Source organism: Streptomyces umbrinus, from assembly GCF_030817415.1.
GTDB lineage: Bacteria > Actinomycetota > Actinomycetes > Streptomycetales > Streptomycetaceae > Streptomyces > Streptomyces umbrinus_A.
The window spans coordinates 3,378,140-3,435,810 of the sequence record NZ_JAUSZI010000002.1 but is presented as its reverse complement, the minus strand read 5'-3'; the positions used below and the strand labels follow the sequence as shown (position 1 = coordinate 3,435,810).

At 69.1% G+C, this 57,671-nt stretch carries 39 protein-coding genes and 3 pseudogenes (2 of these 42 running past the window's edge); 26 read left to right on the top strand and 16 right to left on the bottom strand.

Features of this window, described 5'->3' with window-relative positions; all coding sequences use genetic code 11:
* Window positions 1–2,598: the 3' portion of an aconitate hydratase AcnA gene (gene acnA, locus QF035_RS15095; protein ID WP_200395376.1), read on the top strand. 120 nt of this gene lie to the left of the window's left edge; 2,598 of the gene's 2,718 nt are visible here — the last part of the coding sequence; its start codon lies beyond the left edge, outside the window; its stop codon occupies window positions 2,596–2,598.
* Between the two features lie 142 nt (window positions 2,599–2,740).
* Here the strand turns inward: acnA and QF035_RS15090 are convergent, their stop codons facing one another.
* Together QF035_RS15090 and QF035_RS15085 are read right to left on the bottom strand one after the other, a co-directional pair.
* Window positions 2,741–3,742 (bottom strand): helix-turn-helix transcriptional regulator, encoded by a 1,002-nt coding sequence (locus QF035_RS15090; protein ID WP_307520829.1) that lies wholly within the window; start codon window positions 3,740–3,742, stop codon window positions 2,741–2,743.
* A 90-nt stretch (window positions 3,743–3,832) separates the two neighbouring features.
* Window positions 3,833–7,564, bottom strand: a complete 3,732-nt coding sequence (locus QF035_RS15085; protein ID WP_307520827.1) for a S8 family peptidase — start codon at window positions 7,562–7,564, stop codon at window positions 3,833–3,835.
* 258 nt (window positions 7,565–7,822) lie between these two features.
* Here QF035_RS15085 and QF035_RS15080 point away from each other — a divergent pair, with 258 nt between their 5' ends.
* From QF035_RS15080 to QF035_RS15065, 4 genes and pseudogenes are all read left to right on the top strand, one after another.
* Window positions 7,823–8,206, top strand: coding sequence for a hypothetical protein (locus QF035_RS15080; RefSeq protein WP_307520826.1), 384 nt, complete (start codon window positions 7,823–7,825; stop codon window positions 8,204–8,206).
* Entirely contained in the window at window positions 8,203–9,930 is a 1,728-nt protein-coding gene (locus tag QF035_RS15075) for a sensor histidine kinase (protein WP_307520824.1), read from the top strand. The genes QF035_RS15080 and QF035_RS15075 overlap by 4 nt, the downstream gene beginning before the upstream one ends.
* A 245-nt stretch (window positions 9,931–10,175) precedes the next feature.
* Window positions 10,176–11,270, top strand: coding sequence for a lytic polysaccharide monooxygenase auxiliary activity family 9 protein (locus QF035_RS15070; RefSeq protein WP_307520823.1), 1,095 nt, complete (start codon window positions 10,176–10,178; stop codon window positions 11,268–11,270).
* Window positions 11,271–11,524: 254 nt separating this feature from the next.
* Window positions 11,525–11,755, top strand: a pseudogene (locus tag QF035_RS15065) (hypothetical protein); the annotation flags it as partial.
* 94 nt (window positions 11,756–11,849) lie between these two features.
* On the opposite strand, the gene tnpA reads toward QF035_RS15065, so the two are convergent.
* A complete protein-coding gene (gene tnpA, locus QF035_RS15060) occupies window positions 11,850–12,278 on the bottom strand; it encodes an IS200/IS605 family transposase (RefSeq protein WP_307520822.1) in 429 nt (142 codons plus the stop codon).
* Window positions 12,279–12,330: 52 nt separating this feature from the next.
* On the opposite strand from tnpA, the gene QF035_RS15055 reads away from it, so the two are divergent.
* The 3 genes and pseudogenes from QF035_RS15055 to QF035_RS15045 all read left to right on the top strand — a co-directional run bounded on the left by QF035_RS15055 (window position 12,331) and on the right by QF035_RS15045 (window position 15,275).
* Window positions 12,331–13,545, top strand: a complete 1,215-nt coding sequence (locus QF035_RS15055; RefSeq protein ID WP_307520821.1) for an RNA-guided endonuclease InsQ/TnpB family protein — start codon at window positions 12,331–12,333, stop codon at window positions 13,543–13,545.
* A gap of 37 nt (window positions 13,546–13,582) precedes the next feature.
* Window positions 13,583–13,813, top strand: a pseudogene (locus tag QF035_RS15050) (hypothetical protein); the annotation flags it as partial.
* 97 nt (window positions 13,814–13,910) lie between these two features.
* On the top strand, window positions 13,911–15,275 hold the full coding sequence (locus tag QF035_RS15045; protein ID WP_307520820.1) for a hypothetical protein: 1,365 nt from the start codon (window positions 13,911–13,913) through the stop codon (window positions 15,273–15,275).
* A gap of 41 nt (window positions 15,276–15,316) precedes the next feature.
* On the opposite strand, the gene QF035_RS15040 is transcribed toward QF035_RS15045, so the two are convergent.
* On the bottom strand, window positions 15,317–19,156 hold the full coding sequence (locus QF035_RS15040) for a GH92 family glycosyl hydrolase (RefSeq protein WP_373466657.1): 3,840 nt from the start codon (window positions 19,154–19,156) through the stop codon (window positions 15,317–15,319).
* 514 nt (window positions 19,157–19,670) lie between these two features.
* On the opposite strand from QF035_RS15040, the gene ngcE reads away from it, so the two are divergent.
* The 9 genes from ngcE to QF035_RS14995 all read left to right on the top strand — a co-directional run bounded on the left by ngcE (window position 19,671) and on the right by QF035_RS14995 (window position 31,946).
* Window positions 19,671–21,116 carry an N-acetylglucosamine/diacetylchitobiose ABC transporter substrate-binding protein gene (gene ngcE, locus QF035_RS15035; protein ID WP_307520818.1) on the top strand — a complete coding sequence of 482 codons (1,446 nt, stop codon included), beginning with the start codon at window positions 19,671–19,673 and terminating at the stop codon, window positions 21,114–21,116.
* 94 nt (window positions 21,117–21,210) lie between these two features.
* Complete coding sequence (locus tag QF035_RS15030; protein ID WP_307520816.1) at window positions 21,211–22,140, top strand: carbohydrate ABC transporter permease; 930 nt, start codon at window positions 21,211–21,213, stop codon at window positions 22,138–22,140.
* Window positions 22,141–22,177: 37 nt separating this feature from the next.
* The gene (locus tag QF035_RS15025; RefSeq protein WP_373466656.1) at window positions 22,178–23,098 is read left to right on the top strand and encodes a carbohydrate ABC transporter permease; all 921 of its coding nucleotides are present in this window, start codon (window positions 22,178–22,180) and stop codon (window positions 23,096–23,098) included.
* Between the two features lie 196 nt (window positions 23,099–23,294).
* Window positions 23,295–24,494 (top strand): ROK family transcriptional regulator, encoded by a 1,200-nt coding sequence (locus tag QF035_RS15020; RefSeq protein WP_055614337.1) that lies wholly within the window; start codon window positions 23,295–23,297, stop codon window positions 24,492–24,494.
* Between the two features lie 133 nt (window positions 24,495–24,627).
* Window positions 24,628–25,731: a substrate-binding domain-containing protein gene (locus QF035_RS15015; protein WP_307531127.1), complete on the top strand. Its 1,104-nt coding sequence runs from the start codon at window positions 24,628–24,630 to the stop codon at window positions 25,729–25,731.
* 219 nt (window positions 25,732–25,950) lie between these two features.
* Window positions 25,951–26,742: an ATP-binding cassette domain-containing protein gene (locus tag QF035_RS15010; RefSeq protein WP_307520815.1), complete on the top strand. Its 792-nt coding sequence runs from the start codon at window positions 25,951–25,953 to the stop codon at window positions 26,740–26,742.
* Complete coding sequence (locus QF035_RS15005) at window positions 26,739–28,031, top strand: sugar ABC transporter permease (RefSeq protein WP_307520814.1); 1,293 nt, start codon at window positions 26,739–26,741, stop codon at window positions 28,029–28,031. The genes QF035_RS15010 and QF035_RS15005 overlap by 4 nt, the downstream gene beginning before the upstream one ends.
* A gap of 276 nt (window positions 28,032–28,307) precedes the next feature.
* Window positions 28,308–30,263, top strand: a complete 1,956-nt coding sequence (dxs, locus tag QF035_RS15000) for a 1-deoxy-D-xylulose-5-phosphate synthase (protein WP_307520813.1) — start codon at window positions 28,308–28,310, stop codon at window positions 30,261–30,263.
* A 159-nt stretch (window positions 30,264–30,422) separates the two neighbouring features.
* Window positions 30,423–31,946 (top strand): amino acid permease, encoded by a 1,524-nt coding sequence (locus tag QF035_RS14995; protein WP_307520812.1) that lies wholly within the window; start codon window positions 30,423–30,425, stop codon window positions 31,944–31,946.
* A gap of 312 nt (window positions 31,947–32,258) precedes the next feature.
* Here QF035_RS14995 and QF035_RS14990 read toward each other — a convergent pair.
* A pseudogene (locus QF035_RS14990) lies at window positions 32,259–33,226 on the bottom strand (IS5 family transposase).
* 72 nt (window positions 33,227–33,298) lie between these two features.
* Entirely contained in the window at window positions 33,299–33,673 is a 375-nt protein-coding gene (locus tag QF035_RS14985) for an NTP pyrophosphohydrolase (protein ID WP_307520811.1), read from the bottom strand.
* 69 nt (window positions 33,674–33,742) lie between these two features.
* Here QF035_RS14985 and QF035_RS14980 point away from each other — a divergent pair, with 69 nt between their 5' ends.
* The gene (locus tag QF035_RS14980) at window positions 33,743–34,762 is read left to right on the top strand and encodes a hypothetical protein (RefSeq protein ID WP_307531125.1); all 1,020 of its coding nucleotides are present in this window, start codon (window positions 33,743–33,745) and stop codon (window positions 34,760–34,762) included.
* 246 nt (window positions 34,763–35,008) lie between these two features.
* Here the strand turns inward: QF035_RS14980 and QF035_RS14975 are convergent, their stop codons facing one another.
* From QF035_RS14975 to QF035_RS14960, 4 genes are all read right to left on the bottom strand, one after another.
* On the bottom strand, window positions 35,009–37,135 hold the full coding sequence (locus tag QF035_RS14975; RefSeq protein WP_307520810.1) for a 3-hydroxyacyl-CoA dehydrogenase NAD-binding domain-containing protein: 2,127 nt from the start codon (window positions 37,133–37,135) through the stop codon (window positions 35,009–35,011).
* Complete coding sequence (locus QF035_RS14970) at window positions 37,132–38,358, bottom strand: thiolase family protein (RefSeq protein ID WP_143638406.1); 1,227 nt, start codon at window positions 38,356–38,358, stop codon at window positions 37,132–37,134. Before QF035_RS14970 ends, QF035_RS14975 begins: the two co-directional genes overlap by 4 nt.
* 301 nt (window positions 38,359–38,659) lie before the next feature.
* The gene (locus QF035_RS14965) at window positions 38,660–39,691 is read right to left on the bottom strand and encodes a LacI family DNA-binding transcriptional regulator (protein WP_307520809.1); all 1,032 of its coding nucleotides are present in this window, start codon (window positions 39,689–39,691) and stop codon (window positions 38,660–38,662) included.
* Complete coding sequence (locus QF035_RS14960; protein WP_307520808.1) at window positions 39,688–42,111, bottom strand: glycoside hydrolase family 2 protein; 2,424 nt, start codon at window positions 42,109–42,111, stop codon at window positions 39,688–39,690. Before QF035_RS14960 ends, QF035_RS14965 begins: the two co-directional genes overlap by 4 nt.
* A 161-nt stretch (window positions 42,112–42,272) precedes the next feature.
* Between QF035_RS14960 and QF035_RS14955 the strand changes: the two genes are divergently transcribed.
* From QF035_RS14955 to QF035_RS14945, 3 genes are read left to right on the top strand one after another with little or no spacing between them, the layout of a single operon-like run.
* Window positions 42,273–43,589 carry an ABC transporter substrate-binding protein gene (locus tag QF035_RS14955; RefSeq protein ID WP_307520806.1) on the top strand — a complete coding sequence of 439 codons (1,317 nt, stop codon included), beginning with the start codon at window positions 42,273–42,275 and terminating at the stop codon, window positions 43,587–43,589.
* Entirely contained in the window at window positions 43,589–44,533 is a 945-nt protein-coding gene (locus QF035_RS14950; RefSeq protein WP_307520804.1) for a carbohydrate ABC transporter permease, read from the top strand. The genes QF035_RS14955 and QF035_RS14950 overlap by 1 nt, the downstream gene beginning before the upstream one ends.
* 5 nt (window positions 44,534–44,538) lie before the next feature.
* On the top strand, window positions 44,539–45,369 hold the full coding sequence (locus tag QF035_RS14945; RefSeq protein WP_307531123.1) for a carbohydrate ABC transporter permease: 831 nt from the start codon (window positions 44,539–44,541) through the stop codon (window positions 45,367–45,369).
* A gap of 60 nt (window positions 45,370–45,429) precedes the next feature.
* Here the strand turns inward: QF035_RS14945 and QF035_RS14940 are convergent, their stop codons facing one another.
* Window positions 45,430–46,716 carry a ribonuclease D gene (locus QF035_RS14940; RefSeq protein WP_307520802.1) on the bottom strand — a complete coding sequence of 429 codons (1,287 nt, stop codon included), beginning with the start codon at window positions 46,714–46,716 and terminating at the stop codon, window positions 45,430–45,432.
* A 116-nt stretch (window positions 46,717–46,832) separates the two neighbouring features.
* Window positions 46,833–47,495: a response regulator transcription factor gene (locus tag QF035_RS14935; protein ID WP_307520801.1), complete on the bottom strand. Its 663-nt coding sequence runs from the start codon at window positions 47,493–47,495 to the stop codon at window positions 46,833–46,835.
* A gap of 434 nt (window positions 47,496–47,929) precedes the next feature.
* On the opposite strand from QF035_RS14935, the gene QF035_RS14930 reads away from it, so the two are divergent.
* Window positions 47,930–48,556 carry a DUF3000 domain-containing protein gene (locus tag QF035_RS14930; protein ID WP_055616735.1) on the top strand — a complete coding sequence of 209 codons (627 nt, stop codon included), beginning with the start codon at window positions 47,930–47,932 and terminating at the stop codon, window positions 48,554–48,556.
* Between the two features lie 97 nt (window positions 48,557–48,653).
* Window positions 48,654–49,721 (top strand): uroporphyrinogen decarboxylase, encoded by a 1,068-nt coding sequence (gene hemE, locus QF035_RS14925; protein WP_307520800.1) that lies wholly within the window; start codon window positions 48,654–48,656, stop codon window positions 49,719–49,721.
* Between the two features lie 55 nt (window positions 49,722–49,776).
* Here hemE and QF035_RS14920 read toward each other — a convergent pair whose 3' ends face one another.
* Window positions 49,777–50,598, bottom strand: coding sequence for a rhomboid family intramembrane serine protease (locus QF035_RS14920; protein ID WP_307520798.1), 822 nt, complete (start codon window positions 50,596–50,598; stop codon window positions 49,777–49,779).
* A 103-nt stretch (window positions 50,599–50,701) separates the two neighbouring features.
* Here QF035_RS14920 and QF035_RS14915 point away from each other — a divergent pair, with 103 nt between their 5' ends.
* Entirely contained in the window at window positions 50,702–51,052 is a 351-nt protein-coding gene (locus QF035_RS14915) for a hypothetical protein (RefSeq protein WP_307520797.1), read from the top strand.
* 194 nt (window positions 51,053–51,246) lie between these two features.
* On the opposite strand, the gene QF035_RS14910 is transcribed toward QF035_RS14915, so the two are convergent.
* Both QF035_RS14910 and QF035_RS14905 read right to left on the bottom strand, forming a co-directional pair.
* A complete protein-coding gene (locus QF035_RS14910) occupies window positions 51,247–52,650 on the bottom strand; it encodes an FAD-dependent oxidoreductase (RefSeq protein WP_307520796.1) in 1,404 nt (467 codons plus the stop codon).
* Between the two features lie 67 nt (window positions 52,651–52,717).
* Window positions 52,718–53,713, bottom strand: a complete 996-nt coding sequence (locus QF035_RS14905) for a DUF4349 domain-containing protein (RefSeq protein WP_307520795.1) — start codon at window positions 53,711–53,713, stop codon at window positions 52,718–52,720.
* A 183-nt stretch (window positions 53,714–53,896) separates the two neighbouring features.
* On the opposite strand from QF035_RS14905, the gene hemG reads away from it, so the two are divergent.
* Both hemG and hemQ read left to right on the top strand, forming a co-directional pair.
* Window positions 53,897–55,381, top strand: a complete 1,485-nt coding sequence (gene hemG, locus QF035_RS14900) for a protoporphyrinogen oxidase (RefSeq protein WP_307520794.1) — start codon at window positions 53,897–53,899, stop codon at window positions 55,379–55,381.
* 4 nt (window positions 55,382–55,385) lie between these two features.
* Window positions 55,386–56,123 (top strand): hydrogen peroxide-dependent heme synthase, encoded by a 738-nt coding sequence (hemQ, locus tag QF035_RS14895; RefSeq protein WP_307520793.1) that lies wholly within the window; start codon window positions 55,386–55,388, stop codon window positions 56,121–56,123.
* Between the two features lie 85 nt (window positions 56,124–56,208).
* Here hemQ and QF035_RS14890 read toward each other — a convergent pair whose 3' ends face one another.
* Window positions 56,209–57,671, bottom strand: the 3' portion of a protein-coding gene (locus tag QF035_RS14890) for an alpha/beta hydrolase (RefSeq protein ID WP_307520792.1). It continues 112 nt past the right edge of the window; 1,463 of the gene's 1,575 nt are visible here — the last part of the coding sequence; its start codon lies off the right edge, out of view; the stop codon is at window positions 56,209–56,211.

Sequence of the window (57,671 nt, the reverse complement as noted above, 5' to 3'; positions counted from 1 at the left end):
CTGGAGAACCTGCTCCGTACCGAGGACGGCGCGAACATCACCGCCGACCACATCCGTGCTCTTGGCGGCTGGGACTCGCAGGCCCAGCCCAGCCAGGAGATCCAGTTCACGCCGGCCCGCGTGATCATGCAGGACTTCACCGGTGTGCCCTGTGTCGTGGACCTCGCCACCATGCGTGAGGCCGTGAAGGAGCTGGGCGGCGACGCGGCGAAGATCAACCCGCTGGCCCCCGCCGAGCTGGTCATCGACCACTCCGTCATCGCCGACAAGTTCGGCACGAACGAGGCCTTCGCGCAGAACGTCGAGCTGGAGTACGGCCGCAACCGCGAGCGCTACCAGTTCCTGCGCTGGGGCCAGACCGCCTTCGACGAGTTCAAGGTCGTCCCGCCGGGCACCGGCATCGTCCACCAGGTCAACATCGAGCACCTCGCGCGGACCGTCATGGTCCGAGGCGGGCAGGCGTACCCCGACACCCTCGTCGGTACGGACTCGCACACCACCATGGTCAACGGCCTGGGTGTACTGGGCTGGGGCGTCGGCGGTATCGAGGCCGAGGCCGCGATGCTCGGCCAGCCGGTCTCGATGCTCATCCCGCGCGTCGTCGGCTTCAAGCTCACCGGTGAGCTCACGCCCGGCACCACCGCCACCGACCTCGTGCTCACGATCACCGAGATGCTCCGCAAGCACGGTGTCGTCGGCAAGTTCGTCGAGTTCTACGGCGAGGGTGTGGCGGCCACGAGCCTCGCCAACCGCGCCACCATCGGCAACATGTCGCCGGAGTTCGGCTCCACCGCCGCGATCTTCCCGATCGACGGCGAGACGCTGAAGTACCTGAAGCTGACCGGCCGCAGCGAGCAGCAGGTCGCCCTCGTCGAGGCGTACGCCAAGGAGCAGGGCCTCTGGCTCGACCCGGCCGCCGAGCCCGACTTCTCCGAGAAGCTTGAGCTGGACCTCTCCACGGTCGTCCCGTCGATCGCCGGCCCGAAGCGCCCGCAGGACCGCATCGTCCTCGCGAACGCCGCCGAGCAGTTCAAGAGCGACGTCCGCAACTACGTCGACACCGCCGACGAGGCCGGCAAGGAGTCCTTCCCGGCCTCCGACGCCCCGGCGAACCACCCCAACGGCGCCCCGTCCAACCCGGTCACCGTGACCGCCGCCGACGGCTCCACGTACGAGATCGACCACGGTGCGGTGACGGTCGCGGCCATCACCTCCTGCACCAACACCTCGAACCCGTACGTCATGGTCGCCGCCGCGCTCGTCGCGAAGAAGGCCGTGGAGAAGGGGCTCACGCGCAAGCCCTGGGTGAAGACCACCCTCGCGCCCGGCTCCAAGGTCGTCACCGACTACTTCGACAAGGCGGGGCTCACCCCCTACCTCGACAAGGTCGGCTTCAACCTCGTCGGCTACGGCTGCACCACCTGCATCGGCAACTCCGGCCCGCTGCCGGAGGAGGTCTCCAAGGCCGTCAACGACCACGACCTGGCCGTGACCTCGGTGCTCTCCGGCAACCGTAACTTCGAGGGCCGGATCAACCCCGACGTCAAGATGAACTACCTGGCCTCCCCGCCGCTGGTCGTCGCGTACGCCCTCGCGGGGTCCATGAAGGTGGACATCACGCGCGACGCGCTCGGCGTCGACCAGGAGGGCAAGCCGGTCTTCCTGACCGACATCTGGCCCACCGAGGCCGAGGTCAACGACGTCGTGGCGAACGCCATCGGCGAGGACATGTTCAACAAGTCCTACCAGGACGTCTTCGCGGGCGACGCCCAGTGGCAGGCGCTGCCGATCCCGACCGGCAACACCTTCGAGTGGGACCCGCAGTCCACCTACGTGCGCAAGCCCCCGTACTTCGAGGGCATGACGATGGAGACCACCCCGGTCTCCGACATCACCGGCGCGCGCGTCCTCGCCAAGCTGGGCGACTCGGTGACGACGGACCACATCTCGCCCGCCGGCGCCATCAAGGCCGACACCCCGGCCGGCAAGTACCTCACCGAGCACGGCATCGAGCGGCGTGACTTCAACTCCTACGGCTCGCGCCGGGGCAACCACGAGGTCATGATCCGCGGCACCTTCGCCAACATCCGCCTGCGCAACCAGATCGCGCCGGGCACCGAGGGCGGCTACACCCGCGACTTCACCGTCGACGGCGGTCCGGTCTCCTTCATCTACGACGCCTCGCGCAACTACATCGAGCAGGGCACCCCGCTGGTCATCCTGGCCGGCAAGGAGTACGGCTCCGGCTCGTCCCGCGACTGGGCCGCCAAGGGCACCGCGCTCCTCGGCGTCAAGGCCGTCGTCGCCGAGTCCTACGAGCGCATCCACCGCTCCAACCTCATCGGCATGGGCGTCATCCCGCTGCAGTACCCGGAGGGCCAGTCCGCCGAGAGCCTCGGCCTGACCGGCGAGGAGGCCTTCTCCATCGCCGGCATCACCGAGCTGAACGACGGCACGACCCCCCGTACGGTCAAGGTCACCACCGACACCGGTGTGGAGTTCGACGCGGTCGTCCGCATCGACACCCCCGGTGAGGCGGACTACTACCGCAACGGCGGCATCCTGCAGTACGTGCTGCGCAGCCTGATCCGCAAGTAGGCGGGCCACCGCAAGTACGCGGTCCTGTACGGCAGTTGAGGGCCGCACTCCCGGAGACGGGGGTGCGGCCCTCTGCCGTGCGGAGGGTGGACAGCGTGGGCGGTGGGCGGCGCGTGCGGTGGGTGCCTCGGGCGCGCGGCCGCTACACCCAGCCGCGCTGAGCCGCTCGTACCCCAAGCTGGAACCTGCTCGCCGCGCCCAGCCGTTCCTGGAGTTCGCTCACCCGGCGTCGCAGGGTTCTGAGGCTGACGCCCAGATGGCGGGCCACCGCCTCGTCCTTCATCCCGGCCGCCAGCAGCCGGATCAACACCCGCTCGCCCTCGGGGAGTTCAGCGCTCCCGGCCGTCTGGCCGAGCGGAGTCGCCTGCTGCCAGGCCAGGTCGAAGAGCTTCTGCAGGGCCTCGGTCACCGCCGAGTGGCGTACCACGACGGCGCAGTAGCCGCCCGTCTCGGAGGCGGTCAGCGGGAGCATCGCCCGACGCCCGTCGATCAGCAGCATCTTGACCGGTACCGAGGGCAACACCCGGGCCTGCTCGCCGAGTTCGACCATCTTCCAGGCGTGCGTCAGGACGTCCGGGTCCTCCAGAGCGGTCGCCGCGTAGACCGCGCGATAGACCACCCCGCGGCTGAGCAGATCGGCCTGGAGGTCCAACTGCGGGGTGCGCGGGGCGAGATACGGGGGTGTGTCGAAGAGGCACACCTCGTGCTCGGCACGTGCGTACAGCTCCTCCAGGCGGGCCGCGTTGGCGCCCTCCCCGGAGACGACCTCCACCAGCCGGGCAGGTTCCTCGCGCAGCAGCCCGGCCTCGTACGCGGTGGCCATCTCCTCGGCGGTGGCGGCGAGCAGTTCGGACTCCGTCTCGCGCCGCCGGATCAGCGCGCGGATCCCCACCCGTGGGTCGACCGCGCGTAACCCGCCCATGGAGTCCGGGGGTTGGAGAAGTCCGAGCGTCAGCAGCCGGTTGCAGGACTCGCGCACCCGTGCCGGCGGGCCACCGGTGAGCAGCGCCCAGCCGGCCGCCCCGGCATCGGGCTGATTGAGGATCGCCTGGTAGACCAGCTCGTCGAAGACGGAGACCCCCACCGCGGCCCAGGGGCTCGCGGCGGGGGTCTGTCGTGCCGTGTCGTATGCCGTGTTCACCATGGCCCGGCACGGTAGAGGATCTTTGTTAAGGCTGATACACCGTGCCGGGCGGGCGGCTGCTTGGGGCCGACGCAACGGGCCGGCGGGCGGCTACTTCAGGCCGAAGGCCCGCAGTACGGTCTGGTCGATCCCGTTGCCGTCGCGGTCGGTGGCCCGCACGCGCAGCGACACCGATTCGGCACCCTTCGCCGGCTTGAACCGCGCCTTGCCGTTCTTGACCTTCACCTCCTTCCAGGACGCGCCGTCGTCGTAGGAGGCCCATGCCTTGAGCGTGCTCGCCCGGACGCTTCCCAGCTGGTTCGCGACCGGCAGCCCGATCTCCAACTCCCGGCCGCTCTTGGCCCGGTTGAGGAGGTCGAGGCCCTTCGGGGCGATACCGACGGTGAGCAGCGGCAGCGCCGTCGCGGTGTCGGTGTGCGCCGAGGCGAAGGTCCATTCGCTGTGGGTGCTCGTGGAGTACTTGGCCCAGTCCGTCCGGCGCTGCACGTCCAGTTCGAAGCGGTACGAGGCCTTGTCCGCCGCCACGTTGAAGATGCCGTACCCGCCGAGCGTCGAGTCACCGACGAGTTGCCCGTCCGCGTAGAGCTTGCCCTTCGCGGTGCTGTCGGTGCCGTCGATGTATCCGTAGTGGCCCGGCGTGGAGTCGCTCAACTCCGCCACCGAGAGGGTGAGTTCGTCGCCGGTGCGTTCGGAGAGGCCGTACTCCTCGCTGGTGCCGGGCCGGACGACCTGGCGCAGCCAGTTCTCGGTGGGCTCCGTGGCCGCCTTGCTGAAGGTGCGCAGCGGGCTCCACTGGCCCCTGAGCGTGTCCCAGTTCGGATAGACGACGTGCCGGGTGCGGGTGTCGGGGTCGACGTAGTAGTACTCGTCGCGTTCCGTGCCCAGCTCCAGGTACTTGCTGTTCTCGATGCTGAAGGCCTGCCAGGGGCGGAAGGTGTACACGGTGTCCGCGCCGATCTCGCCGGCCGTGGCTCCGTGGTAACGGGCCGTCCGCTTCACCGTGGTGGACTTGCCCAGGTCGTACGTCTGGTTCTTGGAGATGGAGCCGCTCTGCGCGGCGAGCAGGTTGTAGACGTACGGGCTGACCGGCGTGCCGCCCAGCTTCAGCGTGACCTTCTTGCCGGTCTTCTTGCCGGACTGCAGCAGGCCGGTGAGCCTGGCGCCCTCCTCGCCGGTGGCGATCATCAGCGGGACGGTGGTCGCGCGATCCACGGCCTCGATCCAGTAGCCGGGGGTCTTGCGGTACACGATGAGGTAACCGGCGCCGGCCTTGGTCGCGTTGTCCAGAGCGCTCTGTGCCCGCTCCGTGGCGCCGACCCCGACCACGGCCACCTTGCCCTTGACGTCGAGACCCGCGAAGTCGGCCTCGGTACCGCCGCCCGCGTCCACCGCCTGGACCTTGCGGTCACCGCTGATCTTCAACGGGAAGTCGTTGTACGTCTGGGAGTAGTAGATCGAGGACAGCTCGGACTTCTCCGGGCTGGTGACGCTCGCCGTCAACTCCTTCGCGTACACCCGGAACTTGGCGGAGAACTCCAGGGTTCCCTCGGTGACCTTCTCGGTCGGCGCCACATAGACGTGGTCGGTCCACCAGCCCTGGCTGTACGTCAGGCCCCAGGCGCTGCCCGGTCCTTCGCGGTGCCAGTTGGTGCTGAAGCCCTGGAACTCGGAGTCCTGCTTGGTCTTCGGCTTGATCTCGACGGCCTTGCGGGCGTCGAGGACGACCTCGGTGTCCCCGTTCACCTTGATCTCGGGGTTGCCCACGATCGAGGTGCCGACGGCGGTGCCGCCCCCGTCGCGGTCCGGGATCCAGGTCGCGATCGAGTAGGTGCCGGCCGGAACCTGCCAGGTCCAGCCGGTGCCGAGGAAGCCGTACTCGTCGGGGTACGCGCCGTTCAGTTCCTGGAGCGTGTAGATCGACGCCGCGGTGGACGGTTTGCCGTCGCGGCCCACGAGCGAGACCTTGAGGTCGTACGTCTTCGGCGCCTTCTCGAAGCCGACGGCCGTGGTGACCTGGATGCCGTCGGCGGTCGCCGTGACATGGCCCGTGTACCGGCCCTGGGCCTCCTTCGCGGGGTCGACGCCGACCGGGACCGTGGCGGTGCCCTTGGCCGGAACAGTCACCGTTCCGTCGCCCGGGACGGCCTCGGCGAGCGACGAGGCGACCTTCAACTCCACCGCAGTGTCAGTGGTGTTGGTGTACGTGATCTCCTTGGTGACGATCTCGGCGTCGCCGTCCTCGAACTTGCCGAAGCTCAGCGCCGGGGTCGCGAAGACACCTTGCCGGACCGCCCGTACGGCGTCGACCCTGCCGTCTCCCTGTTCGAACACGGAGTTGTCGGCATTCGTCTTCGCGGTACTGGCAAGGGCCTGCTTGATCTGCTGGCCCGTCCAGTCCGGATGGGCCTGCGCGACCAGGGCCGCCGCGCCCGAGACGTGCGGCGTCGCCATCGAAGTGCCGCCCGCCGTCGTGTAGTTGGCGTCGACGGGCGTGCCCATGGAGGTGCCCGAGGCGCGGGCCGCCGTGATGGCCGCGCCCGGAGCCGTGATCTCCGGCTTGACCGCGGAGTCGCCGAGGCGCGGGCCGCGGCTGGAGAACGGGGCGAGCTTGTCGGCCTTGTCGACCGCGCCCACCGTCAGCGCCGAGTCGGCGATGCCCGGGGTGCCGATGGTCTGCTCGGACGGGCCGGCGTTGCCCGCCGCGACGACGAAGAGGGTACCCGTGGAGGCGGACAGCTCGTCGACGCTCTGGCTGAGCGCGTCGGAGGGGCCCGACGCCGTACCGCCCAGCGACATCGACACGATCTTCGCGCCGGAGCGGGCCGCCCACTCCATGCCCGCGATGATCCACGAGGACTGGCCCCGGCCGTCGTTGCCCAGCACCTTGCCGACCAGCAGTTCGGCGCCCGGCGCGACTCCCTTGCGCTTGCCGTCCGATGCCGAGCCCGAGCCGACGATCGTGGACGCCACATGAGTGCCGTGGCCGTGACCGTCCTGCACCGCCTGGTCCGGTACGAAGCTCTGGGACTCGGCGACCTTCCCGGCGAGGTCCGGGTGTTCGGCGTCCACACCCGTGTCCAGGACCGCGACCTTGACGCCCTTGCCGTCGTAGCCCGACTGCCATACCTCGGGTGCGCCGATCTGCGGAACGCTCACGTCGAGGGACGCCTTCACCTTGGCGTCCAGCCAGATCTTCTCGATGCCGTCGCCGAGCTGCCGCGCGGCCTTCGAGGTCGCTTCGGTGCCGAGCGCGGGGGCGATGTCCGCCCAGAAGGCGGTGGACTTCTTCGCGCTCAGCGCGGCGCCGTCGATGCCGGGCAGCGCGAGTGTGCGTCGCGCGCCGTCGGGCGTCGCACTGCCCTTGCTGTAGGTGGCGATGAGCGGGGTGGCGCCGGTCCTGGCGTCGGCGTATCCCTGCTTCACCAGCTGGGTGATGTTGAAGAGCGCCGGATCGAGGCGGCCCGCCTGCAGCAGCGGGACGGCGTCCGCCGGGAGGACGCTGATCTCGCCGTCGCGCTCGCTGGACAGGAAGGTGGCGGCCTCACGGCCCTTGCCGCGCCGGACGTCGACGGCGTTCCTGCCGTCCGGTCCCGTGGTGAGCGACACGGTGTCGCCGGTGAGGAGGGTGACGGACTGAGTGGTTCCGGCGCCGGTCGCGGCGTCGTTCTTCGTGGTCGCGGCGTCGCTTGTGGCGGCGCTCTGTACGGGCGTGGCGTCGGGCATGGTGACCGCGGCCCCGGGACCGGCCGTCGCGGGCGTGATCGCCCCCGTGAGCAGTCCGGCCGCTCCGGCCACGGCCCAGAGGGCGTGGAGTCTTCGCATGGGTGGGCGTCCTCCCCTGAACGCTGACAACGCTTCCGGCCTGGTGGGCGGAAGCCAGTGATCAGAGTGGGCGCCGGGTGGCACGAGGCTCAAGGGATTCGCGTGGCCGAGGAATGCCAATGCCCCTTTTGGCCAGGGGAGTTGGCGGGTTCGCTACGCCGGGGGACGGGTCGCCGTCTGCCCCGGCCCACCGGGTCGCACGGCTGCGGCTCAGGCGGAACACAGGGTTCTGCCAGCGAACCGGGACAGGATCAAGACATGTCTGGCATCCGAAGGGAGCACGTCCGCGTGCTGAACGTCGACGACGAAACCGGCCACACGGGACCGCTCACCGCGGCGGGCATCAGGGTCGTCACCGAGGTCGTCACCGAGGTCGTCACCGCGACCGGTGGGCGGCCCTGCCGGGTGGCGGACGGCGCGTCCGTGCCGCGCGTCGCGCACAGCGGCATCGCGCACACTCGCATCGCACGCGGCGGCGTCCCGCACGCCGTCGTCCTCGACGGAACGCGACACGACACAGCCGGGCCGGAGCCCCGCACAGCCGGGCCGGAACCCCGCACAGACGGACTCACTTCGGCGCCGACGATCCACACCGGGCGAGGTGCCGCGCATGCCGCCAGACCGATGGAGGACGGGAGATGAGTTCGCGACTGCGACTCCGGGAGCGGCAGTGGGTGCAGCAGTGGGGGCGGCTGGGGGCGCGGTCGCCGCGGGACCACCGTGCCCAGCGCGGCCGCTCGCTGCGGTCCCGCCTCCCGCTGTTCGTCGGAGTCACCCTCGTCGCCGTGTGCGCGGTGACGGCGCTCACCGTCTTCCTCGTCCAACGCGCCTATCTGCTCGGCGATCTGGACCAGCGCGTCACCAACGCCGCCGAGCGCGTTCAGAGCGCGACCCGGGGCACGACCGAGGCCGGGCCGGCCGCCGACAAGGACCTGACGTTCCTCGACCAGCGAGGTCAGGACGTCGGCACGATCGCGGGCACGCTCGACGTCGACGGGTACGTATCGGCCGCCCGGGTCGTCCCCCAGGACGGCGACCCGCGAAATCTCAGCGCCGCCCAACGCGCCGCGCTCGACGGCATCGAGGCCGACGGCTCCCTGCACACCCGGACCGTGCCCGGCCTCGGCACCTACCGGGTCACCGCCCTCGCCGACAGCGGGCACGCCGTCCTCACCGGCCTGCCGATGGATGGCGTACAGGACATGATCCGGGACCTGATCGTGGTCGAGGCCGTGGTCGCCGTCGTCGGTCTCGCCGCCGCGGGCTGCGTCTGCGCCGTCGTCATCCGGCGTCAGCTGCGGCCGCTGGGACGGGTCGCCGCCACCGCCGTCGAGGTCTCCCGCTCACCCCTGGACCGGGGCGAGACCACCGGCCTCACCCCCGCATCCGGCCTCACCCGCGTATCCGAACGGGACACCGACCCCGGCAGCGAGGCAGGCCAGGTCGCCGCCGCGCTCAACCGCATGATCGACCACGTGGAGACCTCGCTCGCCCAACGGCAGCGCGGCGAGGAGGAGATCCGCCGCAGCGAGGAACGCATACGCCACCTCCTCGCCGACGCCAGCCATGAACTCCGTACGCCGCTCGCGGCCATCGCCGGTTACGCGGAACTGATGAACCGCGGCGCGGGCGTGATCGAGCCCACGCTGGCCTGGCGGAGGGTCTCCGCCGAGTCGGCCCGCATGACCGGCCTCGTGGAGGACCTCCTGCTGCTCGCCCGGCTCGACGAGGGCCGGCCGCCGCACGCGGCCGAGGCGGACCTCGCGGCCCTGGTCGCCGAGGCGGTATGGGACGCGCGAGCCGCCGGGAGCGACCACGACTGGCAGCTCGGACTGCTCCTCGACACCCCGGCGCTCGTCGTCGGCGACGAGGCCCGACTGCACCAGGTGGTGGCCAGTCTGTTGGCCAACGCGCGTATGCACACACCTGTGGGCACGACCGTCGTCACCTCGGTCGAGGCCACGGACGAGCGTCGCGTCATCCGGGTACGCGACAACGGCCCCGGCATCCCGCCCACTCTGCTCCCCAGGGTCTTCGAACGCTTCACCCGAGCCGACGCCTCGCGCTCCCGCCCGGACGCCAGGTCCGGCGGCTCCGGTCTGGGCCTCGCCATCGCGGCGGCGATCACACAGGCGCACGGGGGCCGGATCGGAGTCGAGAGCGAGCCGGGACGCACGGAGTTCACCATCGAACTGCCCGCCATCGGGATGCCCCGACTGCTGCCCGTGGACACGGTCTCGGCTCCCTCGACACCGACTCCGACGCCGACACAGGCCCAGGCACAGACGCCGGCACCCACGCCCGCACCGCCCTCCGCCCCGGCACCGACACGAGCCCCGGACATCGCCTCCTCGTCCATGAGCTGACAGCGACCGGTTTCCCAACCGTCGCGCGAACCGCACCCCGTCCGGGTGCGGCCCTTGTGCGTCAGGCGTTTACAGGTGTAGAGGTCCGCGCTAGCGTCAAAAGTACGTGGGGTGGGAGCGCTCCCACATCAGGTGGACCGGAACCCGCCCGGGGCACGCTCCCATCTCGCGTATCCGCACACGGACATCAACGGACATCCCTGGACACCACACGGCCCATGAACGAAGGGACGGACAGATCTGTCATGATCCTGACAACCCCCTCGCCCACCCCACGGACCCCGCGGCGATTACCGCTACCCGCCCGCGGCAGAGCCTTCCTCCTCATCCTGCTGGCCCTGGTCGTCACGATCCCGGCGCTCGGTCTGGTCGTCTCGGCCGGCGGCGAGGCGAAAGCCCACGGCACCCCCATGAAGCCCGGCAGCCGCACCTTCCTGTGCTGGCAGGACGGGCTCACCGACACCGGTGAGATCAAACCGATCAACCCGGCCTGCAAGAAGGCGCAGCAGGTCAGCGGCACGACCCCGTTCTACAACTGGTTCTCGGTGCTCCGCTCCGACGGCGCGGGGCGCACCCGCGGCTTCGTGCCCGACGGCGAGCTGTGCAGCGGTGGCAACACCAACTTCACGGGCTTCAACTCCCCGAGCGCCGACTGGCCGTTGACCCATCTGACCTCGGGCGCGACCGTCGACTTCTCCTACAACGCCTGGGCCGCGCACCCGGGTTGGTTCTACGTCTACATCTCCAAGGACGGCTTCGACCCGACCAGGTCGCTCACCTGGAACGACATGGAGGAACAGCCGTTCCTGAGCGTCGACCACCCGCCGCTCAACGGCTCCCCGGGCACGGTCGAGGCGAACTACTCCTGGTCGGGCAAGCTTCCCTCGGGCAAGTCGGGCCGCCATCTGATCTACATGGTCTGGCAGCGCTCGGACAGCGCGGAGACCTTCTACTCCTGTTCCGACGTCGTCTTCGACGGCGGCAACGGAGAGGTGACGGGCGTCCACGACCCGGGCAACCCGACCGAGCCCCCGCCCGGCGCCTGCTCCGCCACCCGCCGCACGACGGGCAACTGGTCCGGCGGCTACCAGTCCGAGGTCACCGTCACCAACACCGGTGAGGTGCCGATGCTCGGCTGGATGGTCGACTGGACACTGCCGGGCGGCCAGTCCGTCGCCAGCCTCTGGAGCGGCAACGCCACGTACAGCGGTCAGAACGTGATGGTTCACAACGCGGACTGGAACGGGTCGCTCGATCCGGGCGAGAGCGCCTCGTTCGGGTACGTCGTCCAGGGGTCCGGGGGGGATACGGCGACGGCCCTCGCCTGTCGGCCGGGCTGACCGGGGCCGGGCCGGTGAACCTGTGACTCCACCTGCTCGGACACCACCTGCTCGGGGCGGACCCGGTGGCCGTAATCCACCGGGTCCGCGAGCCGGGCAGGTTCGGGGGAAGTCCTGCCCGGATGGAACATGGTTTGTGCCGACCAGAGGACGCGACAACGTTGTCGAATGGTCTGACCGAGACTCTACTCCTCCAACAGACAACGCTGTCAAACCAGTTGGGCTTGAGCCGTCCGAGTGTCGGCCGCGCGAGCCCCTCGGCCGCCGGTCTCACACCGGGCGGGCAGGGTTCGGTGAACGGTCTCGCCTGCACCTGGCCGAACTCCCCGTCGGGCCGCCCGGACACCGCCTCGGCGACCGGCCAGACCGTCGAACTCTCTTCACCGGCAGCCAAGTTGAGCTTCCTCGGCAGCGCGGTCAACGGCAACCAGCAGACGCGGACCACCGTCACGTACGGCGACGGCACCACCGACTCCATTGTTCTCCGCAGGGAAATCCCGGCCTTCAGGCCGGGCGGGAATGCGATCCTGGGCCCGGAGGCGCGGAGCGCCGGAGTTCTCTGCGTCTTGGGGGTGACGGTCAGGCTGGGCGCTTCTGGTTCTCGATGTAGTCCTTGACGATGCTCAGTGGTGCGCCGCCGCAGGACCCGGCGAAGTAGGACGGGGACCAGAACACCGAGCCCGTGCCGATCCGGTTGATCCGGCCGGTGTACTCCGCCCGTAGGTACCGGGAGCTGACGCCCTTGAGGCTGTTGACGAGCTTGGACAGGGCGATTTTCGGCGGATAGTGCACGAGCAGGTGGACGTGATCGCCTTCGCCGTTGAACTCCTGCAGCTGCGCGCCGAAGCTCTCGCACACGTCCCGCATGATCTCCTCGCAGCGCGTCAGCATGTCGTCGCTGAAGACCTCACGTCGGTACTTGGTGACGAACACCAAGTGTGCGTGGAGGTGGTAGACGACGTGGTTTCCCCGTCTAATATCAGGATCTGGTTCCCAGCGTGGTGACATGCGCCAAGTGTAGTAGGATCAAGCGGACTCGACCGGAGGGGGGTGGGCTGGGATGATCCGTGCGTACAAGTTCCTCATGCGGCCCACCGTCCGCCAGGAGCAGGCGCTGGGCGAGATGCTGCGGGACCACTGCTCCCTCTACAACGGGGCCCTGCAGGAACGGCGCGACGCCTATCGCCACAGCTCGAAGACCACCGTCAGGTACGGGATGCAGTCCGTGCAGCTCAAAGAGATCCGGGTGTTCGACCCGGAGCGTCAGGGCCGCTGGTCGTTCTCCTCGCAGCAGGCCACGCTGCGCCGACTGGACAAGGCGTTCGCCGCGTTCTTCCGTCGGGTCAAGTCCGGTGAGACGCCCGGCTATCCGCGCTTTCGCGGGGTGAACTGGTTCGACACGGTGGACTTCCCGAAAGACGGGGACGGCTGCCGGTGGGACTCCACCCCGCACGACCCCGTCACCCGCGTCCGCTTCCAGGGCGTCGGCCACGTCAGGGTCAACCAGCACCGCCCGGTGGCCGGCCGGGTCAAGACCGTGTCGGTCAAGCGCGAGGGCCGTAAGTGGTTCGTCGTGCTGACCGCCGAGCAGGAGCGGCCCGGGCTGCTGCCCGCGACCGGCAGCGTGGTCGGGATCGACCTGGGTATCGCCAACTTCCTCGCCGACTCGAACGGCGAGTTCGTACCCAACCCGCGCCACGGCCGCCGCGCGGCTGAGAAGCTCGAGGCAGCGCAGCAGGCCCTGTCCCGGTTCCCGCGCCGTAAGGCGAAGGACCGCACCGCCAACCACCAGCGTGCGGTGGAGAAGGTTGCCCAGCTGCACGGCAAGGTGCGTCGTCAGCGGCTCGACCACGCCCACAAGACCGCCCTCGGCCTGGTCCGTGAGCATGACTTCATCGCGCACGAAGACCTCAAGATCCGCAATATGAGCAAGGCTCCCGTTCCGAGGTCCGACCCTGACCAGCCAGGCGTGTTCTTGCCCAACGGGGCCGCCGCGAAGGCCGGGCTCAACAAGTCGATCAGCGATGCCGGTTGGGGGGTGTTCCTGACGATCCTGTACGCCAAGGCTGAAAGCGCCGGACGGGAAGTGATCGCCGTGGACCCCCGCAACACCTCCCGCGAGTGCCCCGAATGCGGGCACACCGCGAAGGAGAACCGGCCCACACAGGAGAAGTTCCACTGCGTCGCATGCGGCCACAACGCGCACGCTGACACGGTCGGGGCGCTCAACGTTCTCCGGGCCGGGCTGGTCCGTCGCGACGCCAACCCGGCGTAACGAGAAGCCCCCGGCTTCAGCCGGGGGAGGAGTCACCGACCTCTCCTTCACCGACTGGACCGTCGGCGGCGGAGGCGGCACCGTCCAGTACGGCAACGAGGTCGTCGCCCGGGCCGCGTACCGGAACGTCGCGGGCGCCGACAAGGACCCGGTCGCCACCTACGTCTTCGCCACGAAGCCGTTCGAGGCGCCGGCAGGCAGGACGATCAGGAGCGTGAAGCTGCCGGACAACGCGGATCTGCACGTGTTCACCGTCGCGGTGAACTGAACTCCCCTTCCAGGCAGGCCAATCCGCCTCCGTCGGTGCTCCAACCGGCGGAGGCGGTAGCGTGTGCGATTCCGACGATCGCCCCGGAGGACGAGCCATGCGCGCGCGAGAGACAGTGCTGCGGCCCGCGGCCGTCTGCCTGGCACTGGTGATGCCGCTGGGCGGACTCGCCGGGTGCGGCTCAGGCGTCGGCGCCGCGAAGAAGTCGTGGATCTCAGTGCCGGAACAGTTCTATCTCCGGCCGCCCGGGGACAAGTCCGGTCCGACGAACAAGGTGCCCTTCCACGTCCAGGCCGAGGACGTGAAGGCCAGGAGCCGCGTCGGAACGCAGGACCACCGGCTCACGGTGGACGTCACCGGGTCCGAGCAGGCGGTACGGCTCAAGATCTCGGACATCCGCAAGAAGAACCCCAGGTGCGTCGGGACCGACACCCGGGTCGTCTGCAAGGTGAGCGGCGCCTACAACAGCTGGTCCGACATCGACCGCGTCTATCCGTACGCCGCCCCGGGCAGCAAGCCGGGCGACAGCGGAACGGTCCGCTTCAGCTTCACCACCGAGAAGGGGAAGAAGCTCAGCGCCCGCACCCGGGTCGTCGTCGGCGAGCCCGTGGTGAAGGTGCGGACGACGAAGGTGTTCAAGGACGTCGGGCCCGGCTCCGTCCTCAGCACGCCCGTCGTGGTCCGCAACACCGGGGAGGTGCCCGTGCGTGGCGTCGGCCTGCAACTCTCCGTCGGCACGGGCCTGCGCTTCAAGGACCAGTACGGCAACTGCCGTTACCCGGAGCCGCAGAAGGGCTCCCTCGCGATGTGCGAGTTCCCCGGCGTGCGCATACCGCCCGGGCAGGCGGTCGTCCTCCGCCCGGCCCTGGCACTGGACGTCGCCAGAACGGAGATGTACTCCTCGTTCCGCCAGCAGGCGTGGGCCCTGGACATGGGCCCCGCCAAGTACAGCGTGGTGCCCGAGGGCGGCGACCGCGGCGACGGGCCCCGGCTGACGACCGCGACCGCGAACGGCTCCGACCTGAAGGGGACGTTCGCCGGCGGCGAGGTGTGGAGCGAGGTTCAGGTGGACACGTACGCAGACTTCGAGGTCTTCGCCGTCGAGGTGAGCGGCGAGCGCGGCAGCGAGCACACCGTGCGGCTGAAGGTCCGCAACAACGGGCCCGCCAACCCCGGGAGCACGACACTGCTGTTCACCCCGCCGGAGAGCGCCACCGTGGTGAAGCAGCCCATGGAGGCCATCGACGAGGGCGTGTACGAGCCCTACTGCGACCTCGAAAAGGGCACGTACTCCTGCTCCGTGGGGAGCGGACTCGAAGCGGGCAAGACACGCACCTTCGACTTCAGGCTCCGCCTCGGCGGGCCGAGCGAGGGCAGCGTGCGGGTGACGGACGTCCCCGATTCCGACCGCCGGGACCCCGATCCCGCCAACGACACGGCACCGGTTACCGTCCTGCCGTAACCGGTGCCGTGTACGCCGTGCGCGTGCTGTCGAGCCGTGCGTCAGCTCAGCAGTTCCACCTCCGACAGCGTCGCCTCACCGTCGAGGACCAGCCGGTACTTGGTGTACGACCCGGGCGCCGCGACCGAGAACGCCCGTGTCTGCCGGTCCCAGGTGAAGGACTGACCGGACCGCTTGTCGAGGTCCTTCCACGTGGTCCCGTCGGACGAGCCCTGGAGGACCCAGCCCTGCGGAGCCTTGGAGCGCTCGGCCGAAGTCAGCGTGTACTGAACGGCCTTGGCCCGGTCGGCGGTCGGCAGTTCGACGGACTCGATGGTCGCGTTCGTCGCCGAGGTGTTGTCGAACAACTCGCCCTCGCCCTTGATGACATCGCTGCGGGGCGACGGCACCTTGTCGTCCTCGGTGATCGAGACGGGCGCCGCGTTCTTCCCGGTGCCCCACGAGGACGGCTTCGAGCCCATGTCGAACTCCAGCACGCCACCACGGGAGATGATCGAGTGAGGGAGCGAAGTCTTCGTCCAGGCCTTGCCGTTGACCTTCAGGCCCTGCACGTAGACGTTCTTCGCGCTGTTCTTCGGTGCCTTCACGACGAGCTCCCGGCCGTTCTCCAGGTGCACGGTCGCCTTGGTGAACAGCGGTGAGCCGACGGCGTATTCGCCGCTGCCCATCACCAGCGGGTAGAAGCCGAGCGACGAGAAGAGGAACCAGGCCGACTGCTCGCCGTTGTCCTCGTCGCCGTGGTAGCCCTGCCCGATCTCGCTGCCGGTGTAGAGCCGGGACAGCACCTCGCGGACGTTCTTCTGCGTCTTCCAGGGCTGACTCGCCGCGTTGTACATGTAGTTGACATGGTGGGCGACCTGGTTGGAGTGCCCGTACATGCCCATCCGTACGTCACGCGCCTCGGTCATCTCGTGGATGACGCCCCCGTACGAGCCGACGAACTCGGGCGAGGCGGTCTCGGGTGTCGCGAAGTACGTGTCGAGCTTCTCCGCGAGCCCGGAGCGGCCGCCGTACAGGTTGGCGAGGCCGCGGGAGTCCTGGGGCGCGGTGAAGGCGTAGCCCCAGCCGTTCGTCTCGGTGTAGTCGTAACCCCACACCCTCGGGTCGAACTTGGACGACTCGACCCGCCAGTCGCCCTTGTCGTCACGGCCCTGGAAGAAGCCCGCCTTGTCGTCGAACAACTTCACGTATTCCTGGGCGCGGTTGAGGAAATACTCGGCCTCCTCCTTGTAGCGCTTCTCGCCCGTCTCCCTGTAGAGGGCCTGGCCCATCTTCGAGATGCCGTAGTCGTTGAGGTAGCCCTCGAGTGCCCACGACAGGCCCTCGTGCGTGTCGGTGCTCGTGTAGCCGAGGAACGGCGAGGTCGCCATGCCCTTGCGGCCCACGCCCGAGGAGGGCGGCACGACGGTGGCGTTCTTGACCGCCGCGTCGTACGCCGACTTCGCGTCGAAGTCGACCCCCTTCACGTACGCGTCCGCGAACGCCACGTCGGACGAGGTGCCGGTCATCAGGTCCGCGTAGCCGGGCGAGGACCAGCGAGAGGTCCAGCCGCCGTCCTTGTACTGCTGCACGAACCCGTCGACCATCTCACCCGCCTGACCGGGCGTCAGGAGCGAGTAGGCCGGCCAGGTCGTCCGATAGGTGTCCCAGAACCCGTTGTTGACGTACACCTTGCCGTCGACGATCTTCGCGCCGGTGTGCGTCGGGGTGTCCGGGCCGGGCATCGGCGAGAACGGCGAGGCGTACTGGTACTTCCCACCGACCTTCTCGAAGCCGGAGTTGGGGTACAGGTACAGCCGGTAGAGGCTGGAGTAGAGGGTCGTCAGCTGGTCCGGCGTCGCACCCTCGACCTCGACCTTGCCGAGGATCTTGTCCCACTGCTTCTGGGCGCGCGACTTGACCGCGTCGAAGGACGTGCCGTCCGGGATCTCCTGACGGAGGTTGTCCTTGGCCTGGTCGATGCTGATCAGGGAGGTGGCCAGGCGGAGCGTGACCGTGCGGTCCTCGCCCGCCTCGAACTTCAGGTAGCCCTTCACACCGGAGGAGCTGCCCTCGGCGACCTCCGCGTCGAAGACCCCGTACACGAAGAGGCGGGTCGCGCCCGTCGACAGGCCGGACTTCACGTCCGAGTAGCCCGTGAAGGTCCCGTTCTCCTTGTTGAGGGTGAGGCCCGCCTGGTCGGTGACGTTGTCGAAGACGACGCTCGCGTCGTTGCCGGGGTAGGTGAAGCGCATGGCCGCCGCGTGGTCCGTCGGCGCCATCTCCGTCTTCAGGCCGTTCTCGAACCGCACCCCGTAGTAGTACGGGCGTGCCGTCTCGTTCTCGTGCTTGAAGGGCAGCGCGCGGGCCGTGCGGCCCGTCTCCGGGGTGCCGGACGCGGCCGACGGCATCACCTGGAAGGTCTGCCGGTCACCCATCCAGGGGCTCGGCTCATGACTCGCGCTGAACGCCTGTATGGTCGGCAGATTGTCCGCGTTGTTCGCGCGCGCGTAGTCGTAGAGCCAGCTGAGCGAACCCGCGTTCGTCACCGGCGTCCAGAAGTTGAAGCCGTGCGGCACGGCCGTCGCCGGGAAGTTGTTGCCGCGCGAGAAGCCGCCGCTGGAGTTGGTGCCACGGGTGGTGGACGCGTAGTCCGAGAGATGCGCCTTCGGCTTCTCGGGCTTCTGCACGCTCAGGTTCACGTCGTCCAGCCATCCGCGGAACTTCGCGGGCCCCTTCGGGGAGTCGTAGGCGACCAGGATCCGGTCGACCGTCCGGCCGGCCGCGACCGAGCCGATCCGGGAGACGACGTTGTTCCACTGGTTGACGTACAGCACCTTCGAGGCGCCCTGGCCCTGCGGAGTCAGCGGGAAGCCGTGCTGGTCCTGGGCCCGCAGGTCGCTCAGATAGGTGCCGTCCGTGAAGGCCAGGTCCACCGACACGTTCGTGGCGTCGTAGTCCCGGTCGCCGTCCGCCATCGACGGGAAGACCCGGTACGCCAGCTCGGTGTCGCGGCCCACGGCCACGTTCACGTCGAAGACCTTGTTGTATGAATAGGCGCGGCCGTCCGCCTTGTGGGTGCCCGCGTACCGGAGGGCCTTCTTGCCCGTGAAGCCCGCGCCGGACTTCGCGGTCGGGGAGCCGCTTGGGCCGCGGTCCACCAGCGAGAGCATGTCCTTGGGCGTCGGCTCCTCGCCGCCGCCCGTCGAGAACTGCACGTCGGCGAGTTGCAGGGCGTCCGAAGCACCGTTGTTCTTGGTGATGTCGAGCCGGAAGTGCTGGTACTCCGCGGGCTCCGCGAGGTCGTACGACTTCGTCTGGAAGCGCTCGCCGAAGGACTCGCCCGTGCGGTTGTCGAGGGTCTTCCAGTCCTTGCCGTCCGTGGACCCCTGGAGGGTCCAGTCGACCGGGTCGCGCTCGTCGTGGTCGTTGGCCGACGTGAGCGCGTACGTCACCAGCTTGACCGGGGCGTCCAGCTCGAACTCCACCCAGCCGGTGGGCGCGAAGGTCAGCCATTTGGTGCCGGGCTCGACGTCGACGAGGTTCTCCTTCACCTCGCCCGAGCCCGAGTTCTCGCCGCTCGCGCTGACGTCCGTGACGTGCTCGGTCACATTGCCGGGAATGCCGGTGCTGAATCCGCCGTCGACACCCGACGAACGCTTCGAACCATCGGCGGCGGTGTCGACCGTATTCAGCCAGTCGGGTGCGGGTTCACCCGCCTCGAAGGAGGAACCGAACTCGCGGTCCGCGGCGGCGGCTTCGGCCGGACGGGCGATCGCGGCGCCCTGCGAGGCCACCACCAGCGCGAAGGCGGTCGCTCCGAGGACCGCCGTGGAACCCCATCCGTGCCGTGCCCTGATCCGAGATCTGTGCGGAGATCCTTGCCGAGATCTGTGGTGCATGCGCCAGCACCCTCCCTGTCACGTGCGCCTGGACAACGTTGTCATATTTGCTGCGCAGGTCCAGTAGGGAGTCAAGTGGTCAGGGATGTCAAGGGTGTTGGACGTGGCGTATGGGGGTATTGGTCATGCCTGACCCAATGGTCCGCCGGTGGCTCACCTGTCGGCTTCCTGTTCGGCGGCTGATCGTCCCCTGATCGCTCGCTGTGGCGGCGGACCTGCGGGCAGCTGATATTTCCGCGAGGTCTCACTTCGGGAAAGAGTGTCGGCCAACCGTGCATTCGATCTTGCTCAGCTGGCGGGAAGTGGACTATACCTGTCGGCGTCCGCCCAGTCGTTCGACGGGCCGCGGACAGATGAATGGCCACGGGGAAGAGGGGGCGCGGCGCATGCCGGGCGTCGTGTATTCCCGCTGATCCCGGTGCTTGACAAGCGCACGACCCCAGCTTCAACAACCCGCGGTGCCGGGGAGGGTCCGGTTCACCGCCTGAGTCCTGATGAAGGCGAGGACTTGAGCATGGGATCCACTTCCGCCAACAACCGTGAGGGTATCGGCCGCCGCGATCTGATCAAGCGGTCCGCTGCACTCGGCCTGATTTCCGTACCCACGATGAGTTTCCTGTCGGCGTGTGCCAGCAGCGACAGTGGTGGCGACGAAAAGGTCGACAAGGGCAAGAAGACCAAGGAGAATCCGCTCGCCGTCAATGAGACCGCCCCGTTGGAGATCGTCATCTTCGACGGCGGTTTCGGCACGAAATACGCCGAGGACGCCAAGGCGGTCTACGAGAAGAACTTCCCGAAGGCGAAGGTCAAGTTCTCCTCGACCCAGAAGATCCAGTCGGTCCTGCAGCCGCGCTTCAACCAGGGAACCCCGCCGGACCTGATCGACAACTCGGGCGCCGAGCAGATGGACATGGGCGTCCTCGTGGGCAAGAAGCAGCTCGCGGACCTCACGCCCCTGCTGGACGCGGCCTCCGTCGACGACCCGAGCAAGAAGGTCCGCGACACGCTGCGCCCCGGCATCGTCGAGATGGGCCAGTTCGACGGCGACCCGGTCTGGATCATGTACTACGCGTACACCGTCTACGGCGTGTGGTACTCCCAGAAGGCGCTGGACTCCCTCGACGCCACGTACCCGGAGACCTGGGACGAGATGCTCGCGGTCTGCGAGAAGGCGAAGAAGAAGGACATGGCGGGCTGGACGTACGCGGGCAAGCACCCGTACTACCTCCCCTTCTCGCTCTATCCGATGATCGCCAAGGTCGGCGGCACCGAGGTCCTCGACGCCATCGACAACCTCGAGCCGAACGCCTGGAAGCACCCCGCGGTCAAGACCTGCTTCGAGGCGTACTACGAGCTCTACAAGAAGGGCTACATCCTCAAGGGCACGCCGGGCCTGGACCACATCCAGTCCCAGACCGCCTGGACCGAGGGCAAGGCGCTCTTCATCCCGAACGGCTCCTGGGTGGAGAACGAGGCGGCGAAGACGATGCCGAAGGACTTCAACCTCGCGGTGTCCGCGCCCACCGGCATCGACAGCTCGGACAAGATGCCCTTCGGGACCATCTGGGCGTCCGGCGGCGAGCCCTTCATCGTCCCCGCCAAGGCCAAGAACACCGACGGCGGCATGGAGCAGCTGCGCATCATGCTCAGCGAGGCCTCGTCGAAGAACTTCACCGAGTCCGTCAAGTCGCTGACCGCGTTCAACGGCGGCACCGACGGCATCGACCTGACCCCGGGCCTCAAGTCCGGTGTCGCGGCCCTGGAGAAGGCCGGCGACAACGTGGTCAACCCGCGCATCCAGGACTGGTACGTGGCGCTGCAGAAGGAGAAGATCGGGGTCGGCGGCCTCGGCGAGATGATGGCGGGGCGGCTCACCCCGGCCGAGGCCATCAAGAAGATCCAGGGCTATGCCGACGAAGCGGCCAAGGACGACTCCATCCAGCACTACAAGCACCAGTGAGCACAGCCGGGGACCCCGGGCGGTGACCGGGGTCCCCGGCTCTCGATGCGCGGCATCGGCGGCGGTTCCCGCGGGAAGATCGGGTCGGTAGGAAATGCAACACGGTAAATACCGTTTCATCGTGGGGTTCTTGGCGGCCCCCCTGGGCATCTACGCCCTGTTCGTGATCTGGCCCTTCATCCAGTCCATCTACTATTCGTTCACGGACTGGAGCGGTCTGAGTCCGGAATTCAAGATGGTGGGCTTCAAGAACTACTCCAGAATTCTCGACGACGAGGTTTTCTGGAAGTCGTTCCAGCACAGCGTGACATTCGTCCTGCTGCTGCCGTTGGTGACGCTCACCCTGGCACTGTTCTTCGCCTTCATGCTCAATGTCGGCGGACGGCGCCGGAAGAACGCGGCCATCGCGGGCGTCCGTGGTTCCGCGTTCTACAAGGTCGTCTACTTCTTTCCGCAGGTGCTGTCGATCGCGATCGTCGCCCTGCTGTTCCAGTTCGCCTACAACCCCAACAGCGGCGCACTCAACTCCGCTTTGAAGGCGGTGGGTCTGGACAGCGTCCAGCCCGACTGGCTCGGCGATCCCGACCTCGCCCTGTGGTGCGTTTTCGCCGTTCTCGTCTGGTCAACCGTCGGCTTCTTCGTGGTGCTGTTCTCCGCCGGAATGGCCTCGATTCCCAGGGACTACTACGAGGCGGCACTGCTGGACGGCGCGAACCGCATCACGACGTTCTTCAAGATCACCCTGCCGCTGCTCTGGGACACCGTGCAGTCCGGCTGGGCCTATATGGGAATTCTGGCGCTCGGCGCCGAGTCCTTCGCGGTCGTGCAGATCATGACCGTGGGGCCGAACGGCGGAGGCCCCGACTATTCGACGACCGTCCTGCCGCTGTACGTCTACCAGAAGGCGTTCCGTGACGGCCAGGCCGCCTACGCGACGACGATCGGTGTCGCCCTGCTCGTCCTGACGCTGCTCTTCGTGGCCGTCGTGATGAGGCTCGGCCGACGTGAGCGGCTGGAGTACTGATGCGGACCGAGCTGACCGAGCCGCGAGGAGGACACGAGTGAAGACGACCGAGACGCCTCCCGTCGACACCGCCGAGGAGCGACCGCCCGTCACCAAGGTGACGGTCGCACGCACGCCGCCGGCGAAGGCCACCGAGGGCAGGGTCCTCAACTTCTTCTCGCACGGCATGCTCATCCTCTGGGCGTTCATGGTCGTCCTGCCGTTGCTGTGGGCGGTGATGACCTCGTTCAAGACGGACCGGGACATCTTCAGCTCGCCCTGGGCGCTGCCCGACCGGCTGCACTTCGAGAACTGGTCGCGCGCCTGGACCTCGGCGAACATGAGCGACTACTTCCTCAACACCGTGATCGTGGTGGGCTTCTCGCTCCTCGGCACCATGCTGCTGGGTTCCATGGCGGCGTACGTCCTCGCGCGCTTCGACTTCCCCGGGAACCGCTTCATCTACTTCCTCTTCATCGGAGGAATGAGCTTCCCGATCATCCTGGCGCTGGTCCCGCTGTTCTACGTCATGCAGAACCTGTCGCTCCTGAACACGCTGCCCGGACTGATCCTGGTCTACATCGCGTACTCGCTGCCGTTCACCGTGTTCTTCATGACGGCCTTCTTCCGTACGCTGCCGAGCTCGGTGGCCGAGGCGGCCTTCGTGGACGGCGCCTCGCACACCAGGACCTTCTTCCAGGTGATGCTGCCGATGGCCAAGCCCGGTCTGATCAGCGTCGGCATCTTCAACTTCCTGGGGCAGTGGAACCAGTACATGCTGCCGACGGTGCTCAACACCGAACCCGACCGGAAGGTGCTCACCCAGGGCCTCGTCCAGCTGGCCGTCAGCCAGGGCTACAAGGGTGACTGGTCCGGCCTCTTCGCAGGCCTCGTGATGGCGATGCTGCCGGTGCTCGCCGCGTACATCGTCTTCCAGCGCCAGGTCGTCCAAGGACTCACCGCGGGCGCGCTCAAGTAACGGTTCGGCCGTCGGTTCGGTTTGCGAGGGTGGTCCCGGATTGGAGCCGGGGCCACCCTTGTGTGTGCGGGTGCCGGCGCGCCCCTCTCTTTGCTCAACCTCTTGACGGGAGGCAACCCCAACGGCTCAGCTTAGAGTTCACTAGTTGGACATAGACGGGGTCTCACTGAGGCGACCCCGTACGCAGGAGGTCGTCGTGGAGACTCCGGGGTCGCAGTCGTCGCTGCACCGAGCCAATCTCGAACGGGTCGTACGTGCGGTGCGCCTGGCCGGGTCGCTCACGCAGGCCGAGATCGCGAGGACGACGGGCCTGTCCGCGGCCACGGTCTCCAATATCGTTCGGGAGCTGAAGGACGGCGGAACGGTCGAGGTCACCCCCACCTCGGCGGGCGGCCGCAGGGCGCGCAGCGTCAGTCTCAGCGGTGATGCCGGCATCGTGATCGGCGTCGACTTCGGGCACACGCATCTGCGCGTCGCGGTCGGCAACCTCGCCCATCAGGTCCTCGCCGAGGAGTCCGAGCCGCTCGATGTGGACGCCTCCGCCGCGCAGGGCTTCGACCGGGCGGAACAGCTGGTCAACCGCCTGATTGCGGCCACGGGCGTGGACCGTACGAAGATCGCTGGCGTCGGGCTCGGTGTGCCGGGGCCGATCGACGTGGAGTCCGGCACGCTCGGCTCCACCGCGATCCTGCCGGGCTGGACCGGCACCAAACCCGCCGAGGAGCTGGGCGGACGGCTCGGCGTGCCCGTGCACGTCGACAACGACGCCAACCTGGGAGCCCTCGGCGAACTCGTCTGGGGGAGCGGCAGGGGCGTACGGGACCTGGCGTACATCAAGGTCGCGAGCGGTGTGGGCGCCGGACTGGTCATCAGCGGCAAGATCTATCGCGGCCCGGGTGGCACAGCGGGAGAAATCGGGCATATTACTCTTGACGAGTCCGGCCCGGTCTGTCGCTGCGGCAACCGGGGCTGCCTGGAGACCTTTGCGGCGGCGCGCTATGTGCTGCCGCTCCTGCAGTCCAGCCACGGCACGGACCTGACCATGGAAGGTGTCGTACGACTGGCGAGGGACGGAGACCCTGGCTGTCGTCGGGTGATCGCCGACGTCGGCCGACACATCGGCAGTGGAGTCGCCAATCTCTGCAACTTGCTCAACCCGAGCCGGGTGGTTCTCGGCGGTGATCTCGCCGAGGCCGGAGAGCTCGTGCTCGGGCCCATAAGGGAGTCCGTCGGCCGCTATGCGATCCCCAGTGCGGCACGTCAACTATCCGTTCTGCCAGGGGCACTTGGCGGCCGGGCGGAGGTCCTCGGGGCGCTCGCTCTCGCACTCAGCGAGATGGGCGATTCAACCCTTTTGGACGGATCGCTCACCACGGCCACGCCTGCCTTCACTTAGAGAACGGATGGCACCGTTGCCATCTCGTTAAGGATTTACTTCTTGACGTCGCACTTGTGGCCGAGTTGACTTCCAGCCACCTCGGCCGCAACGTCGCGGCCTCGTCAGGGAGGTTTCTGAAGTGAATACGCGTATGCGTCGCGCCGCCTTTGCTGTTGCCGCAGGTGCGATGGCTGTCTCGCTGGCTGCCTGTGGCAGTGCCGACGAGGCCGGCGACAGTGACAGCACGAAGTCCGCGGCCAAGGGTGACGCCATCAAGGTCGGCCTCCTCCTTCCGGAGAACCAGACCGCTCGGTACGAGAAGTTCGACAAGCCCCTGATCGAGAAGAAGGTCAAGGAGCTCACGAACAACAAGGGCGAGATCGTCTACGCCAACGCCAAGCAGGACGCCACCACGCAGTCCCAGCAGGTCGACACGATGATCACCAACAAGGTGGACGTGCTGATCGTGGACGCGGTGGACTCCAAGGCCATCGCCAACGGTGTGAAGAAGGCCAAGGACGCCGGCATCCCCGTCGTCGCGTACGACCGTCTGGCCGAGGGCCCGATCGACGCCTACACCTCCTTCGACAACGAAGAGGTCGGCCGCGTCCAGGGCAAGGCGCTTCTGACGGCCCTGGGCGACAAGGCGAAGCCCTCCGCGAAGATCGTCATGATGAACGGCGCGGTCACCGACCCGAACGCCGCCCTCTTCAAGAAGGGCGCGCTGTCCGAGCTCGAGGGCAAGGTCACCATCGCGAAGTCGTACGACACCAAGGAGTGGAAGCCGGAGAACGCCAACGCCAACATGGAAGGCGCGATCTCCGCGATCGGCAAGAAGAACATCGTCGGCGTCTACTCCGCCAACGACGGCATGGCGGGCGGCATCATCACCGCCCTGAAGGCCGCGGGCGTCACCCCGCTGCCGCCGGTCACCGGCCAGGACGCCGAGCTCGCGGGTGTGCAGCGCATCGTCTCCGGTGAGCAGTACATGAGCGTCTACAAGCCCTACCCGCAGGAGGCGGACGTCGCCGCGGAGATGGCCGTCGCCCTCGCCAAGGGCGAGAAGCTCGACTCCATCGCCAAGGACTCGGTCGACAGCCCGACCACCAAGGGTGTCCCGTCGGTGCTCGTCCCCGTCGTGTCGCTGACCAAGGACAACATCAACGACACCGTCATCAAGGACGGCATCTACACGGTCGACGAGATCTGCACGGCGAAGTTCAAGGCCGCCTGCGACAAGATCGGTCTCAAGTAGGCAAACGCAAGTCCCTTACCGCGTACGGGAATTCGCCATCGGATTCCCGTACGAGGCTTGATTCCCGCAGGGAATCGATTCCGGGACTCGCACACCAGAAGCTCCTCCGGCGCCCCGCAACCACCAGCCCCGCAAGCTAGGGCGGGGCGCCGGACGGAATCCTTCCTCCCTCCCCCAATTCTTCTGCACAACCTCCCGCCGGGTCAGGCGGCGAAGGAGATGGTTAACGTGTCCGCTACGCCTGTCCTGGCGTTGCGCGGGGTCTCGAAGCGGTTCGGTGCCGTCCAGGCGCTCACCGACGTAGAGCTCGAGGTCCACGCCGGCGAGGTGGTCGCCCTGGTCGGCGACAACGGCGCCGGAAAATCCACGCTGGTGAAGACGATCGCCGGCGTGCACCCCATCGATGAGGGCGTCATCGAATGGGACGGCAGGACCGTCCAGATCAACAAGCCGCACGACGCCCAGAACCTGGGCATCGCGACCGTCTACCAGGACCTCGCGCTGTGCGACAACATCGACGTCGTCGGGAACCTCTATCTGGGCCGTGAGCTGCAGAAGCGCGGCGTCCTGGACGAGGTCGAGATGGAGCGCCGCTCCCGCGAGCTGCTCCAGACGCTGTCGATCCGCATCCCCAGCGTGCGCATCCCGATCGCCTCGCTCTCCGGCGGTCAGCGCCAGACGGTGGCCATCGCCCGCTCCATGCTCGGCGCGCCCAAGCTGGTCATCCTCGACGAGCCCACCGCGGCCCTCGGTGTCGAGCAGACCGCCCAGGTCCTCGACCTGGTCGAGCGGCTGCGCGAGCGCGGCCACGCGGTCCTGCTCATCAGCCACAACATGGCCGACGTCAAGGCCGTCGCCGACAAGGTGGCCGTGCTCCGGCTCGGCCGCAACAACGGTGTGTTCGAGGTCAAGACCACCTCGCAGGAAGAGATCATCTCCGCCATCACCGGTGCCACGGACAACGCCGTGACCCGTCGTGCGGCGCGCAGCAACGGGGAGGCTCAGAAGTGAGCATCGACAAGACCTCCGCCACTCCCGAGGACCACGTCGTCGAGAACCCCGAGGCCGCCGCGGGCGCCGATGTCGCCGTCGACCCCCGGCTGCTGGTGCGCGAGCGGGGCTTCGCCGGTTACCTCGACGAGTTCAAGCGCAAGATGCGCGCCGGTGACCTGGGCTCGATCCCGGTCGTCGTCGGTCTGATCGTCATCTGCGTCATCTTCCAGAGCCTCAACTCGGCCTTCCTCTCGGCCGAGAACCTCAACAACATCGCCGTCGCGATGGTCGCCACCGGCATGATGTCCGTCGGCATCATCTTCGTGCTGCTGCTCGGCGAGATCGACCTGTCGGTCGGCTCGGTCAGCGGTGTGGCGGGTGCCATCACCGCCGTGCTCAGCGTCACGAACGGCGTGAACGAGTGGCTGTCGGTCCTCATCGCCCTCGCGAGCGGTGCGGCCATCGGCGCGATCCACGGCTTCTTCTTCGCCAGGATCGGCGCACCCGCCTTCGCGGTCACGCTGGCCGGCCTGCTGTTCTGGCTCGGCTTCATGCTCCAGATCCTGGGCGAGAACGGCACGATCAACCTCGACGGCGACGGCGTGGTCGGCAAGCTGACCACGTACTACTTCTCGGACGTCGCGGCCGCCTACGGGCTCGCGGTGGTCGCGGTGGCGCTCTTCTTCGTCACCTCGTTCCTGGACAGCCGCCGTCGCGAGGCGGCGGGCATCCCGGCCCGGCCGCTCATCGACATCGTGGTGCGCACCGCGATCCTCGCGGTCGTCGCCTTCGCCGCGGCGATCATGTTCAACCAGTACAAGGGTCTGCCCCTGGCGCTGCTGCTGTTCGTCCTGGTCCTGGTGATCACGGACTTCGTGCTGCGCCGCACGACCTACGGCCGCAAGATCTTCGCGCTCGGCGGCAGCGTCGAGGCGTCCCGTCGTGCCGGTATCAACGTCACGGCGGTACGGGTCTCGGTCTTCGCCATCGCGGGCTTCTTCGCCGCGGTGGGCGGTCTGTTCTGGTCCTCGAAGATCGCGGCGGCCAACCAGAGCGCCGGTGCGGGTGACCTTCTGATGAACGTCATCGCGGCGGCGGTCATCGGTGGCACCAGCCTCTTCGGCGGACGCGGGCGTACGTGGAACGCGCTGCTCGGTGTCATGGTGATCACGTCGATCCAGTACGGTCTGGCCCTTGAGGGCATCGCCACGCCGGTTCAGTACATGATCACTGGTGGTGTGCTTCTGGCCACGGTTGTCATCGACTCCATCACCCGCAAGACCCAGAAGACCGCCGGTCGCGCGTAGCGGTTCATGGCCTGACGGTTGTGGAGAGCTGCGGGCCGGCTGTGGCTGGTCGCGCAGTTCCCCGCGCCCCTCAAGGGGCACAAGTGCCCGACACCAATGGCGGTGTCGGGCACTTTCGTTTGAGCTTGTGCGTTTGGTGGCGGGGGCCGTGGGCGAGATGTTTACGGCCGAACGCGTGACGTACGACGCACAGCCCGGCCGCCGCCGTGAAAGGCGGAACATTAGACTCGACAGACCCGGCGAAAGCTCGATCAGCTCTACTGCAAGGAGGCACGGGTGCCGCTGCTGACCCGCATCAGGGGACCGCGCGATCTGGACCGGCTCAGCCTGGAGCAGCTGGACCAGCTGGCAGGCGAGATCCGGACCTTCCTCGTCGAAGAGGTCTCCAAGACCGGCGGCCACCTCGGCCCGAACCTCGGTGTCGTGGAGCTCACCATCGCGCTGCACCGCGTCTTCGAGTCCCCGAGGGACAGAATCCTCTGGGACACGGGACACCAGTCCTATGTGCACAAGCTGCTCACGGGCCGCCAGGACTTCTCGAAGCTGAAGATGAAGGGCGGCCTGTCCGGCTACCCCTCGCAGGCGGAGTCCGAGCACGACGTCATCGAGAACTCGCACGCCTCCACGGTCCTCGGCTGGGCCGACGGCCTCGCGAAAGCCAACGAGGTCCTCCGAAAAGAGGACCACGTCGTCGCCGTCATCGGCGACGGAGCCCTCACCGGCGGCATGGCCTGGGAGGCGCTCAACAACATCGCCGACGCCAAGGACCGCCCCCTCGTCATCGTCGTCAACGACAACGAGCGGTCGTACGCCCCCACCATCGGCGGCCTCGCCAACCACCTGGCGACTCTGCGCACCACCGACGGCTACGAGCGTTTCCTGGCCCGGGGCAAGGACATCCTGGAGCGCACCCCCGTCGTCGGGAAGCCGCTCTACGAGACCCTGCACGGCGCCAAGAAGGGCCTCAAGGACTTCATCGCCCCGCAGGGCATGTTCGAGGACCTGGGCCTGAAGTACGTCGGCCCCATCGACGGCCACGACATCGAGGCACTGGAGTCCGCGCTCGTCCGCGCCAAGCGCTTCGGCGGCCCGGTCATCGTGCACTGCCTCACCGAGAAGGGCCGCGGCTACCAGCCCGCCCTCCAGGACGAGGCGGACCGCTTCCACGCCGTCGGCAAGATCCACCCCGACACGGGCCTGCCGATCGCCTCCTCCGGCGCCGACTGGACGTCCGTCTTCGGCGAGGAGATGGTCAAGCTCGGCAAGGAGCGCGAGGACGTCGTCGCCATCACGGCCGCCATGCTCCAGCCGGTCGGCCTCGACAAGTTCGCCAAGGCATTCCCGGACCGGGTCTACGACGTCGGTATCGCCGAGCAGCACGCGGCCGTCTCGGCGGCCGGCCTCGCCACCGGTGGCCTGCACCCCGTCTTCGCCGTGTACGCGACCTTCCTCAACCGCGCCTTCGACCAGGTCCTGATGGACGTGGCGCTGCACAAGTGCGGAGTCACCTTCGTCCTCGACCGGGCCGGCATCACCGGCACCGACGGCGCGTCCCACAACGGCATGTGGGACATGTCGATCCTCCAGGTCGTCCCCGGGCTGCGGCTGGCCGCCCCGCGCGACGCCGACCAGGTCCGCGCCCAGCTCCGCGAGGCCGTCGAGGTCACCGACGCGCCGACCGTGGTCCGCTTCTCCAAGGGCGCGGTCGGTCCCGCCGTACCCGCCGTGGGCCGGATCGGCGGCATGGACGTCCTGCGCGCGCCGGGCACCGACGCCCCGGACGTGCTGCTCGTCTCCGTCGGCGCCCTCGCTCCGATGTGCTTGGAGATCGCCGGGCTCCTCGACAAGCAGGGCATCTCCACGACCGTCGTCGACCCGCGCTGGGTCAAGCCCGTCGACGAGGCCATGGCCCCGCTCGCCGAGCAGCACCGCGTGGTCGTCACCGTCGAGGACAACTCCCGTGTCGGCGGCGTCGGTTCGGCCGTCGCCCAGGCCCTGCGCGACGCGGGCGTGGACGTACCGCTGCGCGACTTCGGCATTCCGCCGCGCTTCCTCGACCACGCCTCCCGCAAGGAGGTGCTGGCCGAGATCGGACTGACCGCACCGGACATCGCCCGGCAGGTCACCGGCCTCGTCTCCAAGCTCGACGGCCTCCCCCACTCTCGGCTCCGCTCGAGCGGGGGGACCCCCACCGAGCAGCCCCACGCCACGGTGGAGTCCGCCCGCGACTGACACGCCCGGCCGCCCGCGACCGACACGGCCGAGTGGGCCGGTTTCCACACCCTTTACGGTGGTGAAACCGGCCCATTAGCGTGAAACCTGCCGCGCCGGGGCATACGGACCACGCCCCCTCTCGATCATGTCGAGGACGACAAGCGTGGGAGGTACGCCGTGAGCAGCACCCTCTTCAGGACGAAGAAGGTCGAACAGTCCATCCTCGATACCGAGGAGCCAGAGCACGCGCTCAAGAAATCCTTGTCCGCGCTGGATCTGACCGTCTTCGGCGTCGGTGTCATCATCGGCACCGGCATCTTCGTCCTGACCGGCACGGTCGCCAAGAACAACGCCGGTCCCGCCGTAGCCCTGGCCTTCGTCGTCGCCGGGGTCGTCTGCGCGCTCGCCGCGCTCTGCTACGCCGAGTTCGCCTCCACCGTCCCGGTGGCCGGCTCGGCATACACGTTCTCGTACGCCTCGCTCGGGGAACTGCCCGCCTGGATCATCGGCTGGGACCTCGTGCTGGAGTTCGCGCTCGGCACGGCGGTGGTCGCCGTCGGCTGGTCGGGCTACATCGCCTCGCTGCTGGACAACGCGGGCTGGCACCTGCCGGCTTCCCTCAGCGGCAGAGAGGGGGCCGACGGCTTCGGCTTCGACATCCTCGCCGCCGCCCTCGTGCTGGTCCTCACCGGCATCCTCGTGATCGGCATGAAGCTCTCCGCCCGGATCACCGCGGTCGTCGTCGCCATCAAGGTCACCGTCGTCCTCGTCGTCATCATCGCCGGTGCCTTCTTCATCGTGGGCGACAACTACGACCCGTTCATCCCGAAGGCGCAGGAGGTGCCGGCGGGCGGCGATCTCCAGTCCCCGCTCATCCAGCTGATGTTCGGCTGGGCCCCCTCCAACTTCGGCGTGATGGGCATCTTCACGGCCGCCTCCGTCGTCTTCTTCGCCTTCATCGGCTTCGACGTCGTGGCCACGGCCGCCGAGGAGACCCGCAACCCACAGCGGGACATGCCGCGCGGCATCCTCGGCTCACTGATCATCTGCACCACGCTGTACGTCGCGGTGGCGATCGTCGTGACCGGTATGCAGCACTACACCGAGCTCTCCGTGGACGCCCCGCTCGCCGACGCGTTCAAGGCCACCGGGCACCCCTGGTTCGCGGGCTTCATCAGCTTCGGCGCCGCCGTCGGCCTCACGACGGTCTGCATGATCCTGCTCCTCGGCCAGACCCGGGTCTTCTTCGCGATGAGCCGCGACGGACTGCTGCCGCGCTTCTTCTCGCACGTCCACCCGCGCTTCAAGACCCCGCACCGGCCGACCATCCTGCTCGGCGTGATCATCGCGATCCTCGCGGGCTTCACCAGCCTCAGCGAGCTTGCCGAACTGGTCAACATCGGCACGCTGTTCGCGTTCGTCGTCGTCGCGATCGGCGTGATCATCCTCCGCCGCACCCGCCCCGAACTGCACCGCTCCTTCCGCACCCCGCTGGTGCCGTTCCTGCCGATCGTCTCCGTCCTCGCCTCGCTGTGGCTGATGCTCAACCTGCCCGCCGAGACCTGGCTGCGGTTCGGCATCTGGATGGCGATCGGTTTCCTCGTGTACTTCCTGTACGGCCGCTCCCACAGCCGCCTCGGACGCGGCGAGGAGGCCACGGTCGGCGAGGTCATCAAGCCGCAGCGCGGAGACACGCAGTAGCCGATCCTCGCGGTCCACCGACCCCTGCGATCAACCGGCCCCGTACGTCCCGCCTCGGCGGAGACTGCGGGGCCGGCCCACGTGCCCGGCGCGCCGACCGCCGTCGCCGCGACGGCTCCTGACGGCCCGGTACGAGCAAGTGGGCAGGGGGTGGTTGGCGGGGCGGTGCCGTACGCGCGTGTGAGGTGGCTCCCAGGGGCCGGGGCGGGGTGCGGACGCGGCGGGTGAGAGCGGGCGGGCGCGGTGTACGGGTCCGCGGGATGCGGGATGTCGGGTGAGGGCTGCAGTGCTAGGGCCTGTGCGGAGTTGTGATCAAGGCTGTGATCCGAGGTGTCGGATCCAGAGGAGGCCGGCGCATAATTCGAGTCCGGCCTGGTAGCTTTCAGGCTTTTTGTCGTAGCGGACAGCGAGACCGCGCCAGTCCTTGATCTTGTTGATGGTGCGTTCGACGCTGTTGCGGAGCTTGTACAGCTGCTTGTCCCAGGTGACGGGCCGTCCGCCGCGTGAGCCACGGTTCTTGCGGTGGGCGGCCTGATCCTTCTTCTCGGGGATGACCGCTTTGATCCCGCGTTTGCGCAGGTGAGAACGGTTCTGGCGGGACGAGTACGCCTTATCGCCCGCGACTGCGTCGGGCCGGGTGCGGGGCCGGCCGACCGGGCCGGGGACGCGGATCCTGTTCAGGACGGGGATGAACTGCGGACTGTCTCCGGCTTGCCCCGCAGTGATCTTGAGCGAGAGGGGCAGACACTGCGGCACACAGGACAGATGCGCTTTGGTGGTCAGTCCGCCGCGGGAACGTCCCAGGTCGGCGACGGCGAGCCGGGCCCTGCGGCGACGCCTCACGCGCCGTCGTTCTTCACGCTCCGGGTCCGGTTGCCCGTCTTGGCCGGCGCCCCTTTTTCCGCGGCGGCCTTCTCCAACGCGTCCAGGATCCCGGGCTCCACGATCATCCCGGCAGCATCATGATGGGCCCGGACCGTGGTCGAGTCCACGCTGACCAGCGACAAGTCCACCAGGCCCCGCTTCGCCGCCTCGGCGATGGCACCCTGGAACACCGCGGCGAACACCCCGGCATCCCGCCACTGCCGAAACCGGCCGTAAACGGTGGACCAGTGCCCGAACCGTTCGGGCAACTCCCGCCATTTCGCACCGTTCCTGAACCGCCACACGACGCCCTCGAAGTGCGCCCGCAGGTTCTCCGGGTACGGCCCGTACTCACCGACCGGCAGAAACGGGGAGATGAACTCCCAATCGGCATCCGAAAGTTGAGGTCGAGACACCCCACCGTTTTACTCCAAGGCCCCCGACTTTCCCAGGTCGGGGGCCCACGAGATCACAACTCCGCACAGGCCCTAGGGGCGGACCGTGCGAGGGCCCGTGACCTCCGCGCCCAACTCGCTCACCCGGCGGCGCAGTTCACGGTCGGCCGTGACCACCAGGCGCGGACGGTCCGCGGCTTCGGCGGTCACTTCCACGATGCGGTCGTCGCCGCTGCCGGGCGCCTCGTCGACCCGTACGCCCGGAACGGAGGCGATGCCGCGAGCGCCTCCCTCGACCACGAGGACCAGCTCCAGGGGGCCCGGGTGCCCCGGCAGCCCGTCGGTGGCGTACGGGACGAGCAGGTCCCGCAGGCGCTCCGCGGCGCCCCGGCGGTCGCGCCACCAGCCGTCGGGTACGGACCCGACCACATTGGCGGCGTCGACGATCACGAGCAGCGGGGCGTCCATGTGGCCAGGGTCGCACGGAGGGGGATCACACGACCCGATTAGAGTGGGGGAGTGTCAATGGTCCGCACAGTGAACGGCGACTGGCTCATACGCGGCCGGGACGGCAGACTCGGCGCCTACGCTCCGCGCGAGGAAGCGGTGTGGTGCTGGGCCGAGCAGCACCCGGGCGGCCCCTGGTCGGCGCCCCGTACGGTCGGCGGCGACCAGCGTGTCCATCCCGCGCTCGCCGTGGGGCAGGGAAGCGACGGTTACGCCCATCTGGTGTCCTGGCGTCCCACCGGCGGGCGGGAGTCGGGGCTCGTCCACGCCACGCACTTCCGGCCGCATCTCGCGGCCCTCGACTGGAACCCCCTCGGGCATCCCAACAAGAAGGGCGAGGCGACCGGCGTACCGGCCGTCACGGTCGACGCGCAGGGCCGCGCCCATGTCTTCGTACCCAACAGGGGCGGCGGCGTCAGCATGCGCGGCCAGAAGGAACGCGGCGGGTGGGGTCCGTGGCGCGACCTCAAGGGCCGTGAGGTCGAGGGCGAACTGGCCGCCGTGACCCGGGAGTCCGGGGTCGTCGAGCTGTACGCGGCCTCGCCTGCGGGCATCCTGCGCTGGACCCAGCTCGGCCCGGGCCACATCCCAGCGCTCGACGAGGAGCCGCTCAAGGTGGCGGCGCGGCCCGGCACGTTGCGGGCCCTCACCACCTCCGAAGAGCACGTGACGCTCTTCTTCACGGACGAGACGGACACGCTGTGCGCGTGGCGGGCCGGCAGTGAGCCCGTGGCGCTCCTCACCTGTGCCGGGCCCGGGCCGGTGTCCGCGATCCGGTGCACGCTCGACGGTGTCGACTGCACGTTGCTCGCCCAGCGTTCCTTGAGTGGCCGGGTCGCCTTCGCCGCCTATCCGACCGAGCAGGAGTCGGCGGGTGCGTGGTGGACCGAGTCGGGCCCCCAGCTCCCCTCGGACGTCCAGCTGTCGCTGGCCCACGACCACGAGGACCGCGTCACGGCCGCCACCCTCCAGCCGTCCACAGGCCAACTCCTCCTGACCCGCCGCAAGGAGGAACCGGGCCTGGCGCTGGAGGCCTGGCACACCATTTAGCCGGGTGCGGGTGCGGGCTCGTTGTGGCTGGTCGCGCAGTTCCCCGCGCCCCTGAAAGGGGCGCGGGGAACTGCGCAATCTTTTGGCGGGGGTTCGGGGGCGGAGCCCCTGAGGCAGGGACGGTGGGGGTCCCCCCGCTCGAGCGAAGCCGAGAGTGGGGGAGGGTAGGGGCGGCGGGGGCGAAGAACGTCAAGTGCCCCGCACGCCGGGGAGGCGGGCGGGGCACTCAAAAGCACAGCGCGGCGGTTACGCGGGGACGCTCGCCACACCCCGCGCCAGGAACGGCTTCCCGTTGACCCGCTCGGAGACACCCTCACGGTCCAGGTAGGGCGTGATCCCACCCAGGTGGAAGGGCCAGCCGGCGCCGGTGATCAGGCACAGGTCGACATCCTGGGCCTCGGCCACGACACCCTCGTCGAGCATGAGCCCGATCTCCTGGGCAACGGCGTCGAGGACGCGCTCGCGCACCTGCTCCTCGGTCAGCACGACATCGCCCTGCTTCAGCAGCGCGGCGACCTCCGGGTCCAGCTCCGGCTTCCCGGAGTCGTACACGTAGAAGCCACGCTTGCCCGCCTTGACGACGGCCGCGAGGTTCGAGGAGACCGTGAAGCGCTCCGGGAAGGCCCGGTTCAGCGTCTCGGAGACGTGCAGACCGATCGCCGGACCGACCAGTTCGAGGAGCACCAGCGGAGACATCGGCAGACCCAGCGGCTCCACCGCCTTCTCCGCGACCTCGACGGACGTGCCCTCGTCGATGACGTTCTGGATCTCGCCCATGAAGCGCGTGAGGATGCGGTTCACGACGAACGCCGGGGCGTCCTTCACCAGAACCGCGGTCTTCTTCAGCTTCTTGGCGACGGCGAAGGCCGTGGCCAGCGAGGCGTCGTCCGTCGCCTCGCCCCGCACAATCTCCAGGAGCGGCAGGATCGCGACCGGGTTGAAGAAGTGGAAGCCCACGACCCGCTCGGGGTTCTTCAGCTTCGACGCCATCTCCGTCACGGAGAGGGACGAGGTGTTGGTGGCGAGGATCGCGTGCGCCGGGGCGACCGCCTCGACCTCCGCGAACACCTGCTGCTTGACGCCGATCTCCTCGAAGACGGCCTCGATGATGAAGTCGGCGTCGGAGAAGCCCTCGGCCTTGTCCAGCACACCGGTGACCAGGGCCTTCAGGCGGTTGGCCTTGTCCTGGTTGATACGGGACTTCAGCAGCAGCTTGTCGATCTCGGCGTGGACGTAGCCCACACCCTTGTCGACGCGCTCCTGGTCGATGTCGGTCAGCACGACCGGCACCTCCAGGCGGCGCAGGAAGAGCAGGGCGAGCTGCGAGGCCATCAGACCGGCGCCCACGACACCGACCTTGGTGACCGGGCGGGCCAGGTTCTTGTCCGGGGCACCCGCGGGGCGCTTGCCGCGCTTCTGTACGAGGTTGAACGCGTAGATGCCGGCGCGCAGTTCGCCACCCATGATCAGGTCGGCGAGGGCCACGTCCTCGGCGTCGTAACCCTGCTGCAGGTCACCGTTCTTCGCCGCGGCGATGATGTCCAGCGCGCGGTACGCGGCCGGGGCCGCCCCGTGCACCTTGCTGTCCGCGACGAAGCGGCCCTTGGCGACGGCCTGGTCCCAGGCCTCGCCGCGGTCGACGGCCGGACGCTCGACCTTGACGTCACCCTTCAGGACCTGGGCGGTCCAGATCAGCGACTGTTCCAGGAAGTCCGCACCCTCGAAGAGGGCGTCGGCGATCCCGAGGTCGAAGACCTGCTGGCCCTTGAGCTGCTTGTTCTGGTTGAGCGAGTTCTCGATGATCACGCTCACGGCACGCTCGGCGCCGATGAGGTTCGGGAGCAGCGTGCAGCCGCCCCAGCCCGGGACCAGGCCCAGGAACACCTCGGGCAGCGAGAAGGCCGGCAGGGCCTTCGAGACGGTCCGGTAGGTGCAGTGCAGACCGACCTCGACGCCGCCGCCCATGGCCGCGCCGTTGTAGTACGCGAAGGTCGGGACCGAGAGGGCCGCGAGTCGCTTGAAGACCTCGTGGCCGCCCTTGCCGATGGCCAGCGCGTCCTTGTGGTCCTTCAGGAGCTCGACGCCCTTGAGGTCCGCGCCGACCGCGAAGATGAACGGCTTGCCGGTGACACCGGCGCCGATGATCTCGCCGGCCGCGGCCTCCTTCTCGACCTGGTCGATCGCGGCGTCGAGGTTCGCCAGCGAGGCCGGGCCGAAGGTGGTCGGCTTGGTGTGGTCGAGGCCGTTGTCCAGCGTGATGAGCGCGAAGCGCCCGGCGCCGAACGGCAGGTCGAGGTGGCGTACGTGCGCCGACGTCACGACCTCGTCGGGGAACAGCTCGGCCGCGCCCTTCAGGAGTTCAGTGGTGCTCACTTGTCGCCTCCGGCGTCCTTGTGGTGCGGGTTCTCCCAGATCACCGTGGCGCCCATGCCGAAGCCGACGCACATGGTGGTGAGGCCGTAACGGACCTCCGGCTGCTCCTCGAACTGGCGGGCCAGCTGCGTCATCAGCCGGACGCCGGAGGAGGCCAGCGGGTGGCCGTACGCGATGGCGCCGCCGTACTGGTTGACGCGCGCGTCGTCGTCGGCGATGCCGTAGTGGTCGAGGAACGCGAGGACCTGGATGGCGAAGGCCTCGTTGATCTCGAAGAGGTTGATGTCCTCGATGGAGAGACCGGCCTTCGCCAGCGCCTTCTCCGTGGCCGGGATCGGGCCGTAGCCCATCACCTCGGGCTCGACGCCCACGAAGGCGTACGAGACCAGGCGCATCTTGACCGGCAGGTTGTTCTCGCGGGCGAAGTCCTCGGACGCGATGATCGACGCGGTGGCGCCGTCGTTCAGGCCGGCCGCGTTACCCGCGGTGACCCGCCCGTGCACACGGAACGGCGTCTTCAGCCCGGCGAGGTTCTCCAGCGTCGTGCCCGGACGCATCGGCTCGTCGGCGGTGACCAGGCCCCAGCCCGTCTCGCCCGCCTCGGCGTTCGTACGGCGTACGGAGATCGGGACCAGGTCGGCCTGGATCTTGCCGTTCGCGTAGGCCTTGGCCGCCTTCTCCTGCGAGCGCACGGCGTACTCGTCGGTGCGCTGCTTGGTGATGTGCGGGTAGCGGTCGTGCAGGTTCTCGGCGGTCATGCCCATGAACAGGGCGGACTCGTCGACCAGCTTCTCGCTGACGAACCGCGGGTTCGGGTCCACGCCCTCGCCCATGGGGTGGCGGCCCATGTGCTCGACACCACCGGCGATGACGGCGTCGTACGCGCCGAACGCGATGGAGCCGGCGGTCGAGGTGACCGCGGTCAGCGCACCGGCACACATGCGGTCGATCGAGTAACCCGGCACGGACTGCGGCAGCCCGGCCAGGATTCCGGCCGTGCGGCCCAGCGTCAGGCCCTGGTCGCCGATCTGCGTGGTCGCGGCGATGGCGACCTCGTCGATCTTCTTCGGGTCGAGACCGGGGTTGCGGCGCAGCAGCTCCCGGATCGCCTTCACGACGAGGTCGTCGGCACGGGTCTCGTGGTAGATGCCCTTCGGGCCCGCCTTGCCGAACGGGGTGCGGACGCCGTCGACGAAGACGACGTCCCTGACGGTACGAGGCACGATGGCTCTCCTCCAGATGCGGGATTGCACTACTGCGCGACACACACGCCCTGAGCGCGCGCTCACCTCCCATGCTACTTGCGGGTAACCACCCTGCACAGTCCCACAAGGGGGAGCGGCGAAGGTCACATGTCTTTCCGTGCCTTCAGAGGCCGGCTGAGTGACATCTGCGGGTGCGTCGTGGCTGATCGCGCAGTTCCCCGCGCCCCTCAATAGACAGAAGCAGGGGCGCAGCCCCGCTTTCAGGGGCGCGGGGAACTGCGCGACAAGCCACGACGCACCCGCACCCCCGTACTAGCCCCTACCGCGGCGGCGCCGTGGACCCCCGGGGGGTCAGCACGGGCGTAGGCACCGGATGCGACCCCCCACCCCCTTCCCCCGTGACGACGCCGAACAACGTTCGAGCAACGTCGGCCCCGAACCCATGCACGTCATGGCTCATCGCGGACAGCGTCGGATGCGTCAGCCGGCACAGCTGGGAGTCGTCCCAGGCGAGCAGCGACACATCGCCCGGCACCGACAGCCCCATCTCCGCGGCCACCGAAAGACCAGCCACCGCCATGATGTCGTTGTCGTACACGATCGCCGTAGGCCGATCACCCGCTGCGGCGGTCAGCAGCCACCGCGTCGCCCTCGCCCCCGCGTCCCCCGAGAAATCCGTGGCCACCTGCTGGGCCCCGGCCAGCTCAAGGACCCGCGCCGCCTCGTCGAACGCGGCGGTACGGATCGCCGTGTGGCCGAGCGCGGCCGCACCGCCGACCCGGGCGACCCGCCGATGCCCGAGCGCCGCGAGATACCGCACGGCCTCGGTGACGGCGGTCGCGTCGTCGGTCCACACGGAGGTGAGGCCGCCGGTGAGCGAGGGGTGTCCGACGGCCACGACGGGCATGCCGAGCCGCTCGACGGCGGGCACGCGCGGATCGTCGGCCCGGAAGTCGACCAGGATCGACCCGCTGATCTGCTTGCCCCGCCACCAGGAGTCCTGGAGCCCGACCTCCTCCTCCACCGTGCGCACGAGCCGCAGCAGCAGGGAGCACGAGTGCTCGGTCAGCACGCTCTCCACACCCGAGATGAACTCCATGTAGAACGGTTCGAGCCCGAGCAGCTTCGCCGGCCGGCAGATGGCGAGGCCGATCACATCCACGCGCCGATTGGAGAGCGACCGGGCGGCGAGGTTGGGCGCCCAGCCCAACTCGCGCGCCGCCTCGAAGATCCGGTCCCGGGTCGCGTCGGCGAGCCCCGGCTTGTGGTTGAAGGCGAGCGACACGGCCCCCTTGGACACCCCGGCGCGGGCCGCGACGTCCTTGATCGTGACGCGGGGTGGTGTCGTCATCGGGCGGGCTCCACGCAGTACAGGGCGGATCGTGCGGTCTCCGCGTCCAGATCGTCCAGAGTCTCCCAGCCGCGCACGCCGAAGGTCACCTGTTCTCCGGGAAGCAGCGTCACGAGCCCCCGGTCGGCCGACGCCGAGGGCGCCAGCCGGTCGGCCTGCAGCAGCAGATCCCGTACGAGCGTATGGGCCGTGACGGTCACCTGATCGCCGCCCGGAGAGACCGAGATGTCGAACCGCGGCCGGGGGTACGGGACTTCACGGTCCGGCACCGGAAAGTGCAGCGCCCGCAGAACGTCCCCGCCCCCGTCCGAGCCCGCGTCCCCGTCCGCCACCAGGAACTCCTTGGGCCCGACAGGCTCCAGCTCCCTCGGCACACGCACATCGGCGACGGCCCGCGCCCCGGCGTCGAACCCCACACTTGCCTCGGCCACGACATCCCCCTCCACCGACATCCGGCGCAACGTCAGGCGGCCCTTCCAGGGATCAGCGGCCTGGTTGATCACCGCCAACACCAGCCCCTCACCCCGCGGTTGAAGCGTGAGCAGCCGGTCCGCGTACAGCCTCTTCAGCTCGTGGTAGAGCGGCTTCTCGCGGCCGTCGCCGTCGATCGCCGCCCAGGAGGTCACCGGCCAGCAGTCGTTGAGCTGCCAGACGATCGTGCCCGCGCACACCGGCCAGTGGGAGCGCCAGTGCTCGATCCCGGCGGCTACGGCCCGTGCCTGGTTGACCTGGGTGAGGTAGTGCCACCGGTCGAAGTCGCCCTCGAAGAAGCCCTGTTCGGGCACGGGGAAGTGCCGGGCGAGCCCGCGCATCAGCTTGCCGTTGCCGTCGTCGGCCTTCTGGTGGTGCAGCATGCCGGGGGAGTCGGGCGCGAGTTGCTCGTCGGGCAGGGCGCGCCGCAGCGTGGCGTACGCGGGCGGTGCCTGCCAGCCGAACTCGGCCACGAATCGAGGGACATGGAGCCGGTAGTCCGCGTAGTCCTCCCGGTTCCACACCTCCCAGGAGTGGTGCGTGCCGTGCGCCGGATCGTTCGGGTGGCGGTCCCAGGAACCGGACCAGGGGCTGCCCGGCGTGTACGGCCGTGTCGGGTCCAACTCGGCGACGACACGCGGCAGTAGACCGAGGTAGTAGCCCTCGCCCCACGAGTCCCCGGCCAGCCGCTGCTCCCAGCCCCAGTCCTTGAAGCCCCACAGGTTCTCGTTGTTGCCGTTCCACAGCACGAGCGAGGGGTGCGGCATCAGCCGTACGACGTTCTCGCGCGCCTCGGCCTCCACCTCGCCCCGCAGCGGCTGTTCCTCGGGGTAGGCGGCGCAGGCGAAGGGGAAGTCCTGCCAGACCAGCAGGCCCAACTCGTCGCAGGCGTCGTAGAAGTCCTCGCTCTCGTAGATGCCGCCCCCCCAGACGCGTACGAGATCCACGCCCGCGTCGGCCGCCTGGGTCAGCCGGGTGCGGTACAGCTCGCGGGTGATCCGGGACGGGAGGACGTCGTCCGGGATCCAGTTGACGCCCCGGGCGAAGAGCCGCTCGCCGTTCACGACGAGGGTGAAGCCCGACCCGTGCTCGTCGGACCCGCGGTCCAGCTCGACGGTCCTGAAGCCGATCCGGCGCCGCCAGATGTCCAGCAGCCCCTCGTGGCCGAGCCACAACTCGACGTCGTACAGCGGCTGTTCGCCGTACCCGCGTGGCCACCACAGATCGACCTCCGGCACTTCGAGGCGGACGACCCCGCTGGTGCCGTCGACCGTCGCCTCCGCCCGGATGCCGCCGATCCTCGCGCCCAGGGTGAGCCCCGCCTCGACCCTGGTCCGTTCGACGTCGACGTACAACTCGACGCGCCCCACGCCCTGTTCGACCGTCACGACCGGACGCACCCGGGCGATCCGTGCCGTCGACCAGTGCTCCAGGCGCACCCGCTTCCAGATGCCGGCCGTCACCAGTGTCGGCCCCCAGTCCCAGCCGAAGGAGCAGGCCATCTTGCGGATGTACTGGAAGGGCTCGGGATAGGCGTTCGGCCGCTCGCCGAGCCGCCCGCGCACCGCCTCCGCCTCACCGTAGGCCGAGCGGAAGTTCACCGAGAGCCGGCCGCCGAGCCCCGTGATGTCGAAGCGGTGCGAGCGGTGCATGTTCCGTACGGAGCCCAGGAGTCGACCGTCGAGCCGGATCTCCGCCGCGGTGTCGAGACCGTCGAGGACGAGGTCCGTCTGCTCGTGCCCGCCCGGGATCGGGGTGAGCGTCGTCTCGTACGTCCAGTCGCGCCGCCCCACCCACGCCACGTCGGTCTCGTTCCGCCCGAGGAACGGGTCCGGGATGACCCCAGCCGCCAGCAGATCCGTGTGCACACAGCCCGGCACCGTGGCGGGGAGCGCGGCCCCGTCGTGCCGCAGGATCCATCCCTCGTCGATCGGTGTGACGTCCAGCATGCGCACTCCTAAACCGGTATAGGACATTGCTGACCAGGGCTGGTACACACTCTTGAATCGTTGGCCGAAATAAGGACTTTACCGGTTTAGTGGCGACTGCCAGAGTGCGGAACCAGCCATCCCCACTCGTGCTCATCCGTCCCTGAACGGAGCTGGTGCAAATGAACCGCCGCACGAAACTCGCCGGAAGTCTCCTCGCCGCCGCACTGCTGGCCGCGGGCTGTACCGGAAGCGGAGGCACGTCGAAGGGCGCGGACGCCAAGGCCCCCGTCGACCCGGACAAGGTGACCGGCACGATCACGGTCCTCACGCACCGCACCGACCTGGTGCAGGACGGCACGATGAAGAAGTACGCCGCCGAGTTCAACAAGGACTATCCCAAGGTCAAGGTCGAGTTCGACGCCCTCACGGACTACGAGGGCGAGGTCAAGATCCGGATGAACACCGAGAACTACGGCGATGTGCTGATGATCCCCGCCGTGATCAAGAAGAGCGACTACCCCAGGTTCTTCGCGTCCCTCGGCACCGAGACCGAGCGCGCGAAGAAGTACCTGTTCACCGACTTCACCACGGTCGACGGCAAGGTCTACGGGCAGAGCCCGATGGGAGCGCTCCCCGGCTTCCTCTACAACAAGCGGGTCTGGAAGGAGGCCGGGATCACCGACTGGCCCACCTCACCGGCCCAGTTCATCGACGGTCTGAAGGCCATCAAGTCCAAGACCGACGCGATCCCGTACTACACGAACTTCAAGGACATGTGGCCGCTGACGAACTGGACGTACGTCGACGGCGCTGTCAGTTGTGACCCGAAGGCGACGAGCAGGCTAGCCGAGGGCGACCCATGGGCCGAGGGCGAGGACCTGCGTATCGGCGACACCATGCTGTACGACATCGTGCGCGGCGGGCTGATCGAGAAGCACCCGACGACCACCAACTGGGAAGCCTCCAAGCCCAAGTTGGCCAACGGAGACATCGCCACGATGTGGCTCGGCTCCTGGGCGGTCACCCAGTTCCGGGCGGCGGCGAAGCAGGCGGACGCGAACCCGGACGACATCGGCTTCATGCCCTTCCCCGCCCAGCAGGACGGGAAGTTCTGCGCGACCATGTCGCCGGACTACAACCAGGCCGTCAACGTCAACTCGGACCACAAGGAGGCGGCCCGTGCCTGGATCGACTGGTTCACCGACAAGTCCGGCTACGCGGCCGACAACCTGACCCTCTCGCCCGTCAAGGGCGCCCCGCTGCCCGAGGTGCTGCAGCCGTACGAGGACGCGGGCGTGAAGCTCATCGAGCTCGACGACGCCAAGGGCGCTGCGGTCAAGGAGATCGACAACCAGTCCGAGGTCGGCATCTACAAGCCCGACTACCGCCAGGACCTCGTCGACCTGGCCCGCGGCGCCAGGAAGGGCAGCCTCGACGACTTCCTGGGCGACCTGGGCAAGCGCTGGGAAGAGGCGCGGAAGTCCTCGGGGTCCTGATGACGGACACCACCGAGAAGGCGGCGCGGCCGAAGGAGGCCGCGCCCGCCGCCCGCCCGGCCCGCGCCCCACGCCGTCTGCGCCTGAGGAGGGGCCTGACCCCGTGGCTCTTCCTCGCCGCCCCGCTGGTCCTGCTGATCACGTTCACCTACGCGCCGGTCGCCAACATGGTCGCGTACAGCTTCACCGACTGGGACGGCGTCAGCCCCGAGCTGAGCTACACGGGCGCCGAGAACTACGTCGAACTCTTCACCCGCCCCGAGCTGTTCGAGGTCTTCTTCGTCAGCGGCTACTACCTGGCCGCATCGGTGATCCAGATAGTCGCCGCGCTCTACTTCGCGACGGTCCTGAGCTTCAACGTCCGCTTCCGGAACTTCTTCAAGGGCATCCTCTTCTTCCCGTACCTGATCAACGGGGTCGCGATCGGCTTCGTCTTCCTCTACTTCTTCCAGGACGGCGGCACGCTCGACTCGGTGCTGAGCCTCTTCGGCGTCCACTCCGACCGCGCCTGGCTGGGTACCCCGGTCTCCGCGAACGTCTCGCTGGCCGGCGTCTCCGTCTGGCGCTACATGGGCCTGAACTTCGTCCTGTTCCTCGGCGCCATCCAGTCCATCCCGGGGGAGCTGTACGAGGCCGCCGAGCTGGACGGGGCGAACCGCTGGCACCAGTTCCGGTACATCATCGCGCCCGGCATCAGGCCCGTACTCAGCCTGACCGTCATCCTCTCCATCTCCGGCTCGCTGTCGGCCTTCGAGGTGCCGTTCATCATGACCGGCGGCGCGACAGGCACCGAGACCTTCGTGATCCAGACGGTGAAGCTGGCCTTCCAGTTCAACAAGACGGGGCTCGCCTCGGCGGCCGCGGTCGTGCTCCTGCTGATCATCCTGGCGGTGACGTGGGTGCAGCGACGCCTCGTCCCGGACGACAAGGTGGATCTCGTATGAGCCGCATGTCCCGCAGCGGGATCGCCCGGACCCTCACCTACCTGTCACTGGTCGTCGCGAGCGTGGTCGTCCTGCTCCCGCTCCTCGTAGTCCAGCTCACCTCCCTCAAGTCCGAGAAGGAGATGGCGAACGACAGCGGGGCGCTCCAACTCCCGGACGACCTGCTGAACTTCGACAACTACGTGACGGCGTTCCAGGACGGCCGGATGCTCTCCGCGTTCGGGAACACCGCGTTCATCCTGCTGTTCTCCGTCACCGCCACGGTGATCATCGGGTCGATGGCGGCGTACGCGATCGACCGCTACACCTTCCGCTTCAGAAAGCTGGTCGTCGCGCTCTTCCTGGTCGCCACGCTCGTACCCGGCGTGACCACCCAGGTGGCGACCTTCCAGATCGTCGACAGCTTCGGCATGTTCGACAGCCGCTGGGCACCGATCGTGCTCTACATGGGCACGGACATCGTCTCGATCTACATCTTCCTGCAGTTCGTCCGGTCGATCCCGGTCTCCCTGGACGAGTCCGCCCGGCTCGACGGCGCGAGCGCCTTCACGATCTACCGGAAGATCATCCTTCCGCTGCTGAAGCCCGCGATCGCGACGGTGGTCATCGTCAAGGGGATCACGGTCTACAACGACTTCTACATCCCGTTCCTCTACATGCCGTCCGAGGATCTTGGCGTGATCTCAACGTCCCTGTTCCGCTTCAAGGGCCCCTTCGGAGCCCACTGGGAGACGATCGCGGCAGGAGCGATCCTCGTGATCCTGCCGACCCTGCTCGTCTTCCTGTTCCTGCAGCGCTACATCTACAACGGCTTCACGAGGGGCGCGACGAAGTAAGGACGGCCCGCCGCCCCGTCAGGGGCGCGGGCCGTTCAGGGGCGATCCGGCGAACCTCGCCTACTCCTTGGTCTTGGCCTTGGCGGCCAACGCCACCACCAACACCGGCGTGACCTGCTCCACCTGCCAGGGCCGAGCCCCGTACCCGGCGAGCGCGGCCGCGACCGACTCCGCGTCCGCGGAAGCAGGCGGCTCCCAGCAAACCCGCCGAACCGTGTCAGGGGTGATCAGGTTCTCCTGAGGCATGTTCAGCGTCTCCGCCAGCGCGGAGACGGCGGCCCGCGCCGCGGACAGCCGAGCCGCGGCCACCGGGTCCTTCTCCGCCCAGGCCCGCGGCGGCGGAGGCCCGGTCACCGGCTGTCCGGGCTGCGGCAGCTCGGCGTCCGGCAGCTCCTTCGCACGGTCGACGGCGGCCTGCCACTGCTCCAGCTGACGTCGCCCCATCCGGTGCCCGAATCCGTTCAGCGCGGCGAGCGCGTGCACGTTGGCCGGAAGTGAGAGGGCGGCTTCCACGATGGCCGCGTCCCCGAGCACCTTGCCGGGCGAGATGTCCCGGCGCTGCGCGACCCGGTCCCGGGTCTCCCACAGCTCCCGTACGACCGCCATCTGCCGGCGGCGGCGCACCTTGTGCATGCCGGACGTACGGCGCCACGGGTCCTTGCGGGGCTCCGGCGGGGGCGCCGAGGCGATCGCGTCGAACTCCTGGCGGGCCCACTCCAGCTTGCCCTGCCGGTCGAGCTCCTTCTCCAGCGCGTCCCGCAGGTCGACGAGCAGTTCCACGTCGAGCGCGGCGTAGCGCAGCCACGGCTCGGGCAGCGGACGCGTCGACCAGTCGACCGCGGAGTGTCCCTTCTCCAGTACGAAGCCCAGGACGCCCTCGACCATCGCACCGAGGCCGACCCGCGGGAACCCGGCGAGCCGTCCGGCCAGCTCGGTGTCGAACAGGAGGCTGGGGACCATGCCTATCTCGCGCAGACACGGCAGATCCTGGGTGGCCGCGTGCAGCACCCACTCCACCCCGGAGAGCGCCTCGCCGAGGCCCGACAGGTCGGGGCAGGCGACGGGATCGATCAGTGCGGTGCCCGCGCCCTCGCGGCGCAGCTGCACCAGATACGCGCGCTGGCCGTAGCGATAGCCGGACGCCCGCTCGGCGTCCACGGCGACGGGGCCGCTGCCGGCTTCGAACGCGGCGATCACCTCGGCGAGCGAGGCCTCGTCGGCGATGACGGGCGGAATTCCGTCGCGGGGCTCCAGCAAGGGGATCGGCGCCGGTTCGACGTCGTCCGGAGGAGCGCCTCCGGTGGTTCGCAGTGAACTGTCTGCTGCGGTCTCTTGGGCGTCGGTCACCTGTCAAGGGTATCCGTGTATGGACGACGCCCGTCGACGGAACGTTCCGTCGACGGGCGTCTGAGGGTCGTAAACCAGTCAGGTCAGTGAATCCTGAATCATCAGTGAATCCTGAATCAGTGGATGATCCCCGTCCGCAGCGCCACCGCGACCATTCCGGCGCGGTCGCCCGTGCCGAGCTTGCGGGCGATACGGGCGAGGTGGCTCTTCACGGTCAGTGCGGACAGGCCCATCGAGACACCGATGGCCTTGTTCGACTGGCCCTCCGCCACCAGCCGGAGCACCTCGACCTCACGGCCGGACAGCTCGCGGTAACCGCCCGGGTGGCTCGGGGAGCCCGGGGGACGGCGGTGCATACGGGCGGCGGCCGAGCCGATCGGGACGGCGCCCGGCCGGGTGGGAAGCCCGAGGTTCGTGCGGGTGCCGGTGACCACGTAGCCCTTGACGCCGCCCGCGAGGGCGTTGCGTACGGCGCCGATGTCGTCGGCGGCGGACAGGGCCAGGCCGTTCGGCCAGCCGGCGGCCCGGGTTTCGGACAGGAGGGTGAGGCCGGAGCCGTCGGGGAGATGGACGTCTGCGACACAGATGTCGCGGGGGTTGCCGATGCGGGGACGAGCCTCCGCGACGGACGAGGCCTCGATCACGTCGCGAACACCGAGCGCCCACAGGTGGCGGGTGACGGTGGAGCGCACACGGGGATCGGCCACGACCACCATCGCGGTCGGCTTGTTCGGGCGGTAGGCGACCAGGCTTGCGGGCTGCTCGAGGAGAACGGACACCAGGCCTCCTGGGGTGCGGGACGGGGGACCGGCTGTGGGGATGAAGCCGGGACGAACCGTGCTTTCAAGGTCACAGAGGTCTTCGGCACCAAACCCGTCCGCCTTTAGAGAATGATCACGATTTGGTGAGTAACAATGCGTGCAATTCGGACGGGCGATCGATCATCCGAAGATCGAAACGAGTTCGCTCCCCTTCGTTACGCGGCTGAAAGTGGTCGTATCGACAAAAGGGCAGAAGCGTTCGTGCACCGGCCGGGGGGCTTCCGGAGACGGCCCGAGCCCTCAAAACCCCAAGAAGAAGTGCCGTGTTCGCGCGATGTGATCCGGACAGTGGTCCCACGCACGGGTGTCTCTCCCTGCGCGAAGGCTCTGTTCCCCTTAATCTTCCCCGCATGGCTGCGGCTCAGGGACGACTGTCGGACGGCGCTGGCGGAATGGACGACCCGAAGGAGGGGGAGCGGGATGCGATGGAGGCGGCTCCGCTGCCTTTCCGGGCCGCTGTCGACGCGTTGAGGGCCGCGCGGCTGCGGCCGCAGATCGAGATCGACCCGACGAAACCGCCGCAGCGGCTCGCCCCCTTCACCTACGCATTGGAGGCCACGGTCGTCGACGGCGACGAGGATCTGGCGGACGGCCGGCTCGTCCTGCTCCACGACCCGGCGGGACACGACGCCTGGCAGGGCTCGTTCCGCCTGGTGACCCTGGTCCGCGCGGAGCTGGAGGCCGAGATGGCCACCGACCCGCTGCTCCCCGAGGTCTGCTGGTCCTGGCTGACCGGCGCGCTCCAGGCCCGCGGCCTCTCCTACGGCGAACCCAGCGGCACGGTCACCCGGGCCGGCTCCCACTACTTCGGCGGCCTCGCGGACCGGCCGGCCAACTCCCAGATCGAGATCCGCGCCTCCTGGACACCCCGCGAAGGCCTCGGCGGTGTGCCCGACACCGCCTCCCATCTGGCGTCCTGGTGCGACCTCCTGGCCCAGATCGCCGGCCTCCCGCCGGCCGCCCCGGGCGACGCCTCCATCGTCAGCCTCCCGCAACGCCGGGGCCCCCAGTCCCGCTGACCCGGACCGCCGCGCCCCTCTCCCCCTCCCACATGCGGGTCCGGGCGCGGCAGTACCCGGGACCGGGGGCCGCGTCGACCGTGGGAGACTTTTCGGCGTGAGCGCCATTGACCGCCCCAAGGGCCAGCAGCCGACAGCGACGTACGACTCCACCTTCCTCAAGGCGTGCCGACGCGAGCCCGTGCCGCACACGCCCGTGTGGTTCATGCGGCAGGCGGGGCGGTCACTGCCCGAGTACCTGAAGGTGCGCGAGGGCATCCCCATGCTGGAGTCCTGCACGCGGCCCGAGCTGGTCACCGAGATCACGCTCCAGCCGGTACGGCGGCACAACGTGGACGCGGCGATCTACTTCAGCGACATCGTCGTACCCCTGAAGGCCATCGGTGTCGACCTCGACATCAAGCCCGGTGTGGGTCCGGTCGTCGAGAAGCCGATCCGCTCCCGCGCCGACCTCGCCCAGCTGCGCGACCTGACGCCCGAGGACGTCTCGTACGTCACCGAGGCGATCGGAATGCTCACGAGCGAACTCGGCCCGAAGCCCCTCATCGGTTTCGCCGGTGCGCCCTTCACGCTCGCCAGCTACCTCGTGGAGGGCGGGCCGTCCCGCAACCACGAGCACACCAAGGCGCTCATGTACGGCGACCCGCAGCTCTGGGCCGACCTGCTCGACCGGCTCGCTGACATCACGGCCGCCTTCCTCCGGGTGCAGATCGAGGCGGGGGCCAGCGCCGTCCAGCTCTTCGACTCCTGGGTCGGCGCGCTCGCGCCCGCCGACTACCGGCGCTCCGTGATGCCCGCCTCGACGAAGGTGTTCAAGGCCGTGGAGGAGTACGGCGTCCCGCGCATTCACTTCGGTGTCGGTACGGGCGAGCTGCTCGGGCTCATGGGCGAGGCCGGTGCGGATGTCGTCGGCGTCGACTGGCGGGTGCCGCTCGACGAGGCCGCCCGTCGCGTCGGCCCCGGCAAGGCGCTCCAGGGCAACCTCGATCCCGCGGTCCTCTTCGCCCCGACCGAGGCCGTCGAGGAGAAGACCCAGGAGGTCCTCGACGCCGCGGCCGGTCTGGAGGGGCACGTCTTCAATCTCGGGCACGGTGTCCTGCCGTCGATGGATCCGGATGCGTTGACCCGGCTTGTGGAGTACGTGCACGTGCGTACCGCGCGATGACGCTCCGCTGGTAGCGAGTGGTTCGTCTGCGGGTCGGTGGGGGCTGGCCGCGCCCCTATGGGGCGCGGGGGTGTGCTCGTCTTCCCCACAGCAGGCCTCGGGGCTCGGGTGGCGGTGTCGTGCCCGGGCGCAGGGGCCAGGCGAGGAGCATGCCCGCCAGGAAGCCGACGACGTGGGCCACGTACGCCACGGTGCCGGCCGTCGAGACGCCGGTGCCGGACGAGTACACCGCCTGGAGGACGAACCAGGAGCCCAGCACGATCCACGCGGGCAGGCGCAGCGGCAGGAAGATCAGGAACGGGACGAGGACCCAGACCCTGGCCTTCGGGTAGAGCACCAGATACGCGCCCAGGACGCCGGCGATCGCACCCGACGCGCCGATCAGCGGGTCGCCGGAGTCGGCGTTGACGAGGGCGAAGCCGTACGCCGCCGCGTAGCCGCAGACCACGTAGAACAGCACGTAGCGGATGTGGCCGAGGCGGTCCTCGATGTTGTTGCCGAAGATCATCAGGAACAGCATGTTGCCGAGCAGGTGCAGCCAGCTGCTGTGCAGGAACATCGCCGTGAGGACCGACACCGGGGGCGACTTGTCGTAGCCGGGCGGGCCGACGAGGCAGCCGGCGCCCTGCGGGCCCACCCCCACGTCACCGGTGGGGACGGTCGTCGGGGTCTGTCCGTGGATCAGTTCCCGGGGCACCGCCGCCCAGTGGTCCAGGAACGCCTGGAGGTGGCACAGCTGGGCAAGGCCGCTCTCGCCGGTGATCGAGCTCGCCACACCCGGAGTGGCCAGGAACACCACGAAGTTGGCGGCGATCAGCGCGTACGTCACATACGGCGTGCGACGGACCGGGTTCACGTCATGGACGGGTATGACCACGCGGAAATCCTGCCCGGGTTCGGGGGACTCTGAACGGGACCGCGGGCGTGTGCGTATGTTTCGGCAACCGTCGTGATCCAAGCAACACGTGAGGAACAGGTCAATGAACGACCGAGTCACTCAGCCCCTGATCGCCACGCCGGACGGAGAGGCGGAGCTTTCCCTCGTGGTCAGGCTGTCGTGGGAGGACGTGGCCGCGCTCGGCCAGGAGGCAGGTCGGTTGTCCGCCAGCATGCAGCGGCCCGTGACGTTGGACGAGGCGGTGAGCCACCGGCTGCGGAGCCGGCAGGCGGGGTCGCATGCGCGGCCTCAGCAGGCGCCGCCGATGCCGCCTTCGGCGGTGTCTTCTGCGCCTGCGGTGTCGACCGTGTCGTCGTTGCCTCGGTCGCCCGGTGAGCAGGCTCGGCAGGCCATAGAGAAGATCAACGGGAACGGGTCGGCTCAAGGGGCTTGAGCGGGGTTGTCGGCTGCGGGTTTGCTGTGGCTGGTTGCGCAGTTCCCCGCGCCCCTGAATAGGCTGGGGTTGTGTGTGTTGGCTGACGGTCCGGTGGGGGCTTGTCGCGCGCGTTCCTCGCGCCCCTGAGTGGGCTGAGGTGTCGTCTCGAACACCGGCCCGGTGAGGGCTGAGCGCGCAGTTCCCCGCGCCCCTCAAGGGGCGCTGCCTGCTCGTACCGCGAGCACCGCCTTGCGGGCCGCTACCAGGATGGGGTCCCAGACCGGGGAGAACGGTGGGGCGTAGCCGAGGTCCAGGGCTGTCATCTGTTCGACCGTCATGCAGGCGGTGAGGGCGACCGCGGCGATGTCGACGCGCTTGGCGGCGCCTTCCCGGCCGACGATCTGGACGCCCAGGAGGCGGCCGGTGCGGCGTTCGGCGAGCATCTTGACCTTCATGGGATCGGCGCCCGGGTAGTAGCCCGCGCGGCTCGTCGACTCGATGGTGACCGTCTCGAACCGGAGGCCCGCCCGGCGGGCGTCCTTCTCGCGCAGGCCGGTACGGGCGATCTCCAGATCGCAGACCTTGCTGACCGCCGTGCCGACGACGCCCGGGAACGTGGCGTAGCCGCCGCCGACGTTCGCGCCGATCACCTGGCCGTGCTTGTTGGCGTGGGTGCCCAGGGCGATGTGGCGTTCGCGGCCCGAGACCAGGTCGAGGACCTCGACGCAGTCGCCGCCCGCCCAGATGTTCTCGTGCCCGCGCACCCGCATCGCCAGGTCGGTGAGCAGACCCCGGTGGTCGCCGAGCGGCAGCCCCGCGGTCTCGGCGAGCGCGGTCTCGGGACGTACGCCGATGCCGAGGACCACCACGTCCGCCGGGTACTCGGCGTCCTCCGTGGCCACCGCGCGGACCCGGCCGTCCTCACCGGTGAGGATCTTGGTGACCTCGGCGTCGTTCACCATCGTGATGCCGAGGCCCTCCATGGCCTCGTGCACCAGCCGGCCCATGTCCGGGTCGAGCGTCGACATGGGCTCCTGGCCACGGTTGACGACCGTCACCTCGTACCCGCGGTTGATCAGCGCCTCGGCCATCTCCACGCCGATGTAGCCCGCGCCGATCACGACCGCGCGGCGGCCCGCCGTACGGGCCAGCGTGTCGAGGAGGGCCTGCCCGTCGTCGAGGGTCTGCACGCCGTGCACCCCGGGCGCGTCGATGCCCGGGAGCGACGGCCGCATCGGGTGGGCGCCCGTGGCGAGCACGAGCTTGTCGTACGACGTCCACGCCTCGGCCCCGGACTCCAGGTCCCGGGAGCGTACGCGGCCGCCCGCGACGTCGAGTTCCGTGACCTCCGTACGCATCCGCAGGTCGATCCCGCGCGCCCGGTGTTCCTCCGGAGAGCGCGCGATCAACTGGTCCCGGTCCTCGACGTCACCGCCCACCCAGTAGGGGATGCCGCACGCCGAGTAGGAGGTGAAGTGGCCCCGCTCGAACGCCACGATCTCCAGCTCGTCGGGGCCCTTCAGACGGCGCGCCTGGGACGCGGCGGACATGCCCGCCGCGTCCCCTCCGACGACCACCAGGCGCTCTTGGGAACGGCTCGCACGGCTCATGCTCATACGAACACGCTACGGGGGTCCCGCATTTCGGTCCCGCTCCAGATCGCGCCGATTCGCTCGGGTCCGCTCAGTCCTTGTCGTCGCCCTCTGTCCGGACCGGCGGGGCGACCGGCAGCGAACCCGTGCCCGCGCCGCTCGGCGCCGCCGCGACCGGCCGGACCGGCGTCCGGCCACGCAGGAATCGCACCCACAGGAACAGCAGCAGCGCCGCGCCCACCAGGAAGGGCAGGACCGCCCCGAGAGCCAGCGCGATCCAGCGGAACATGGTGACGAACGCGTCCCAGCCGCCCCCGAGCGCGTCCGCGAACCCCGGGTCGTCGTCCTTGGCGACCTTCTTCACCGGCGTCTCGGACAGCGACAGCGTGATCGTCGCCAGGCTCGTACGGTCCTTCAGGGACGCCTGCTGGGCCAGCAGCGACTCCAGGTCGGCCTGACGGGTGCTCAACTCGCCCTCAAGGGTGACCACATCGCTCAGCTTGGTCGCCTGGTCCATCAGCTCGCGGATCCGCACCACGCTGGCGCGCTGCGACTTGATACGGCTCTCCACGTCGACGACCTGCTCCGTGACGTCCTCGGCCTTCGCCCTGCGGTCAATGAGCTTGCCCGAGCCCTCCAGCTCCGTGCGGACCTCCTCGTACTTGTCCGAGGGCACCCGCAGGACGACACGGGAGCGCTCGCGGCCCTCGGAGTCGCGGTCCGTGGTCTCGTTGCCGACCATGCCGCCCGCGTTCTCGACCACCGTGCGAGTCTCGTCGAGGGACTTCGGCACATCCTTGACCTGCACGGTCAGGGACGCGGTGTGGATGATGTGGGCGGTCAGTTTCGGTGGCGCGGCGGCCTGCTCGTTCTTGCCGCCGCTTGCATCGCTGTCGGCCGCGCCCGCGCCCGCCTCGTTCGCGCCCGGGGCGCCGGCGGCCTTGTCGGCATCCGAGCTCGAGGCCCCGCCGTCGGCCGCGCCCGTGCACCCCGTCAGGGCGAGGGCCGCGGCGAGGCACAGCGCCGAAAGGATCTGGACAGGTCGTGCGGATCGGTGCCTGGTCGTGCCACTGCCACGCGTCTGCATATCGGCTTACCCCCGAGGGTGTCGTGATGACTGACGCTCCTACGACGCAGAGCCCTTGTGAGACGTTGGCCGGATCCGGTCCCGAAGAGGTCACGGTCCGGACTCGTCATGGACACTCTCACCGGCACGTTCACGGGCACCGGGGCCCGCGGGACTGTCGGTGGGGTCTGGGACAGTGGAGACATGCACGCAGACACACGTACGGGCACGGGTCATGTCGTCGTCATCGGGGGCGGTATCGCCGGTCTGGCCGCCGCCCACCGGCTGCTGGACGACGGGGCGCGCGTGACCGTGCTTGAGGCCTCGGAGCGGCTCGGCGGAAAGCTGCTGCCCGGTGAGATCGCCGGAGTGCGGGTCGACCTCGGTGCCGAGTCGATGCTCGCCCGGCGGCCCGAGGCGGTGGCGCTCGCCCGCGAGGTGGGCCTCGCCGACCGGCTCCAGCCACCCGCGACGGCGAGCGCCTCGATCTGGACGCGCGGGGCGCTGCGGCCCATGCCCAAGGGGCACGTCATGGGCGTACCCGGAGACGCGGCCGCCCTCTCCGGAGTCCTCTCGGAGGAGGGCCTGCGCCGGATCGACCGCGACCGCGACCTGCCGCGCACGGAGGTCGGCGACGACGTGGCGGTGGGGGAGTTCGTCGCCGCGCGCCTCGGCCGCGAGGTCGTCGACCGCCTGATCGAGCCCCTCCTCGGCGGTGTCTACGCGGGCGACGCGTACCGCATCTCGATGCGCTCGGCCGTCCCCCAGCTCTTCGAGGCGGCCCGCACCCACACGTCGTTGACGGAGGCAGTCCGCGAGATCCAGACGAGGGCGGCGAAGAACCAGCAGACGGGGCCGGTCTTCACCGGCATCGAGGGCGGCGTCGGCGGGCTCCCGCTCGCCGTCGCGGAGTCGGTGCGCGCCCGGGGCGGCGAGATCGTCACGGGGGCACCGGTGACGGAGCTGCGGCGGGTCGAGGGCGAGGCGGCCGGGGCGGACGGCGGCGGGCGCTGGCGTGTCGTCGCCGGTGGTGACGTCCTCCATGCCGACGCCGTCGTGGTGGCGGTGCCCGCCGGTGCCGCGGCCGGGCTGCTCGGCGCCGAGGCCCCGGCCGCCGCGGCCGAGCTCGCGACCGTCGAGTACGCCTCCATGGCGCTGATCACCCTCGCCTACCGCCGCGACGAGATCGCCCTCCCCGAAGGGAGCGGTTTTCTGGTGCCGCCTGTTGACGGGCGCACCATCAAGGCCTCGACGTTCGCCTCCCAGAAGTGGGGGTGGATCGCGGAGGAGGACCCGGACGTCGTGGTCCTGCGCACGTCCGTCGGGCGCTACGGCGAGACGGAGATCCTCGGCCGGGACGACGCGGACCTCGTCGACGTGTCACGGCACGACCTGCGCGAGGCCACCGGCCTGCACGCCGAGCCCGTCGAGACCAGGGTGACCCGCTGGACCGACGGACTGCCCCAGTACCCGGTCGGGCACCACGCGCGCGTGGCCCGCATCCGCGAGCACGTCGGCAAGCTGCCGGGCCTCGCCGTCTGCGGAGCGGCGTACGACGGCGTCGGCATCCCGGCCTGCATCGCGAGCGCGAACGCGGCCGTGGACAAGCTGACCGGCGACCGCGCCGGACTCACGGACGCACTGATCACGAACCCGGTGCAGAGCCTGCACGGCGGAGCGGGAGAATAGCCCCATGAGTGACGACGCCCCCACCACCGGCCAGGCCAGGATCCCGAACGCCGGCAAGAAGGCCAAGGACCTCAACGAGGTCATCCGCTACACCCTCTGGTCCGTGTTCAGACTTCGAGACGTCCTCCCCGATGACGCTGCGCGCGCCGGGTACGCGAACGAGGTCCAGGAGCTCTTCGACCAGCTCGAAGCCAAGGACGTCACGATCCGCGGCACGTACGACGTGTCGGGGCTGCGCGCCGACGCCGACCTCATGATCTGGTGGCACGCCGAGACGGCTGACCAGCTCCAGGAGGCGTACAACCTCTTCCGCCGTACGAAGCTGGGCCGCGCGCTGGAGCCGGTCTGGTCGAACATGGCGCTGCACCGGCCGGCGGAGTTCAACCGCTCGCACATCCCGGCGTTCCTCGCCGACGAGACGCCGCGCAACTACATCAGCGTGTACCCCTTCGTGCGCTCCTACGACTGGTACCTGCTGCCGGACGAGGACCGTCGCCGGATGCTCGCCGACCACGGCAAGATGGCTCGGGGGTACCCGGACGTGCGTGCCAACACGGTTGCCTCGTTCTCGCTCGGCGACTACGAGTGGATGCTCGCGTTCGAGGCGGACGAGTTGTATCGCATTGTGGATCTCATGCGTCACCTTCGTGCGTCCGAGGCTCGGATGCATGTCCGGGAAGAGGTGCCGTTCTATACCGGGCGGCGTAAGTCGGTTGCTGAGCTGGTTGCCGGGCTCGCGTAGTCGCTCCTCGGGTGGGCTTGTACGTCGGCTGCGGGTGTGTGTGGGCTGGTCGCGCAGTTCCCCGCGCCCCTGAAGGGCGCCGCCCCTAAAGGGGCGCGACCGGGGTTGGCTCCTTGTGCGGTGCGCAGGTTGCGCGGCGCACCGGGAGCTTGCCCTCCAGCAAGTACGCGTCCAAGTAGGCGTTGACGCACTCGTTGGAGCCGCCGCCGATCCCGTGCGTGCCCGATGCCAGCTCTGTGACCAGTACTGAACCCGACAGGCGGCGGTGCGTCTCAAGGGCGCCGGTGTACGGGGCCGCGGCGTCCCGTTCGGCGGCCAGGATCAGGGTGGGCGGCAGTTCGCCGGGTGATGTGCCGACGTCGATCGGCCGTTGACGCGGCAGGGGCCAGTACGCGCAGGGCAGGTTCATCCAGACGTTGTCCCAGGTCTCGAACGGGGCCACGCGTGCGAGCCGGGTGTTGTCGCGGTCCCAGGTGTGCCAGGCCCGAGGCCAGGGCGCGTCGTTGCACTCGGTGGCGATGTAGACCGCCTTGCTGTTCTCCTGCTCCTCCACCGCGTCCGGGTTCGGCCCCGCCTGCCGGATCAGCGGCTGCGGATCGCCCTTCAGATAGGCGGAGAGCGCCAGCGCGCGCTGCGGCCAGTAGTCGTCGTAGTACCCGGCCTGCAGGAACGTGCTCTGGAGCTGCCCGGGACCGACCTTGCCGCCCGCGGGTTCGGCGGCGAGCCGCGCCCGGGCCTTCTCGTAACTGCGCAGTACTTCTTCCGGGGTGCGGCCCAGCCCGTACACCTTGTGGTGTTTGGCGATCCAGGTGCGGAAGTCGGCCCAGCGGCCCTCGAAGGCGACCGACTGGTCGAGGTTGTTCCGGTACCAGACCTTCTCCGGGTCCGGGTTCACGGCCGAGTCGAAGACCATCCGGCGTACGTGCGAGGGGAACAGCGTCGCGTACAGCGACGCGAAGTACGTGCCGTACGAGGCCCCCATGAAGGTCAGCTTCCGTTCGCCGAGGGCGGCGCGCAGGACGTCCAGGTCGCGGGCGTTGTTGAGCGAGGAGAAGTGCCGGATCTCGCGCCCCGACCGCTCGACGCAGCCGCGCGCGAACGCCTTGGCCCGCGCGACGCGCTCCTTCTTGTACGACTCCGAGGGGTACGTCGGCGACTGCGTGGGGCCCTTCAGGAGCCGCTTCGGGTCCTGGCAGGAGAGCGGCGCCGAGCGGCCGACCCCGCGCGGGGCGTAGCCGACGAGGTCGTACGCCCCGGCGATGCGCTTCCACTCGGGGATCATGCCGATCAGTGGGAAGTACATGCCGGAGGCGCCGGGACCGCCCGGGTTGAAGACCAGCGCGCCCTGCCGCGCCACCTGCCGCTTGCCGTCCTTGCCAGTGGCCTTCACCCGGCTGACGGTCAGCTTGATCTTCTTGCCCTCGGGGTGCGCGTAGTCGAGCGGCACCTCCACCGTGCCGCACTGCAGGCTGCCCGGGGTGTCCTGCTCCTGAGAGCAGTTGCCGAACCGGATGCCGTCGGCGGCGGCGCGCTGGGCGGCGACCGCCG

Bases quoted from the DNA above. Each gene is read 5' to 3' on its own strand.
- QF035_RS14945 (WP_307531123.1), top strand. From the start codon at position 44,539: ATGTCCCGCAGCGGGATCGCCCGGACCCTCACCTACCTGTCACTGGTC.
- QF035_RS14905 (WP_307520795.1), bottom strand. From the start codon at position 53,713: ATGCAGACGCGTGGCAGTGGCACGACCAGGCACCGATCCGCACGACCT.
- QF035_RS15010 (WP_307520815.1), top strand. From the start codon at position 25,951: ATGGTTAACGTGTCCGCTACGCCTGTCCTGGCGTTGCGCGGGGTCTCG.
- QF035_RS14950 (WP_307520804.1), top strand. From the start codon at position 43,589: ATGACGGACACCACCGAGAAGGCGGCGCGGCCGAAGGAGGCCGCGCCC.
- QF035_RS15030 (WP_307520816.1), top strand. From the start codon at position 21,211: ATGCAACACGGTAAATACCGTTTCATCGTGGGGTTCTTGGCGGCCCCC.
- QF035_RS15055 (WP_307520821.1), top strand. From the start codon at position 12,331: ATGATCCGTGCGTACAAGTTCCTCATGCGGCCCACCGTCCGCCAGGAG.
- QF035_RS15015 (WP_307531127.1), top strand. From the start codon at position 24,628: ATGCGTCGCGCCGCCTTTGCTGTTGCCGCAGGTGCGATGGCTGTCTCG.
- ngcE (WP_307520818.1), top strand. From the start codon at position 19,671: ATGGGATCCACTTCCGCCAACAACCGTGAGGGTATCGGCCGCCGCGAT.
- tnpA (WP_307520822.1), bottom strand. From the start codon at position 12,278: ATGTCACCACGCTGGGAACCAGATCCTGATATTAGACGGGGAAACCAC.
- QF035_RS14960 (WP_307520808.1), bottom strand. From the start codon at position 42,111: ATGCTGGACGTCACACCGATCGACGAGGGATGGATCCTGCGGCACGAC.
- hemQ (WP_307520793.1), top strand. From the start codon at position 55,386: ATGAGTGACGACGCCCCCACCACCGGCCAGGCCAGGATCCCGAACGCC.
- QF035_RS14930 (WP_055616735.1), top strand. From the start codon at position 47,930: ATGGACGACCCGAAGGAGGGGGAGCGGGATGCGATGGAGGCGGCTCCG.
- QF035_RS15075 (WP_307520824.1), top strand. From the start codon at position 8,203: ATGAGTTCGCGACTGCGACTCCGGGAGCGGCAGTGGGTGCAGCAGTGG.
- QF035_RS15070 (WP_307520823.1), top strand. From the start codon at position 10,176: ATGATCCTGACAACCCCCTCGCCCACCCCACGGACCCCGCGGCGATTA.
- QF035_RS15080 (WP_307520826.1), top strand. From the start codon at position 7,823: ATGTCTGGCATCCGAAGGGAGCACGTCCGCGTGCTGAACGTCGACGAC.
- QF035_RS15090 (WP_307520829.1), bottom strand. From the start codon at position 3,742: ATGGTGAACACGGCATACGACACGGCACGACAGACCCCCGCCGCGAGC.
- QF035_RS14955 (WP_307520806.1), top strand. From the start codon at position 42,273: ATGAACCGCCGCACGAAACTCGCCGGAAGTCTCCTCGCCGCCGCACTG.
- QF035_RS15045 (WP_307520820.1), top strand. From the start codon at position 13,911: ATGCGCGCGCGAGAGACAGTGCTGCGGCCCGCGGCCGTCTGCCTGGCA.
- QF035_RS14965 (WP_307520809.1), bottom strand. From the start codon at position 39,691: ATGACGACACCACCCCGCGTCACGATCAAGGACGTCGCGGCCCGCGCC.
- QF035_RS14910 (WP_307520796.1), bottom strand. From the start codon at position 52,650: ATGAGCATGAGCCGTGCGAGCCGTTCCCAAGAGCGCCTGGTGGTCGTC.
- QF035_RS15085 (WP_307520827.1), bottom strand. From the start codon at position 7,564: ATGCGAAGACTCCACGCCCTCTGGGCCGTGGCCGGAGCGGCCGGACTG.
- hemG (WP_307520794.1), top strand. From the start codon at position 53,897: ATGCACGCAGACACACGTACGGGCACGGGTCATGTCGTCGTCATCGGG.
- QF035_RS14985 (WP_307520811.1), bottom strand. From the start codon at position 33,673: ATGGACGCCCCGCTGCTCGTGATCGTCGACGCCGCCAATGTGGTCGGG.
- QF035_RS15040 (WP_373466657.1), bottom strand. From the start codon at position 19,156: ATGCACCACAGATCTCGGCAAGGATCTCCGCACAGATCTCGGATCAGG.
- QF035_RS14915 (WP_307520797.1), top strand. From the start codon at position 50,702: ATGAACGACCGAGTCACTCAGCCCCTGATCGCCACGCCGGACGGAGAG.